This is a genomic window from Bradyrhizobium sp. Gha (assembly GCF_900113735.1).
Lineage (GTDB): Bacteria > Pseudomonadota > Alphaproteobacteria > Rhizobiales > Xanthobacteraceae > Bradyrhizobium.
In genome coordinates this window covers 1-57,098 of the sequence record NZ_FOQM01000032.1, presented here as the reverse complement: position 1 = coordinate 57,098, position 57,098 = coordinate 1, and the positions used below count along the sequence as shown (strand labels likewise).

The 57,098-nt window shown below is 60.2% G+C and carries 51 protein-coding genes and 5 pseudogenes (1 of these 56 running past the window's edge); 27 read left to right on the top strand and 29 right to left on the bottom strand.

Features of this window, described 5'->3' with window-relative positions; genetic code table 11:
• Positions 1-159 (top strand): annotated as a pseudogene (locus BM222_RS40385) (nucleotidyl cyclase domain-containing protein); its annotated part reaches 74 nt to the left of the window's first position; the annotation flags it as partial.
• Positions 160-746: 587 nt separating this feature from the next.
• Here the strand turns inward: BM222_RS40385 and BM222_RS29915 are convergent.
• Positions 747-2,477: a methyl-accepting chemotaxis protein gene (locus BM222_RS29915; protein WP_092236248.1), complete on the bottom strand. Its 1,731-nt coding sequence runs from the start codon at positions 2,475-2,477 to the stop codon at positions 747-749.
• Between the two features lie 169 nt (positions 2,478-2,646).
• Between BM222_RS29915 and BM222_RS42890 the strand changes: the two genes are divergently transcribed.
• From BM222_RS42890 to BM222_RS29890, 4 genes are all read left to right on the top strand, one after another.
• Positions 2,647-2,856, top strand: coding sequence for a deoxyribodipyrimidine photo-lyase (locus tag BM222_RS42890; RefSeq protein ID WP_283810271.1), 210 nt, complete (start codon positions 2,647-2,649; stop codon positions 2,854-2,856).
• Entirely contained in the window at positions 2,846-3,076 is a 231-nt protein-coding gene (locus BM222_RS42885) for a deoxyribodipyrimidine photo-lyase (RefSeq protein WP_283810270.1), read from the top strand. The genes BM222_RS42890 and BM222_RS42885 overlap by 11 nt, the downstream gene beginning before the upstream one ends.
• A 1,128-nt stretch (positions 3,077-4,204) precedes the next feature.
• Positions 4,205-6,967 carry a bifunctional diguanylate cyclase/phosphodiesterase gene (locus BM222_RS29895; RefSeq protein WP_092236245.1) on the top strand — a complete coding sequence of 921 codons (2,763 nt, stop codon included), beginning with the start codon at positions 4,205-4,207 and terminating at the stop codon, positions 6,965-6,967.
• A complete protein-coding gene (locus tag BM222_RS29890; RefSeq protein WP_092236242.1) occupies positions 6,964-7,893 on the top strand; it encodes an amino acid ABC transporter substrate-binding protein in 930 nt (309 codons plus the stop codon). Before BM222_RS29895 ends, BM222_RS29890 begins: the two co-directional genes overlap by 4 nt.
• A 133-nt stretch (positions 7,894-8,026) precedes the next feature.
• Here the strand turns inward: BM222_RS29890 and BM222_RS29885 are convergent.
• The 3 genes and pseudogenes from BM222_RS29885 to BM222_RS29875 form a co-directional block, all read right to left on the bottom strand.
• Positions 8,027-8,209, bottom strand: a pseudogene (locus BM222_RS29885) (transposase); the annotation flags it as partial.
• A gap of 13 nt (positions 8,210-8,222) precedes the next feature.
• Positions 8,223-8,378 carry a hypothetical protein gene (locus BM222_RS41440; protein WP_177243554.1) on the bottom strand — a complete coding sequence of 52 codons (156 nt, stop codon included), beginning with the start codon at positions 8,376-8,378 and terminating at the stop codon, positions 8,223-8,225.
• Between the two features lie 1,351 nt (positions 8,379-9,729).
• Positions 9,730-10,641 (bottom strand): GntR family transcriptional regulator, encoded by a 912-nt coding sequence (locus BM222_RS29875; RefSeq protein ID WP_092236236.1) that lies wholly within the window; start codon positions 10,639-10,641, stop codon positions 9,730-9,732.
• An 88-nt stretch (positions 10,642-10,729) separates the two neighbouring features.
• Between BM222_RS29875 and BM222_RS29870 the strand changes: the two genes are divergently transcribed.
• From BM222_RS29870 to BM222_RS29850, 5 genes are read left to right on the top strand one after another with little or no spacing between them, the layout of a single operon-like run.
• Positions 10,730-11,665, top strand: coding sequence for a hydroxymethylglutaryl-CoA lyase (locus BM222_RS29870; RefSeq protein ID WP_092236234.1), 936 nt, complete (start codon positions 10,730-10,732; stop codon positions 11,663-11,665).
• Positions 11,662-12,876, top strand: coding sequence for a CaiB/BaiF CoA transferase family protein (locus BM222_RS29865; protein ID WP_092236231.1), 1,215 nt, complete (start codon positions 11,662-11,664; stop codon positions 12,874-12,876). Before BM222_RS29870 ends, BM222_RS29865 begins: the two co-directional genes overlap by 4 nt.
• Before the next feature lie 39 nt (positions 12,877-12,915).
• Positions 12,916-13,959, top strand: a complete 1,044-nt coding sequence (locus BM222_RS29860) for an ABC transporter substrate-binding protein (RefSeq protein ID WP_092236228.1) — start codon at positions 12,916-12,918, stop codon at positions 13,957-13,959.
• The gene (locus BM222_RS29855) at positions 13,956-14,804 is read left to right on the top strand and encodes an ABC transporter ATP-binding protein (RefSeq protein ID WP_092236225.1); all 849 of its coding nucleotides are present in this window, start codon (positions 13,956-13,958) and stop codon (positions 14,802-14,804) included. The genes BM222_RS29860 and BM222_RS29855 overlap by 4 nt, the downstream gene beginning before the upstream one ends.
• Positions 14,805-14,806: 2 nt before the next feature.
• Positions 14,807-15,655: an ABC transporter permease gene (locus BM222_RS29850; RefSeq protein ID WP_092236222.1), complete on the top strand. Its 849-nt coding sequence runs from the start codon at positions 14,807-14,809 to the stop codon at positions 15,653-15,655.
• Positions 15,656-16,428: 773 nt separating this feature from the next.
• On the opposite strand, the gene BM222_RS29840 is transcribed toward BM222_RS29850, so the two are convergent.
• From BM222_RS29840 to BM222_RS40375, 6 genes are all read right to left on the bottom strand, one after another.
• A complete protein-coding gene (locus BM222_RS29840; protein ID WP_092236219.1) occupies positions 16,429-17,949 on the bottom strand; it encodes a sugar ABC transporter ATP-binding protein in 1,521 nt (506 codons plus the stop codon).
• Complete coding sequence (locus BM222_RS29835) at positions 17,946-19,067, bottom strand: SMP-30/gluconolactonase/LRE family protein (RefSeq protein ID WP_092236216.1); 1,122 nt, start codon at positions 19,065-19,067, stop codon at positions 17,946-17,948. Before BM222_RS29835 ends, BM222_RS29840 begins: the two co-directional genes overlap by 4 nt.
• A 2-nt stretch (positions 19,068-19,069) precedes the next feature.
• Positions 19,070-21,217, bottom strand: a complete 2,148-nt coding sequence (locus BM222_RS29830; RefSeq protein WP_092236213.1) for an ABC transporter permease — start codon at positions 21,215-21,217, stop codon at positions 19,070-19,072.
• 57 nt (positions 21,218-21,274) lie between these two features.
• The gene (locus BM222_RS29825; RefSeq protein WP_092236210.1) at positions 21,275-22,300 is read right to left on the bottom strand and encodes a sugar ABC transporter substrate-binding protein; all 1,026 of its coding nucleotides are present in this window, start codon (positions 22,298-22,300) and stop codon (positions 21,275-21,277) included.
• 92 nt (positions 22,301-22,392) lie between these two features.
• On the bottom strand, positions 22,393-23,418 hold the full coding sequence (locus BM222_RS29820) for an ABC transporter permease (protein ID WP_092236207.1): 1,026 nt from the start codon (positions 23,416-23,418) through the stop codon (positions 22,393-22,395).
• A 54-nt stretch (positions 23,419-23,472) separates the two neighbouring features.
• Positions 23,473-23,805, bottom strand: a complete 333-nt coding sequence (locus BM222_RS40375; protein WP_244547317.1) for a hypothetical protein — start codon at positions 23,803-23,805, stop codon at positions 23,473-23,475.
• Between BM222_RS40375 and BM222_RS42380 the strand changes: the two genes are divergently transcribed.
• Both BM222_RS42380 and BM222_RS29805 read left to right on the top strand, forming a co-directional pair.
• Positions 23,707-23,916 carry a hypothetical protein gene (locus BM222_RS42380; RefSeq protein ID WP_244547319.1) on the top strand — a complete coding sequence of 70 codons (210 nt, stop codon included), beginning with the start codon at positions 23,707-23,709 and terminating at the stop codon, positions 23,914-23,916. The genes BM222_RS40375 and BM222_RS42380 overlap by 99 nt on opposite strands.
• 717 nt (positions 23,917-24,633) lie before the next feature.
• Entirely contained in the window at positions 24,634-24,846 is a 213-nt protein-coding gene (locus tag BM222_RS29805; protein WP_092236198.1) for a hypothetical protein, read from the top strand.
• A 213-nt stretch (positions 24,847-25,059) separates the two neighbouring features.
• Here the strand turns inward: BM222_RS29805 and BM222_RS29800 are convergent.
• From BM222_RS29800 to BM222_RS29790, 3 genes and pseudogenes are all read right to left on the bottom strand, one after another.
• A pseudogene (locus BM222_RS29800) lies at positions 25,060-25,253 on the bottom strand (cold-shock protein).
• Positions 25,254-25,429: 176 nt separating this feature from the next.
• Positions 25,430-25,726: a helix-turn-helix domain-containing protein gene (locus BM222_RS43105; RefSeq protein ID WP_349509886.1), complete on the bottom strand. Its 297-nt coding sequence runs from the start codon at positions 25,724-25,726 to the stop codon at positions 25,430-25,432.
• Positions 25,727-25,796: 70 nt separating this feature from the next.
• Positions 25,797-26,606, bottom strand: coding sequence for an outer membrane protein (locus tag BM222_RS29790; RefSeq protein WP_092236197.1), 810 nt, complete (start codon positions 26,604-26,606; stop codon positions 25,797-25,799).
• A 379-nt stretch (positions 26,607-26,985) separates the two neighbouring features.
• Between BM222_RS29790 and BM222_RS41435 the strand changes: the two genes are divergently transcribed.
• Positions 26,986-27,144, top strand: coding sequence for a hypothetical protein (locus tag BM222_RS41435; protein WP_177243553.1), 159 nt, complete (start codon positions 26,986-26,988; stop codon positions 27,142-27,144).
• Between the two features lie 212 nt (positions 27,145-27,356).
• On the opposite strand, the gene BM222_RS41430 is transcribed toward BM222_RS41435, so the two are convergent.
• On the bottom strand, positions 27,357-27,509 hold the full coding sequence (locus BM222_RS41430) for a hypothetical protein (protein WP_177243552.1): 153 nt from the start codon (positions 27,507-27,509) through the stop codon (positions 27,357-27,359).
• Between the two features lie 789 nt (positions 27,510-28,298).
• Between BM222_RS41430 and BM222_RS29780 the strand changes: the two genes are divergently transcribed.
• Positions 28,299-28,772: an ATP-dependent DNA ligase gene (locus BM222_RS29780; RefSeq protein WP_244547311.1), complete on the top strand. Its 474-nt coding sequence runs from the start codon at positions 28,299-28,301 to the stop codon at positions 28,770-28,772.
• A gap of 2,469 nt (positions 28,773-31,241) precedes the next feature.
• On the opposite strand, the gene BM222_RS29770 is transcribed toward BM222_RS29780, so the two are convergent.
• From BM222_RS29770 to BM222_RS43460, 6 genes and pseudogenes are all read right to left on the bottom strand, one after another.
• Positions 31,242-31,679 carry an exonuclease domain-containing protein gene (locus tag BM222_RS29770; RefSeq protein ID WP_244547310.1) on the bottom strand — a complete coding sequence of 146 codons (438 nt, stop codon included), beginning with the start codon at positions 31,677-31,679 and terminating at the stop codon, positions 31,242-31,244.
• 164 nt (positions 31,680-31,843) lie between these two features.
• Positions 31,844-32,563 (bottom strand): SDR family NAD(P)-dependent oxidoreductase, encoded by a 720-nt coding sequence (locus tag BM222_RS29765; protein WP_092236189.1) that lies wholly within the window; start codon positions 32,561-32,563, stop codon positions 31,844-31,846.
• A 12-nt stretch (positions 32,564-32,575) separates the two neighbouring features.
• Positions 32,576-33,820 (bottom strand): acyl-CoA dehydrogenase family protein, encoded by a 1,245-nt coding sequence (locus BM222_RS29760; protein WP_092236186.1) that lies wholly within the window; start codon positions 33,818-33,820, stop codon positions 32,576-32,578.
• 112 nt (positions 33,821-33,932) lie between these two features.
• Positions 33,933-34,871 (bottom strand): helix-turn-helix domain-containing protein, encoded by a 939-nt coding sequence (locus BM222_RS29755; protein ID WP_177243551.1) that lies wholly within the window; start codon positions 34,869-34,871, stop codon positions 33,933-33,935.
• A 131-nt stretch (positions 34,872-35,002) separates the two neighbouring features.
• Complete coding sequence (locus BM222_RS29750) at positions 35,003-35,530, bottom strand: DDE-type integrase/transposase/recombinase (protein WP_092236181.1); 528 nt, start codon at positions 35,528-35,530, stop codon at positions 35,003-35,005.
• 76 nt (positions 35,531-35,606) lie between these two features.
• Positions 35,607-35,789, bottom strand: a pseudogene (locus BM222_RS43460) (IS3-like element IS426 family transposase); the annotation flags it as partial.
• A 2,565-nt stretch (positions 35,790-38,354) separates the two neighbouring features.
• Between BM222_RS43460 and BM222_RS29740 the strand changes: the two are divergent.
• The 5 genes and pseudogenes from BM222_RS29740 (at position 38,355) to BM222_RS29720 (ending at position 42,362) form a co-directional block, all read left to right on the top strand.
• Positions 38,355-38,612 carry a hypothetical protein gene (locus BM222_RS29740; RefSeq protein ID WP_092236178.1) on the top strand — a complete coding sequence of 86 codons (258 nt, stop codon included), beginning with the start codon at positions 38,355-38,357 and terminating at the stop codon, positions 38,610-38,612.
• A gap of 242 nt (positions 38,613-38,854) precedes the next feature.
• Positions 38,855-39,019, top strand: coding sequence for a hypothetical protein (locus tag BM222_RS42370; protein ID WP_244547309.1), 165 nt, complete (start codon positions 38,855-38,857; stop codon positions 39,017-39,019).
• 344 nt (positions 39,020-39,363) lie between these two features.
• Positions 39,364-40,466: pseudogene (locus BM222_RS29730) on the top strand (IS630 family transposase).
• Between the two features lie 98 nt (positions 40,467-40,564).
• Positions 40,565-41,593, top strand: coding sequence for an IS110 family RNA-guided transposase (locus BM222_RS29725; protein ID WP_092236174.1), 1,029 nt, complete (start codon positions 40,565-40,567; stop codon positions 41,591-41,593).
• A 472-nt stretch (positions 41,594-42,065) separates the two neighbouring features.
• A complete protein-coding gene (locus tag BM222_RS29720; RefSeq protein ID WP_092236171.1) occupies positions 42,066-42,362 on the top strand; it encodes an SWIM zinc finger family protein in 297 nt (98 codons plus the stop codon).
• 296 nt (positions 42,363-42,658) lie between these two features.
• On the opposite strand, the gene BM222_RS29715 is transcribed toward BM222_RS29720, so the two are convergent.
• Entirely contained in the window at positions 42,659-43,246 is a 588-nt protein-coding gene (locus BM222_RS29715) for a YybH family protein (RefSeq protein ID WP_092236333.1), read from the bottom strand.
• Positions 43,247-43,379: 133 nt separating this feature from the next.
• Between BM222_RS29715 and BM222_RS29710 the strand changes: the two genes are divergently transcribed.
• Positions 43,380-44,240, top strand: coding sequence for a LysR family transcriptional regulator (locus BM222_RS29710; protein ID WP_092236170.1), 861 nt, complete (start codon positions 43,380-43,382; stop codon positions 44,238-44,240).
• A 321-nt stretch (positions 44,241-44,561) separates the two neighbouring features.
• Complete coding sequence (locus BM222_RS29705) at positions 44,562-44,777, top strand: DUF1059 domain-containing protein (protein WP_092236330.1); 216 nt, start codon at positions 44,562-44,564, stop codon at positions 44,775-44,777.
• Between the two features lie 289 nt (positions 44,778-45,066).
• On the opposite strand, the gene BM222_RS41425 is transcribed toward BM222_RS29705, so the two are convergent.
• Positions 45,067-45,369: a hypothetical protein gene (locus tag BM222_RS41425; RefSeq protein ID WP_177243549.1), complete on the bottom strand. Its 303-nt coding sequence runs from the start codon at positions 45,367-45,369 to the stop codon at positions 45,067-45,069.
• A 154-nt stretch (positions 45,370-45,523) separates the two neighbouring features.
• Here BM222_RS41425 and BM222_RS29690 point away from each other — a divergent pair, with 154 nt between their 5' ends.
• Positions 45,524-45,706 (top strand): hypothetical protein, encoded by a 183-nt coding sequence (locus BM222_RS29690; RefSeq protein ID WP_092236162.1) that lies wholly within the window; start codon positions 45,524-45,526, stop codon positions 45,704-45,706.
• Positions 45,707-45,722: 16 nt separating this feature from the next.
• Here the strand turns inward: BM222_RS29690 and BM222_RS40360 are convergent, their stop codons facing one another.
• Positions 45,723-45,968, bottom strand: a complete 246-nt coding sequence (locus tag BM222_RS40360) for a hypothetical protein (RefSeq protein WP_143106086.1) — start codon at positions 45,966-45,968, stop codon at positions 45,723-45,725.
• A 395-nt stretch (positions 45,969-46,363) separates the two neighbouring features.
• A complete protein-coding gene (locus BM222_RS43455; protein WP_177243548.1) occupies positions 46,364-46,675 on the bottom strand; it encodes an HNH endonuclease in 312 nt (103 codons plus the stop codon).
• Positions 46,676-47,709: 1,034 nt separating this feature from the next.
• On the opposite strand from BM222_RS43455, the gene BM222_RS29675 reads away from it, so the two are divergent.
• Positions 47,710-47,997 (top strand): DUF1330 domain-containing protein, encoded by a 288-nt coding sequence (locus tag BM222_RS29675; RefSeq protein WP_092236153.1) that lies wholly within the window; start codon positions 47,710-47,712, stop codon positions 47,995-47,997.
• Between the two features lie 1,514 nt (positions 47,998-49,511).
• On the opposite strand, the gene BM222_RS29665 is transcribed toward BM222_RS29675, so the two are convergent.
• Positions 49,512-49,703, bottom strand: coding sequence for a hypothetical protein (locus BM222_RS29665; RefSeq protein WP_092236148.1), 192 nt, complete (start codon positions 49,701-49,703; stop codon positions 49,512-49,514).
• A 513-nt stretch (positions 49,704-50,216) separates the two neighbouring features.
• On the opposite strand from BM222_RS29665, the gene BM222_RS41420 reads away from it, so the two are divergent.
• A complete protein-coding gene (locus BM222_RS41420) occupies positions 50,217-50,381 on the top strand; it encodes a hypothetical protein (protein WP_177243257.1) in 165 nt (54 codons plus the stop codon).
• A gap of 48 nt (positions 50,382-50,429) precedes the next feature.
• Here BM222_RS41420 and BM222_RS29660 read toward each other — a convergent pair whose 3' ends face one another.
• Positions 50,430-50,612: a hypothetical protein gene (locus BM222_RS29660; RefSeq protein ID WP_092236145.1), complete on the bottom strand. Its 183-nt coding sequence runs from the start codon at positions 50,610-50,612 to the stop codon at positions 50,430-50,432.
• A 234-nt stretch (positions 50,613-50,846) separates the two neighbouring features.
• On the opposite strand from BM222_RS29660, the gene BM222_RS43450 reads away from it, so the two are divergent.
• Entirely contained in the window at positions 50,847-50,978 is a 132-nt protein-coding gene (locus BM222_RS43450; RefSeq protein WP_502690952.1) for a hypothetical protein, read from the top strand.
• A 1,660-nt stretch (positions 50,979-52,638) separates the two neighbouring features.
• Positions 52,639-53,010 carry a hypothetical protein gene (locus tag BM222_RS40355; protein ID WP_143106085.1) on the top strand — a complete coding sequence of 124 codons (372 nt, stop codon included), beginning with the start codon at positions 52,639-52,641 and terminating at the stop codon, positions 53,008-53,010.
• Between the two features lie 417 nt (positions 53,011-53,427).
• Here the strand turns inward: BM222_RS40355 and BM222_RS29650 are convergent, their stop codons facing one another.
• The 3 genes from BM222_RS29650 to BM222_RS29640 form a co-directional block, all read right to left on the bottom strand.
• Positions 53,428-53,658: a hypothetical protein gene (locus BM222_RS29650; protein ID WP_143106084.1), complete on the bottom strand. Its 231-nt coding sequence runs from the start codon at positions 53,656-53,658 to the stop codon at positions 53,428-53,430.
• Between the two features lie 67 nt (positions 53,659-53,725).
• Positions 53,726-54,058 (bottom strand): hypothetical protein, encoded by a 333-nt coding sequence (locus BM222_RS29645; RefSeq protein ID WP_143106083.1) that lies wholly within the window; start codon positions 54,056-54,058, stop codon positions 53,726-53,728.
• Positions 54,059-54,372: 314 nt separating this feature from the next.
• A complete protein-coding gene (locus BM222_RS29640; RefSeq protein WP_283810273.1) occupies positions 54,373-55,203 on the bottom strand; it encodes an ABC transporter substrate-binding protein in 831 nt (276 codons plus the stop codon).
• A gap of 543 nt (positions 55,204-55,746) precedes the next feature.
• Here BM222_RS29640 and BM222_RS29635 point away from each other — a divergent pair.
• On the top strand, positions 55,747-56,964 hold the full coding sequence (locus BM222_RS29635) for an NAD(P)/FAD-dependent oxidoreductase (protein ID WP_092236133.1): 1,218 nt from the start codon (positions 55,747-55,749) through the stop codon (positions 56,962-56,964).
• Positions 56,965-57,098 lie beyond the last annotated feature (134 nt).

The window sequence follows — 57,098 nt, the reverse complement described above, 5'->3', positions numbered from 1 at the left end:
CGGCCGGATCGTCCAGGCATGCTGGTCGAATTTCTCAGCGCCGTTGACGCCGCGCGTTGGGCCGTTGAAATCTAGCAGGCGATGGTCGAGCGCAATGGCCACGTGCCGTCGGAGGAGCTGATCGAATTCCGCATCGGTAACCATCTCGGCGACATCATTCGGCGTCGTCGGAGCTGCGGCGAATAGCAGCGCGGTGGAGCTGATCCGACACCAAAATCGTCCACCACGAAGGCTTTGCCGGCAGCTCGGTAGATGAGGTTGTTCTGTTTGCAGTAGACATCTCCGGGAATCTTGGCCACGCTCACCGCAGCTGCCGCCATGATGTCGGCGAACGCCGCATATTGAGCGCGGACTTTGCGGATCGAGCTGTACTTGGGCGCTTTCCTGCCGCCCAGACAGGACCAAGCGCAGCGCCAGCAGGACAACCACCATCACTCGCGAGCGGTTTAGACTAATCGCTAAAGCTATCGGAGAAGCGGCGATCCGCGCCAACGCCGCGCCTGTGCAAATAGAACAGATCGCAAGGGCTTCAGCTCGGCGAGCATGTCCCGGCCTCGGACGTGAAGAAGCCTTGGCGATCAGCCCGCGGAACAGGAAATCCAACCAGGGCAGGACGACAAGGGTTGCGCGAGATACAGCGCGGCGATGCGGTTCATTGGCAGCCTCCCTGCCCGCAGCGCGGGCACTCACACTATGCCGTCAGCCATGTCACGCCGGGCCGAAGGTTTCAGCCCGCTCTCTGACGATCAAGCCGCCTGCACGCGGTCCAAGAAGCTCTCAACCTCGGCCTTGAGATGCAGGCTCTCGCCTGACAGCGCCTGGGCGGAGGCAAAGATCTGCCTCGAGGTCTCGCCGGTCTCACTCGCGCCCTCGGCCGCGTGGCGGACATTGACCGCGACGTCGGCGGTGCCCGAAGCGGCCGCGCGAACACTGGCCGCGATGTTGTGGGTGGCGCTGCGCTGCTGCTCGACCGCGGCCGAGATCGAGCTCGCGATGCCGCTGATGCGCTCGATAGTCTCGGTGATCGCCTTGATCGCGGTGACCGACTCCTCGGTCGCCTGCTGCATGCTCGCAATCTGGGTCGAGATCTCGTCGGTCGCTTTCGCGGTCTGGCCGGCGAGCGTCTTGACCTCCTGGGCCACCACGGCAAAGCCACGGCCCGCATCGCCCGCGCGCGCGGCCTCGATGGTGGCATTCAGCGCCAGCAAGTTGGTCTGCTCGGCGATAGAGGTGATCAGCTTGACGACGTCGCCGATGCGGGAGCCGGCTTCCGAAAGCTGCGCGATGCGCTGGTCGGTCGCCACGGCCTGCTGCACGGCCTCGGCGGAAATCGCATTGGACTCTTGCATCCTCTTGGTGATCTCGGAGATCGACTGCGAGAGCTCGTCCGAGGCTGACGCTGCCGCACGCACGTGGTCGGAGGCCTGCTCGGAGGCGCCAGCCGATTTCGCCGACAGCTCGGCGGTGGACCGCGCGGTATCGGTCAATTGTCGCGCCACGCGCTCGAACTCGCCGGAGGAATGCAGCACCTTGTCGAGGATACCGCCGATGCCGCTGCGGAATTCAGCAACGAAGTTGCGAAGGTCGGCCCTGCGCTGTTCGACGGCGGCAGCCGCAGCTTCCGCCTGCTCGCTGCGCATGCGCGCCCGGTCCAGCGAATTGCTCTTGAACACCGCAACGGTGCGCGCGATCTCGCCGATTTCGTCGGCGCGATCCTCACAATCGATCCCGACGTCGCTCTGGCCGTTGGCAAGCGCCGTCAGCGAGCGGGTGACCGAGGCCAGCGGCCGGGTGACGCGGCGGACGACCAGCAAAGTGAGCACCAGGACCAGCAGCGCGGCGATGCCGGCCGCGACCGCCATGCTCTCGATTGCCTGGGCCAGCATGGCCTCGTACTGGGCCATGGGAGTGCCGACATAGAGAATGCCGACGACCTTGCCGCCAGCATCCGCGATCGGGAAATAAGCGGTCATGAAGGACTTACCGAACAGTGTGGCCGGTCCCTTATAAGCCTCGCCGCGGCGCAAGAAGCCCTGCGCTGGATGATCGGCGGCAAGCTGGGTGCCGACGGCGCGGTCGCCATTTTCCTTCTTCACATTAGTCGAGCGGCGAACGAACTGCCCGCTCGCATCGTCAAACACGAATAGGGTCGCATTGCCGCCGACATAGGACACCGCGCGATCGACGATGGAGTGATCCTTGATGTCGGGCATCTTGGCGATCTCGGCGCGCGCCACCACACCATCCTGCATAGCGATCCTGGCGTCGGGGACGATTTCGGCGAAAGCCAGCGCCAGCGTGCGCAGGCTGACCTCGATGTCGCGCAGCGCGCGATCATTGAAGGCGGAGGTGAGCGACCAATAGCCCGCGCCGACCACCAGTGCCGTATTCATCGCGATCAGCAGGACCGCACACAACACGGCCTTGGTACCCAGTTTGAATTGCGGCACCAACTTGGCCGTTAACGAATCGGACATGGACGGAACTACCCCCCGGGATTCTGCATATTCATGCAATCCGCTTACGACCGCATTAACGAGGGTTCACAACACGGAACCCGAATGCTTTCCAAGATGTAAACGAGGACACGCCCTGCCCCCGCAAAGTCCTGCGCCTGTCATTGTCTGATTTCGCGATGACCTCCGGGTGTCCGACCATCCTGGCCTCCACGCCGCCGCCAAGACCGGCGCACCGGTGATCTGTCTGTATGTGTTGGACGATGCGGCTGGACGAGCGCCGGGCGTGCGGCGCGCTGGTAGCTGGTGCAATCGCTGCGCGCGCTGGGCGCTGATGTCGCGGCGGCGCGGGGGGATCGCTCGTCCTGCGCAAGGGATCGGCGGACACAGTGATCCCTGAGCTGGCGCGCGAGAGCGGAGCACGTGGTGTTTACTGGAATGAGATCGCGCAGGCCGAGCATCAGGCGGTTGAGAAGCGACTGGAAGCTGCGCTGGCAAAGCTCGGTATCGAGTCGCAAAGCTTTCCCGGCGACCCGCTCGTCCCGCCCTCGGCGATCTCGAACAAGGAAGGCCAGCAGCTTGGTGAACGCCCCGGCCGTCTCGATGCCCACCATCTATAATTACAACGGCAGGGAGTACGTCACCTTCGCCGCCGGAGGAAATTCTATCCTTCTGCCGAAGGTGAGCGACCAGGTGATCTCGTTTGCTGTGCCGCACTGAGAGCTTGGCGGGCGTGCTTGACGGATGGCGAACACCGCCGGCCAAGCGCGATCTGGCCGAGTTGGGAGCCATACTTGAGTTGGTTGGGTTCTTCGACGTTCGATGGCCTTGGAGACCCAAAGCTGCTCGCGAGCGAGTGCCGCGTGAAGTCGGAAGGAAGAAGTCAAATGCTGGTTCTCGAGAAGCCTGCGCCCTGAGCAACGGCGAGTTTGATCTCGTTGCTTACTCGCTCAAAACGAAGGAGCCGATCTATCGAGACGGCGCCTATTCGGGCGCGTACTCATCTGTGGACGCCCCAGAGCAAGCGGTATTTTGAAGAGACTTGCACGTAGTCGGATGCTGCCATCTGTCCGGCCTCTGATGCAGCGATGGAGCTGCGGGCCTGTATGGGAGTTCGCGGACCGGAACCAATGATCAGCCGAACTTCATGGCCAAGCTGGGTGAGCTGACGGCCCAATGATGCGCTCCACCACATGCCTCTAGCGCTACCGTGCAACTCGGCTGGGCCGCGAAGAAATCCAGCAGCTTTCCCCGGCTGATCCGCTTGCTGAATATTGCCCCCGCCCATCCGCTCCGTGCGCGTGAAAAACATGCTTGGCGATATCCAGACCGATTATGATAACCTCTGACACGGACGCCTCCCTTAACTGGTGCTCAACACCTCCACTTTGGCACATCGATGCCGTCGGGCGGGGCGTCCACCCCATCATAAATCGTCGGCGATGTCCGCTTCGCCCGGCCGGGGCAGGAGCAACGGCTCCGCTGACCTGTCGCTGGTCCGTGATTGTATGGAGCACCTGCTTGTCGGTTACTGGGAGCTTACCCCTCCGACAGACAACCCATTGGGAGCGTCTTCCCTAACCGCAGACAGAGCCCGATCTATGGATGTCTCTGATTTGGCGAGCCTTCTGTGGGCGCTGGCGGCGCCGTTCGGCGATAGCACGCATTCTTAACCGTCCCGAGGTTCACGATGGTTAATACGCCTCCTGTTAACGCGAAGCCAACCGGTCGGACCCAGAATTTCCGGGATGTCGACCATCGCTGGAATCATGTCGTGGGGCCAATTGCTTGCGGACCGGCTTTTAGCGAACTCGGCGCTGGAGGGCGCAACGCGTCGGGTGCGCCGGACCGCCTCGCGCCCAATTGTCATCCTCGTGCTATGCAGCGCATTCCTCATCGCGCTGGTGGTCGCCGTAATCGGCCTGATACTGTCCAACCTGCGTCATCAGGCTATCGAACAAAGCAAACAGCGGCTGTTGGCGACCGCAACCGTACTTGCCAGGCAGGCGGCGCGCGACTTCCAGTCGATCGACCTCATCGAGGCCAACATGATCGAATACATGGAAACGCTGGCGATCGTCTCTGACGCACTCTACGCTCGCGCCATGGTGGGACGCGGCATCCATCTAATGCTGAAGGACAAGATCGGCGGCTTCCCTCACATCGGCGCGGTTATGTTGGTGGGCGCCGATGGCACGCTCATCAATTCGTCGCAGGCATGGCCAACTCCACCGGTCAATTTCGCTGGTCAGGACTTTTTCGAGGCGCTGAAGGCCGACCCGCGATTGAGCTCGATGCTCGGCAGACCGATACGGGATGACCAAACCGGCGCTTGGACCATGTACCTTGCCCGGAAATTTAGGGGATCAAACGGTGAATTCCTCGGTCTGGTCGTCGGCACGGTGGCCTCGCAGTACTTCGAGGACTCGTTTGGAACTCTCGCACGCGCGACTGATGAGTCGACAGCGCTGCTTCGGGACGATGGGCTCCTCCTCGCGCGCTATCCGCACATCGATTCCATCATAGGAAAACGGTCTGGCCGCAGCTTGGCGAACGGGACCGCACCGCAGTCCGCCAGCGGCGTGGATGAGACCGAGCGGCTGGTTGCGCAGGCGCGGCTTCCTAACGTTCCGATCAATCTGACAGCCAGCGCAACCGTAGCAGCTGCGCTCGCCGACTGGCGAACCGAGGCGGGATACCTGATTGGGTTAACTATTGTCCTCGTGGTGGCGATCGGGGGGACCGGCGCCGTGGTCGTTCAGTTTTTTCGCAGGCAAAGTATCCAGCTGGACTCCACGCTGAACAATCTGTCGCAGGGCGTCTGCATGTACGACGAACACCAGCGCCTAATCCTGTGCAACGATCGCTACGCCGAGCTCTTCCGCCTGCCGCATGAGCTGACGACGCCGGGAACTCCGTTGCGCCATGTCTTCGACCATCAGGGGCTGGGCCTGAATTTGGGGGGAGATCCCGAGGAGTATTTCAGCGGGATGATGGCTATCATTGCAGCACACGAGCCGGCGCGTACCGTGACGGAATTTGCGGACGGGAGGTCCGTGGTGACGGTGTTCCGGCCGGCACCGGGGGGCGGTTTCGTCACCACCGTAGAGGACATCACTGAGCAAAAGCGCGCGGAGAAGCGAATTGCACACATTGCACATCATGACTCACTTACCGGTCTGCACAATCGCGCGGCGTTTTCCGACTATCTGGTTTCGGCCATTGATGAGACGCTGCGCGCGGCCGGGACGTTCGCGATCCTTTGCCTCGACCTCGATCGTTTCAAGGAGATCAACGACTTTTACGGCCATCTGGTCGGCGACGCGCTGCTGCGCGAAGTGGCACGGCGTCTCCAAGCCGCTGCGAACGGCGCCTTCCTGGCGCGCGTTGGTGGCGACGAGTTCATTGTGGTCACGACCGGAGACGCACAGGCAGATGCCGTCGGTCAACTGGCTCAGCAATTCAGGAACGCCCTGAGTGGCGACATCGAGATCGCCGGACGACAGTTGCGCATTGGCTTGAGTATCGGCATCGCATCCTGTCCGCTTCACGGAAACGACCCGACGACCCTGCTCGCCAACGCGGATGTCGCACTGTACCGTGCCAAGGCGGAAGGTCGCAATGCGATCAGATTCTTTGAGGCTGAGATGGGCGCGCAATTGCGGGATCGACGCGAATTGCAGCACGATTTGCAATCTGCTCTCGCGAACGACGAACTGTGGCTCGATTATCAGCCGCTTGCAAAAATCGACGGCGAGATCGCGGGTTTCGAAGCGTTGGTCCGCTGGCATCATCCGAGGCGCGGGGTGGTCGCACCTGGAACCTTCATTCCGCTCGCGGAAGAGAACGGACTGATCGTCGCGATGGGTGAATGGATTCTGCGTACCGCGTGCGAGGAAGCCGCGTCCTGGCCGAACCAGCTGCAGATTTCCGTCAATTTGTCGCCGGTCCAGTTTAGGAACGATGACGTCGTGCGGCTGGTCCACGAGGTTCTGATCGAGACCGGATTGGATGCTGGCCTGCTTGAGTTGGAAATCACGGAAGGCGTTCTGATCGACGACTTCTCCCGTGCATTGTCCATCCTTCGGCGGCTCAAAGCGTTGGGGGTACGCATTGCGCTCGACGATTTCGGCACCGGCTACTCATCGATGTCGTATCTGCAGGCATTCCCGTTCGACACGATAAAGATCGACCGCAGCTTCATATCGAACCTCGAACGTAGCGCGCAATCGAAGGCGCTGTTGCGAGGTGTCATAGGATTGGCACGCGGGCTCGAGCTTCCAGTGACCGCCGAAGGCGTCGAGACGCGAGCCCAGCTCGACGTCCTCGTCCGCGCCGGCTGCGATCTCGTACAGGGTTACCTGATCGGGCGACCGGCTTCGATCGACAGCTATGCGCAGGCCGTGGGCCGGCCTGCCCGAAGCGGCACGGTCGACCGGCAAGACAGGCGAAATTGGCCGGCGCCAGATGATGTTGAAGATGAACCGGAGATCACGGCGAGGAGAGCATGATACGCCTGAAATTGGTCATCCTGGCTGCAGTTACGCTGTGCTTCACGAGCCATGAGGGTATCGCTCAACAGACGACCGGCACGCTCGAGAAGATCAGGAACACCGGAACTATCGCGATTGGACATCGTGAATCGTCGATCCCGTTTTCTTATTACGACAGGAACGAGAAGGTCGTGGGCTATGCGGTGGACCTCTGCTATCGCATCGCCGATGCCGTAAAGGACAACCTCGGCTTGGCAAAGCTGGAGGTAAAGCTGGTGCCAATCACCCCGGCGCTTCGCATTCCTTCAATTTTGAGCGGGAAGATCGATCTTGGATGCGACACGATGACCAACAATCTCGATCGTCAGAAGGTCGTGACATTCTCATCGACTTATTTCGTCGCCGCCAATCGATTCGCCTCCAAGGTAGCGGCCAACCTGCGGACCCTTGATGACCTCAAGGGCAAAACGGTGGTGTCGACCATCGCCTCAACCAACCTCAAGCAGATCAGTGAACTCAACGAGGAGCGCCATCTTGGGCTCACCATCCTTGCGGCAAAGGATAATTTCGAGGCATTCCGGATGCTGGAATCCGATCGCGCTGCCGCTGTCGTCATGGACGATATCCTGCTGTACGGCCTTGTAGCCAACTCGGCAGCGCCCGCTGACTACGTCGTATCCGACGACGCGCTGTCAGTCGAACCATACGGAATCCTGCTGCGGCGCGACGACCCCGCCTTCAAGAAAGTGGCTGACGATGCACTGGCAACGATCTTTCGCAACGGCGAAATCAACAGGATCTATACTAAATGGTTTCTCGACCCGATTCCGCCGAACGGAATCAGCCTCAATGTCCCTATGAGTGCGGCGCTGAAGCTCGCAATCGCAAATCCGACAGATAGTGGTGATCCGGCGGCCTATGTGATGCGAAATACAGGACATTGATCGAACAAGTCGCGGCGATTTCGGGAGATCTGGACGTTAGGATGAGCGTCCAACCATAGCTCTTCGAGCGCCCGCCGAACAGGGTTCACAGCAATCTCAAGGACGAGTCGGCCCGGATCAACTTCAGCCTGCCCTGCCCGTGGCCGGGAAAGGCCTGCACCGAATTCGAGCCAAACTCTTTCACCCATTTGCGCAGAACGTTCTCATGAACATCCGGGTCGCGGCCGGCTTGCGCCAGCGAAACGCCACGCTCCCTAACCAGCTTGACCGCCTCGATCTTGAATTCGCGACCTTCATCGCCCACCTCCGGCTTCATGAAACACCTAATCTCAGTGTCCATCAAACCGGCAGCAGCTCATTTCTGCTGGACGGTAACTGGTGCGGATCTGCGCCGGATCACTTGATGTCTCCGCCGCCGTTGAGCCAAAGCGCTGCCCTAGCGGTACGAACGCCGCAAGCAAAGCCAGGCTGACCCAGACCTTCATCGGCTCCCTCGAAGGAAACAGCCGCTTATTATATGAACACCTTGGTCAACGAAGCATTAATGGCCCAACTCCCAGCTGCATCGAAGCGCACCGCTGTCCAGATCGGTCCTGCCTCTGGCTGACCACTCACGTTCGTATGCTCCAGCTGGCCGTCAGTCCACCTCCACATTCGCGTGTTGGGCGCAATTGATCGCACCTTGCCGCATCTGCGTCATTTCTGGGAACGTCTGCGGCTCTGGGAACGTCTGCGGCGTCGCTTGTGCGCCTAGAGTCGATCGATTGTCGTGCGCAGCCGCACGAGCATCGACAATAATAGGTCGAGTTGCTCTTGGAGAGCAGCTGCATCTAAGCAAGACGTTCAAGTGTCTCACGTAATACGTGCAGCCTCATTGAGTCCTTCTGAGCAGCGCGCCATCAGCATCCCCTTACAGAGGCCCCTGACATGAGCGAAGTAAGCAGGGCCCCGCGAGATCCGAGTATCGCGCCCGAGGATGCTTCTTGCGACCACCTTACAATACCCGGCAAGCCGCGAGTACTACGTCTGCGGAACGCAACGGGCTGTTCCTGGGTTTGATAAAAATTGGAGCCTAGTAGGTGCCAAACAGGCACGCGATCGATCTTGCCAGCAATGTCTGCCGAATTTCGGTTGTGTTTTGTGCAACTTGGATATGTGTATGCCGTCTCCGCGCAACCTGTTAAATCTTTTGTTAATCAGTTCGCGTGAAACTTGAACCAACATTCCGCTGCAGAGCGGTGCAGCCTTCGCTGTACGGCAAAACTAGGCCGGGGTTTGCCTGTCCGAGTGTGGTACTTGCGTGAATTTCGCCGGAATTTTGTATTTTTCTACTTCGCTTTGATTGCCTCGAAGAAGGCACGCCACAATCGAATTATTGCGGGCCCGCAAAAGAGATTTGCGACATGTCGACAGTGCTAAAATTTAAGCGGCCTGACAAACAAGACTCTGGATCGGAACGTTCGCGCCTGCAGCTTCCTGATGTACTAGCGAACGTCACCGCTTTGCTATCGCAAGTTCAAGCCCGAGAAATTCAAACATTGGAGGAGGTCCGCCAAGCCATCTTCATTCTTGAACTCGCGAACCGTTGTATCCGATTGTTTGTCGGGCATACCACATTGAATGAAACAACTCGGGCCACATTACTGGCTCAGTCAGCGAGGATCGATGAGCTACTTGAGACCTCACGCAACGAGGCAGGCATATAATTTGAAGACGAGTAAGCTGCGTATGTTGGGAAACAATCGAAGAGCATACCGCGTTATCGTCGATGCAGGCTGACCGAATAGCCTGCGACTAGACAATCGCCCAAATCTGCTTTGCCGGAAACGCCTGGCGCTACGACACACCTTGCACGAGTGGCCGCTGCAGGTGCTTTGCCAACAACTCCGCCGCCTCGGCATATTGCTGCGCCTCCAGGATTTCCAGCAGGCGCAAATGCTCGCGTATGTGCCGCCGCATACAGTCACGATCGGTGAAGCTACGATAGGCAAAGAGCCGCCGGATAGCGTTCACGCGCCGCAGCGCTTCGATGAAGAAGGGATTGCCGGCGCCACGGATGATCTGTTCATGAAATTCGCAGCCGGAGTGATAGATCTCGCCGATCGTCATCTTCTCGAGCTCGCCTTCCAGGAGGCGTTGCTGGCGCTCGCGCAGACGTGCAATCACCTCCTGCGACAGCATGAAGTCCGGCTGTGCAATCGCCGCCGGCTCGATCACCGCGCGAAACGCCATTGCCTTGGCCTGCGCTTTGGGGCTGGAGACGGTCTCCGCAAAGCGCCAGCCATAGCCTGGCAGACGTGCGATCCACCCCTCGGCCGCGATCCGATCGAGGAGTCGCTGCAATTCGGCGCGGCTGAGATCATAGCGGCGCATCAGCTCGGCCTCGGTGACATCAAACGGCAGCCGGCTCGCAAGCACGTCGCCCGCGATGTTCGCATAAACTTGCTCGCTGCGCCTAATGGCCGCGAGCGCCGGCTGAGCCGCGCCGCTGGTCGGATTCTTCGCCAGCACGAAGCCACGATGCGGCTCGCCGCGCGCCAGCCCCGCCGCCTCCAGAGCCTTCAGGCCGAGCCGGATCGGCGCGCGTGACAGATCGAGCGCATCGGCAAGCCTTTGTTCTATCAAGCGATCGCCGGCTTTCATGCCTTCTCGGCGGGCGAGTGCCATGATCAAGCCGGCGAGGTGCTCGGCGCGCTCGGAACCGCCGTTTCTGGCGGAGCGCTGTCGGGAACTGTCGATCGCTGTCATTGCAGTGCACGCCAGGTTTAGGCTTGACAGATTGTCTCACGGATTGTTCTTTTAGGCAACAATATACAATCAAGCTAGGGAGACCCCGATGGCGCGTGCGCCCGACGTCCACATTTGCGAGGTCGCTCCACGCGACGGCCTGCAAAACCTGGATGTGTTCGTCCCGACCGAAGCCAAATGCGCGCTGATCGACATGATCGCCGCCGCAGGCGTGCGCGAGATCGATGCGGGATCTTTCGTGCCGCCGAAAGTCGTGCCGCAATTCGCTGACGTCGATGCGGTGATGGCGCATGCGCTCACGCACATGACGGCCACAATTGGTGCGTTGGTGCCGAACCCCAAAGGGGCCGAGCGCGCAATCGCCGCGGGCGTCAACGCCGTGTACTTCGTCATCTCGGCAAGTGAGACACACAACCGTGCCAATGTGCGTCGCTCGGTAGAGGAGCAACTCGATGGGTTTCGCGCGGTTCGTGCGGCGATCGATGCCCGGCCAATGGACCGGCGGCCGCAACTGATGGGCGCGATCTCCACCTCCTTCGGCTGCTCCCTCGAAGGCGAGGTCAGCGAAGCGGCCGTGTGCCGGGTTGCGCGCGCCTTCGCCGAAGCCGGTGCCGACGAGATCGGGCTGGCCGACACAGTCGGCTACGCCACCCCCAAACTGATCGGGCAGATCGTCGAAGCCGTCAGGCGCGAGGTCGGATCGCAGATGACGCTGCGGCTGCATCTGCACGACACGCTCGGCGCGGGCCTTGCCAATGCCGTTGCCGGCCTGGAAGTAGGGATCCGCCGTTTCGATGCCGCGGTGTCCGGGCTCGGTGGCTGCCCTTTTGCCCCGGGTGCGCGCGGCAACATCGTCACCGAGGATCTCGTATTCATGCTGGAGCGCATGGGGCTCTCCACCGGGATCGATCTTGATCGCCTGATGCAAACGCGGGAGATTCTCGCCGGCCATATCCCTGCGAAACACCTGACGGGGCATCTGCACGATGCAGGTATCCCAAAGGTGCTGCGGAGGGCGGCATGACGGCGGCTGCGCGCGAGACGACATCGGAGCTTCGTCCGCTGGCCGGCGTTCGGGTCATCGAGTTCAGCCAGATGGTGATGGGCCCGAGCTGCGGGCTGATCCTCGCCGATCTCGGCGCCGACGTGATCAAGGTCGAGCCGCCCAAGGGCGACCGCACCCGCTACTTCAAGGGGCCCGCCGCTGGCTTCTTCGCCACCTACAGCCGCAACAAGCGCAGCATCGCGCTGGATACGTCGACGGCTGAAGGCCAGATCATAGCGCGGCGGCTGATCGAGAGCAGTGACGTCCTGATCGAGAATTTCCGGCCGGGCCTGTTGAAGCGGATCGGTCTCGACTACGAGAGCGTTGCGGCCTTTGCGCCACGCCTGATCTACTGCTCGCTTAAGGGTTATCTGCCGGGCCCTTACGAAAACCGCCTCGCGCTCGACGAGGTGGTGCAGATGATGGGCGGCCTCGCCTACATGACCGGCCTGCCGGACCGCCCGATGCGCGCCGGCGCCTCGGTCAACGACATCATGGGGGGCATGTTCGGTGTGATCGCGATCCAGGCTGCGCTGGCTGAGCGGCAGCGCACAGCTCGAGGCCGCTACATCCAGAGCGCATTGTACGAAAACAACGTGTTCCTGATGGCGCAGGCAATGATGTGCGAGGTCGTCAGCGGCCAGCCGTCGATCCCCTATTCCATCAAGGACAGCCCCTGGCCGGTCTACGACCTCTTCGACACCAGGGACGGCTCAAAACTGTTTGTCACCATCGTCGGGGAGGAGCAGTGGGAGGCATTCTGCCGCGCTTTCGATCGCGAAGCCTGGCTTGCCGATCCGCGCTTTGCAACCAGCAACGACCGGGTCGATCATCGCGGATGGCTGATCCCCCAGATCGCAAAAATTTTCAAGCAATGGGACAAGGCTGCCCTCGCCACACGTCTCGAGCAGCTCGACCTTCCCTACGCGCCGGTGAACAAGCCCGGCGATCTCTTCGATGATCCGCATCTCAACCAATCGGGCGGACTGACCGACATTCGCCTGCCTGACGGCGGCGAGGCCAAGACGCCGCTACTGCCGATCTCAATGGATGGCCGTCGCCTGCCCAACCGTTACGATCCCCCGCAGATTGGCGAGCAAACGAGCGAGATCCTGGGCGAGATCGGACTTTCCGCGAACGACATCGAAACGCTGCGACAAGCAGGGACGATCAAGATCGCGCCGACCTGATACTCGGCGTGGTCAAAAAACAAGCAAAGGGAGGAGCAAATGAACATCACCAGGCGCCAGGCGCTGATCGCAGGCTCCGCTTTGGCCGGCGCATCGCTGCTGCCGGGGCGGCTCTACGCCGAGGCCAAGCAGGTTTCGCTCGCCTTTGGGCCGATCTCGCCCGTCTACGCCATCGGCATGATCGCGGAGCTGAAGGGCTACTTCAAAGACGAAGGCCTCGATCCCAAGCTCGTTACCGGCAATGCCGGCACGTTCGGCCGCCAGACACTGGCTGCGGGACAGGCGTTGTTCGCGCATGGCGATGCCAGCCATCCGCTCCAGCTCAGCGCGCGCGGCAAGCCCTGCAAGATCCTGCTCGCGACCGAAATGGTGTGCTCCTACGCCAACATCATGGTGCGCCAGGACCTTTACGAGAGCGGCATTACATCGGTCGAAAAGCTTGCAGAGTACAAGCGGGATGGCGCCAAGCCGATCGTTGCCGCCACTGCGATCGGCTCGGGCACCTGGGTATTCGGCACCTATGTGTTCGAGGCGCGCGGGCTCGGCGACAAGGTGAACTGGGTCGCCGGCGGCGGCCCGAGCACGATGTTCCCTTCGCTCCAGACCAAGCAGTTCGACGCTATCATGGCGCCGCCGAGCTGGATCGTCGAAGTCGAGAAGAAGGGCTTTGGCAAGACCATCTACGACACATCCAAGCCCGGCGTGTTCGAAAAGGACTTTGGCGGCACGCTGCCCGTGCTGGTGATCTACGCGCTGCAGGACACGATCGAGCAGGACAAGGCCATGGTGCAAGCTTTCATTAACGCAATCTACCGCGCCATGGCCTACGTGAAGGCGGCACCGCTCGGGGAGGTGCAGGCGCTGGTCGCACCGAAATATTTCTCGGGCATCGATCCGGATGCCATCAGCGCTGAGCTCGGCTTCGACAAGTCGACGTGGGCCTATGACGGCAGCATCGACAAGGCCTCGTTCGAGCGCGGCGCCAAGCCCTGGTACCGCAAGGGCACCGATATCCCCGAAACGAAATACGAAGACATCGTCGACATGAGTTTCCTCGGGGCTGCCAAGGCGAAATACAAATGACGGCGGCGCAGGGGTCGAGCCTCGCGCGCGACAGATCCGACGATGTCGCCGCCGCCGCGCGCACACGCATCGCCGTGCAGCGCCTCGTCAAGCGCTTCAACGCTGGTGGACGCGACTTCGTGGCGGTCGACGACGTGTCCTTCGAGGTCAAGCAGGGCGAATTCGTCGCGCTGCTCGGCCCGTCCGGCTGCGGCAAGAGCACGATCCTCAACATGGTCGCAGGATTGTTGCCTCGGTCCGGCGGACGCATCCTGATCGACGACGACGCCGTCGAGACCGGCAAAGTCAACCCCAGGGTTGGCTATGTCTTCCAGCGCGACACGCTGTTTCCCTGGCGCAGCGTGGAGCAGAACATCGGCTACGGGCTGGAGATCGCAGGGCTGCCGAAGGCCGAGCGCGCCCGGCGCGTCGCCTTGGCGGTCGAGAAGGCCGGGCTGACCGGCTTTGCGCAGAGCTTTCCGCGCATGCTGTCCGGGGGCATGCGGCAGCGCGTCGCTTTGATGCGCACGCTGATCCTCGAGCCCGAAATCCTCTTGATGGACGAGCCGTTCGGCGCACTGGACACCCATACCAAGCTCGAGATGCACAAGACGCTCTTGGACATATGGGAGCGTGAGCGGCAGACCGTGCTGTTCGTGACGCACGATCTCGGCGAGGCCATCACCCTGGCGAGCCGCATCATCCTGCTCTCGGCGCGACCCGGGCGGCTGAAGGACGATTTCGAGGTCGCAGTCCCGCGACCGCGCGATCCCGTGGCCTTGCGCGAGACCGCCGAGTTCGGCCGCCTCTATTCCCACATCTGGCATTCCCTCGGCGAAGAATTCCGCCGCACTAGGGCCGACTGACCATGCCCAAGAGCCGCACCGTCATCGTGTTCTGGCAACTCGCGATTCTTGCCTTCGTGCTGGTCGTCTGGCAGTGGGGCTTTGAATGGAGCAAGGCGCTGCTGCCCAAGGCTTACGTGCCGAAAATCCTCGACCCCTATTTCGTCGCCAAGCCGTCGCTGATCTGGCGGAGTTTTCTCCGGCTCGGCTGCCTGGATGCCGGCGGCTTTGCCGCCTGTATCAAAGGCAACGACAATAATTTGTGGTTTGCGACGTTCGTCACGCTGAAGAACACCTGGTGGGGATTCCTGTTCGGATCGGTCAGCGGCATTGCCGCCGGGCTCATGCTCGGCCGTTCGGACTTCCTCGCCCGCGTCTTCGGGCCCTACATCGTGGCGCTCAACTCGATCCCGCGCATCGCGCTGGTGCCGCTCGTCATTCTCATCTTCGGCCTCGGAGATCTCTCCAAGATCGCGACCGCCTGGCTGGTCGTGTTCTTCGTCGTGTTCTTCAACACCTTCGAGGGCGCCCGCGCGGTCGATCGGGACCAGATCGCAGCCGCCCGCCTGATGGGCGCCAGCGAATTCACCGTGCTGCGCACCGTCGTCATTCCCTCAGCACTCGCCTGGGTGTTTGCTTCCCTCCTGCCGGCGGTTTCCTTTGCGCTGATCGGCGTCATCGTCGGCGAATTCATCGGGTCCGAACGGGGCCTCGGTAAGCTCATCATCGAGGCGGAGGCGCGCGCCAACGCCAGCGAGATGATGGTGGCAATCTTCGTCATGATGTTCCTCGGAATCCTGCTCGCGATCGCCGTGCGTGCGCTGCAGTCCTATCTGCTGAGGTGGCAGCCCCAATTTGAACAACCCGCATAAGCGGAGATAGCGGCTTCCTTTCAGGCACTCAGGCCGCTTTCTGCTCTGGGAATCTATACTTGACGCTCGTCCGTTTCAGACCTGGGCCAGCGCTGCTATCCGATCGACACCGGTTCGCCGAAGCGCGGCAGCGGCAATCGGTTACCTAATTCTGCTGCCCTACTTCGGGCCAGCAGATGCAAGCGAGAAGCGACGGAGAGAAGGTTGGTGGGCCCGCGCTTTCAGTGAATTTTGCAGAAACTTGAATTCCGGTTGTTTGCCGCCTTTGGGAGTCCCAACCTCCAATCGGCGTTCCTGCTCTTGGGCCCACCGACGCTATGCTTCTGCGACTAGATTCGTGAGCTCAGTTGCACTCAGCGTTGAGTTCTGCAGCGCAGCCTTTCGGGCAGCGCTGGTTATATGGCCGCCGGTCGCAGGCGATCGGCGGCCAACTCGGAGAACGGAAAGTAGCAAAGAGCAACAAGCGCGTCGCGGTCACCGGCGGTCGATGGAGCGATGGGGACAATGCGCGCTAGGTCCAATTTCACTCGGGTTGCGCCATCATGGCTCCTCAGGCGGTCGAGCGACTGCTGGATGGCGCGCAATCTTGCTTCGCACGGGCTGCAGCCGCAGAGGCTCGCCTATTCGGCGTATGTCATCCAGACTTGGGGGATATCTTTACCGCCTGCACTGGGGCGAACGTTAGGAGCGAAATGTAAAGGCGAGTTTGCCGCGCGTCTCGCGTCAGCATTGCGGTTCGCTGCTGCCCCGAGCCTCGGTCGTGGTCTCGCTGTTCAATGCACCGCCGCGTAGAGAATCTTGTCCTGCGTGGCCTCCGCCGAATCGAACTCGGCGACGATGCGCCCCGTCCGGGCGACCAGGATGCGGTCGGAGACGGCGAGCACTTCCGGCAGATAGGATGAGATCACGACCACCGCCTTGCCCTCGTCCGCGAGGCGGCGGATCTCGGCGTGGATGTGCGGGATGGTGCCGACGTCAACGCCGCGTGTCGGCTCATCGAAGATGATGATCGATGGATCCTGCACCAGCGTTTTTGCCAGTACGACCTTCTGCTGGTTGCCGCCGGAGAGCTCGATGATCTTGGCTTTTCTTTGCAGGGCGCTGATTTTGAGCCGGTCGACCCAATAGGTCGCGAGCTTGCCGCGGCGGGCGCGCGAAAGCAGAAAGCTGAAGCCGCCCTTGGTGGCGAGCTTGCCGAGATAGACGTTGTCATCGACCACCATGGTCTCGAAGAAGCCGTTGGCCTTGCGGTCCTCGGTGATGTAGGCGATGCCGTCGTTGATGGCCTGGCGCGGCACCCGGTAACGGATCGGCTTTCCGCGCAGGCGGATGATGCCGCCATTGATCAAATTGCGCTTGAGCGCACCATAAATCACCTTGGCAATCTCGGTGCGGCCCGAGCCGATCAGGCCGGCGATGCCGACGACCTCGCCTGCATAAACCGAGAACGACATGTTCTTCACCGCCATGCCCATGGTGACGTTCTCAACCGTCAGCACCTTCTCGCGACGGTGGTGAGTTTTCTTGCTGCCGCCATAGACCGCCTGCGCCACCTCGCGCCCGACCATATGCTGAACGAGGCTATTCCGGCTGAGCTGTTTTGCCGGCGCGGTGATCACGTGCCGTCCGTCGCGCAGCACCGTGATGCGATCGGCGATCTGCAAGGATTCTTCCAGCGCGTGCGAAATGTAGATGATGGAAACGCCGCGGGCGCGGAGGTCGCGCACCAGGTGGAAGAAATGGACGATCTCCTCTGGCGTAAGCGAGGCGGTCGGCTCGTCGAAGATAATGATGCGCGCCTTGTTGTAGATCGCGCGCGCGATCTCGACCATTTGCTTCTTGGCGGTGCCGAGCATGGCCACCGGGGTCGCCGGGTCGACGTGGAAATTGAGCGATTGCAGCAGCTGCTGTGCCTGGATGTTGAGGGTGCGGAAGCGCGTCAGCAGCTTTTCGTTGCCGAGCTCTATATTCTGCGCCGCCGTCATGGTCGGCACCAGGCTCGTCTCCTGATAGACCATGCAGATGCCGGCGTTCAGAGCATCGCGCGGTTGTTCGAGCTTCACCTGCTTGCCATCGAGCCGGTATTCGCCGGAGGTGAGCTGGATCGCCCCCGCAATCGCCTTGCACAGCGTCGATTTGCCGGCGCCGTTCTCGCCGACCAGGGCATGAACCTCGCCCGGATAAAGATTGAAGTTGATACCCTCGATGGCGTGCACGCCGCCATAGATCTTGCTGCCGCCGACGATCTCGAGCACCGCCTCGGCGGGGTTGACGAGGTTTGCGCCGTCGCTCATCGGAACTCTCCCGTGTGGAGCAGAAGACATCCCGCGCCGCGGGCGGCGATGACCACGCCTTGCGGCGTCGCGCAGGCCGCAGTGACGCCGTGGAAGCGGCCGCCGGCACGGCTGTGCAGGCTGTCAGTTGCTTCGCCCTCGCTATCCAGATGCACGAGCAATCCATAGGATCGCGGCGGCGCCCAGGGTTTTTGTATGCCGAGCGCCTTGACGCCACCGATCTGCATCGGCTCGAGGCAATCTGAACCGCCGGCCAGGGCCGGCGCGATCCAATAGTTTTCCGGCATGGTCCGCATCATCTCCTCGCGGAAATCGTCCTCCTTGAGCACGAATTCGATGAGATGCGTGCGCCGCGCGAATAGGCCGAGGAGAAAGCCGCCGCGACCATCCGGATGCAGCCGGCCAGGGTAGCCCGGCAGATTGCCGGCGACGATTTCGCCCTGCCCCAGCGCGCTTGCGGCGAGCGGGAAGCGGCTCAAGCGATACGCTCCGCTCTCGGTGAGCCACAGGCTCTTGCCGTCGGCGGACACCGCAATGCCGCAGGAATAGGACAGATCGCGCAGCAGCACCTCGGCTTTCCCGAGATCGGGCCCGCACGCGATCAGCCTCCCCTGGCCCCGCCTTTCCATCAGGTCACGCCGCCATTGGTCCGGCGTGCGGCCAGCGGTGCCTTCGACCGCGAAAATGCGTCCATCGGGATGCGCGACCACCGACAACAGCCCGACTATAGGGCGGCCGTCCGCGGACTGCAGCCAGACCGGATCGGGTTTGGCCGGATCGATCGCCGTAAGGCCGCGACCGGCCACGCACACGAGCAGCCGGCTGTCGGGGTGAACCGCAAGTCCACCCACATCGCCGTCGAATTCGGCGATCAGCGTCCGCGTCGCAAAACCCGCACCTGAGAGCTTCAGCACTTGTCGCCCAGCCGAGGCGAAGATCGATCCGTCGGGTGCCGCGACGACGTCGTCCACCCCAGGCAAGGGCTCGCCGACGACGGTCGCGCCATCCAGCCGGTCGTTGGGGCTCAACGCTCCGTCGAGCGGCGGGATCGCGTTCTCGCCGCCATCGCGGTCGATGACGCTGCGGATATCGCGCAGGAGATGATCGAAGAATCCCATCGCTATCCCCTGACCCTGCTCTTGTCGCCCCAGTAGGCGTCGTATCCGGTCCAGCTCTCGTCGACACCATCGAGCTTGATGCGGCCGATACGATTGTTCTCGAGGCCGCCGAGATAGAGATAGCCCTTGTGCTCGCGCATAGAGGTTAGCGTCGAATGCGAGATGCCGGTCGGATCCCACCAGGATTCCAGCGCTTCGCCCCGTTCGTTGAACTTCAGCACGCAGCCGTGATTGAGCGCCGGCGCGAGCCACTCATCGGTCGGCACCTGCTTGACCATGCGTAAGCGGAATCCGGGTTTGCGTACCGAGAGGTCGAAGGTGGGCGTGCGGATGCCGACCAGCGCCAGCCAGTAATTGCCGTCGGAGGCGCGGTTGATGTTATCGGGATTGCCCGGAAGCTCGTCGATCAGGACCTCGGTCTTGCCCTTCTTCGGCCCCTCGATCCAGTAGCGGAAGATTTTGCAGAGAGAGGTGCTCGCGATCAGCACTGATTGTCCATCATGGGACACGCACACGCCGTTGGGGAAGTAGAAGTGATTGATGACGGTACGCGTCGTCCTGGTCTTGGGATCGTAGCAGACCACGCGACCGTTGGGCCGCGCTTCGAGAATGTCGAGCGTGTTGGTCGTCATCTCGTAGCGCGTGGTGCAATCACTGAAATAAATCTTGCCGTCCGGCGCGATATCGAGATCATCAGCCATGCGGAGGCGGGAATCGTCATTGAGCTTGTACCAGGTGCGGTTGGTCTCGTCGGTGACTTTGAACACGCGGCCGTCCGGGGCGACGCCATAGACGCCCATGCCAGCAACCGCCACGATCAGGTTCTCGTCGCGGTCGAACTGCATGCCAAGCGGGCGGCCGCCGATATGGGCGAATACCTCGCGCTGTTCCAAGTTCTCTCCTGAAAAGCGGATCACGTTCCCGTCGCGGGTCGAGCCGTAGACGCGGCCCTGGCGGTCGACGATGACATCTTCGGGCCCCTCGACCTGGTCGAGGCCGATGGCCTGGGCGTGAATCAAGCGGTCGTTCTGGGCAAAGGGTGAGGCCGAGCCGCGCTGCACGGAGGGCGCGGGGGAGAACGCCACATAGGCGGGATTGACGTAGATCTTCTGGATCGCCTTGCCGCGGTTCTTCGACCATTTGACGTCGATGCCAACGGCGGCGAGCAGGATCATGCCGGTGACCGCCGATGTCACGTAGCCGGGGATGCCCATCCGCACGAGGCCGTTGATGAGGAGGAACACGATCAGCGCGCCGATCATCGCCCGCCACACCGTGCCCTTGCCGCCGGCAAGCGAGATGCCGCCCAGCACGACCGCGGTCAGCGCCTGGAATTCCCAGCCGACGCCGGTCGTCGAATCGGTCGAGGCCTGGCGCGCGGCATAGAAGATGCCGCTCGCCGCACACAGCGAGCCCGACAGCACGTAGGTCAGGAACAGCATCAGCCGGACGCGGATGCCGGCATGCCGCGCCGCCTTGCGGCTGGCGCCGATCGCGGTCAGATGCCAGCCATAGCGCGAGCGCGACAGGAAAATGTGACAGATCAGCAGCACTGCGAATAGCGCTGCCGCGTTGACAGGAACGCCGAGCACGCTGCCAGTGCCGATGAAGTCCCAGGCATCGCTGTCGACCGAATTGGTGGCGAACACCTGCGCATAGCCGGTGTTGAGCAGGTTAACCGAGGCACGCAGGATGATCAGCGTCACCAGAGTCGTCAGAAACGGCCGCGTCTTCAGGAAGCCTATCAGGAGGCCGTTGATGCTGCCGAGCGCGGCTCCGACGCAAAGCGTCGCGACCACGACGAGGCCAACTGGCCACTCCATCACAAGGAGGAAGAACAGCGCGGCGAAATTGCAGAGCGCAAAGATGGCTCCGACCGACAGATCTATGCCGCCGCTGATGAGGCAAAAGCCCATCGCCAGCGCCACGAACCCGAACTCGGCGAAGAGACGCAGCAGCGACAACCCGTTCTGCACCGATGCGTAATCCGGGATCGTCAGCGCGAAATACAGCCAGAGCCCGATCATCACCGTGAACGGGACGACCGGCTCAAACCATTGCTTCAGCAGCAACTCGGAGAGCAGCAGGCGTGGCGAGAACCGCCGCGCCGATTGCGTAAGGGATTCGGCAAAGGCCTCGATCGTGGACATGGTCGTAGCACTCCCAAGCAGCCGGCGTGCAACCGCGCACGCCGGCTCAGATTCGCGTCAGCTCTTCTTGGGAAGTGCGAAGCAGTTCGCACCCGACGCGTTGCTCTTATCGAGCCAGATCGGGCGTGTGTAATATTCGAGATTCTTCGTGCCGGGCTTTTCGCCGGACATCAGCAGCGTCTCGGCCGCAAACATCAGATCGTGGCCCTGTTCGGTCGCCTTGTAGCTAAGGAATTTGTAAAAATTGCCGGAATTCACCTGGTCGCAATCGAGCGAGGAGCCCTCGCCCGACGCGAACACTTTGACGTCATCGATCTTGCCGGCGTTGCGGATCGCCTGCGCGGCACCGGATTCCATGATGCCCCAGAACCCAATCGAGGCGCAGAGGTCCGGATGCTGCTGGATCACGGTTGCGGTGATGTTCAGCGCGGTATTGGCGTCCCAGTTGGCAGCCTGGTTCGACACCACCTTGATGTTGGTATCCTTGTTGAGGACCTCCATGATGCCGCCGACCTGGTCGACGCTCGCCGCCGCCGTCAACTCGCCCTGCACGATCTGGACCTTGCCGGACTTGCCGGACCCGGTACCGCAGGCCTTGACAACCTCGGTAGCCAGCATCTTGCCGATCTCTCGCCAGTCCGCGCCGACGAAGGCGCCCGACTTGTAGTTCGAGGACATGTTGATCTGGATGACATACGTGCCCTGCACTTCAGCGCGCTTCAGGTCCTTCATCAGCAGCGTGACGCTGGGATTTTGCACGATCAGCACGTCAGGCTTCTGGTCGACCAGCGCGGTGAGCGCCTGCTGCATCGCCGACGGATTGTTGTTGGGATCGCGGACAATGAACTTCATGCCGCGCCACTCCGCCTCTTCCTGCACCACCCTGCCCCATTCGTCGGACAGGGGAACGCCGAGCGCGATCGGCAGGTAGGCGATGGTCTTGCCCTGCAACGCCTTGTCATAGGAGGCGCGGAGCTCGCGCGCGGTCTTGGTGCCGCCTTCCTCCTGCGCGAGCACCAGGGATGGCAGCGCGGCCAGCGCAGCGCCTGTGATCGCGATCGTCCAGAGTGTCCTGATCTTCATGGGTTCCTCCTTTGTTGATGGGACGGGATGCCTTGGCGGCTTTCCTCGTTAAGTTTTGGCTCGTTAGGTTTTACTTCGTTGAGTAAGTCTCGTCAGTCTCCCTGCCGCGCTGTTTCCTCGTCCCGCGGATGCAGAAAATTGTCGAGCACGATGGCTGCCAGCAGAACCACGCCCTTGATGATGTTCTGGACTTCGCTGTTGACATCCATGATGGTGAACGCATTCAGTAGCGTGCCGATCAGGATGCAGCCGACCACGACCGAGAATACGCTGCCGCGTCCGCCGATTAGGCTGATGCCGCCGATGACGACGACCAGCACCACGTCGAAGATCATCGTGCCCTGCGTGATCGCCATCTGCATGCTGCCGGTGGTGCCGACCCAGACGAGGCCGGCGAGCCAGGCGAGGAAGGCGACCAGCGCATATTCGAGCACGATCAGCGGCCGCAGCGGGATGCCGGTGAGCCGCGCGGCCTCGGGATTATCGCCCTGCGCATAGATGAAGCGGCCGATCGAGGTGCGCGACAGGAACAGATGCATGGCGATCGCGGAAACGGCGAACACCAGGATCGGGACGGGAACGCCGAACAGGCGCCCGGCGCCGGCGAACATCAGCCCTGCTGCATCCTTGGGCGCGTAGACCACCCAGGCCGGCGCCAACCAGAACGCCAGCCCATAGATCACGAAGCCGGCGGCCAGCGTCACGAACAGTGGCGGCGCCTCGACAAAGGCGACCATGACGCCATTGGTGACGCCGATCAGCAGCGCGATAGCGAGCGCGAGGAGGACGGCGGCGCCGACCGGCACGCCGCGCTGCATCTCGATCAGGGCAATGGCCCAGCAGCCTGCCAGGGTGGCGACCTGGCTTAGGTCGATGCCGCGGCTGATCACGATCAGCCCCATGCCGAGGCCGAGCACGCCCAGGATGGAAATACTGCGCAACAGGTTGAGCAGGTTGGAGACGGTGGCAAAGCCGCTTAGCGTGAAACCGAACACGACGAGCAGCACGATCGTGATCAGGAGCACGATCTGCTCCTGGTTTGGCTTTGGGATATTGAAGGGAATGCGCGGAGCGGTCTCAGGAACGGCAAGGCTGCGCGATGCCAGGGGCCACCGCATTCGTTTCCTCCAACACTTATTTTGTCGAGAGTTTGAAGCGGCTTTCAGGCCTCGTCAAATACATTTCGCAAGCTGCGGTTGATCACCTCCTCGCGATCTTTCAAACAGCGTTTGAAGTTGCGACCTCCGGGATGCAGGCGATGGACTGTCACCTTTACAGACTTGATTAGCAATTCCAACGCGCCGATTTCCATGGAACGGCATTTTGCAATGTTGCAGCTTCCGCCTGCATAGCTTTTGCGCAATGATAGTCGCGACTCCTACGGCGAACCGGCGAGAAGCCGCGCGGTGTGGCGCGCGATCATTGCGGGCGTGGTCCATCTCCAGGCCGAGCCATTCGAAATCCTCGCAGATCCGCGCACTGATGCGAGAGGCATTCTCGCCGATGCCGCCGCACAACACGACCGCATCGAGGCCGCCGAGGATCGCGACCGTAGAAGCCGCCCCGGTTTGGCGGCTTTTTACGAAGTCAGGTTCAAGGCTTCGGAGCTGCGATAGAAGCTTCTTTTCCAACGCCGGTACTGGGCGTCCATGCGTAAGCATATTCCCGGGCGAGCGCTGCGAAACATCGGGCCAGTGCCTGCTCTGCTTGCTCTTCGCGTAGACGGTTCATGCGGCGTGATCCATACTGAGACGGCCTAAAGGTGCTTGGTCGGGTCGCCAGCGATGTTACCTGACTTGCGAGGGTACGAACTGAGCCATTGTTCTTGCGTACATCTTCCGGCATAGCCCGGCCTAAGTCGGTGAAGCAGCTGCCGAAGGGCGGCTACCTTCCGCCTGGCTAAGGACCGAGAGCGGCACCTACGTACACTGCTGCCCCCAGTGAGTGACTTGCTGGACATTGCCCGTACTTGATCCTTTGAACCGCCGACTAGCGGGAACCGAATGGATTGGGAAAATATTCGGGACAGTCCGGGACAAAGACATTTGGGCTTGAATGTCTGAAAACCCCAATCGAGTCGCTGCCGGTAGGGGCAGCGGTCTTTTTTTGCCAATCGGTGAGGCGCCATTGCCACACTTACTAAGTTCCCCAAAGGGAACACCATTTCTTCGCGCGAAGAAACACAGCTGAAACAATGAAATGTTTTATTGGTGCTACCGGGGCTGGTGCATATTTCACTAGATCGTTTTGACCCGGTTCTTTTGACCGTGCGCGGGCCGCAGCTGCAGCTGCGGCCTTCGTGCTCTCCCAATTCCATTTAGGGGTGGAGTTGCATGCCGAATGAATATTGCCTGATCGTCCACGCAGCCGGAAGACAATTGGACCTGTTGCGCGGAGAAGCTTCACGGATCGCAAAAGGAAAACAGATCAACTGGTGGACCGATCGGGCCGAAGTCGGCACACGCTTCTGTTTTGAAGATGCGAAGGCGAAAGAGGTTTTCGCGCTCACTTGCGACAACTTTGGCATTCGTTGCCGAGACGGCTAGCCCAAAAGTAACCCGCCGACCTTGTAAGCCGGCGGGAGTTTGACTGAGATTATTGGCAATCGGCGGGCACCGACCGCAGATGCTTCGTTAGCATGTCGGCTCCGTCAGCGGAAAGCGGCACATTCAAAGCGGCACATTCGGAGAGCGGGGCATTTTGTGCTTCCGGGCTGCCGCTTCGGCCTCGCGAGCAAGTGGTTCAGCCTTTAACTCGCGTCAGCCGATCCTCAGATCTTCCGCTGACATTTTTCCGGACCGACCCGCCCTCAGCTCGTAGCTGATCCGCGTGCCTTCAGCCAAGCCCGAATTGCCGGCCTTCTCGACGGCGCTGATGTGCACGAAGACGTCTGAGCTGCCGTCATCAGGCTGAACCCGTTGAACCACTTCACCTTACCCATCGCCCCGTCCATATCTCCGAATCAAAAAGGATTATCGGGAAATCGAGCATAACCTGGCCATCGAAACTGATTGTTCGATTCCGGACATAGCAGCAAGCCAGATCACGCATTGGAGCGCAGGCGCCGCCAACTGAGCTGCCAGGCTGCCCCCAAGGCGACCGGTGCGCTAAGGCTGTTAACAAACCGCGTTAGGTCTTCGGGCGAATACTGCCTGCTTTGGACGGCTTGCAATGGGGCGCTACTTGGAGGTGCAACCCCATGGCCATGAGCACTGCGAGGATAGTAGTAAAATTCGGGAGTTTCGTGTGCGTTTGAAAGGCACGATAGAGCCCCTGTAAGCCCGTCTCCCTTGCCATTTCAGCGATATTGAAAATCGCCAAGTGCCTTTCCATGGCTTTGCAAATTGTGTGGGGCTCAGCCGAAGCGAAGGCCTTCTTTAGCTCGGCAGCTAGCTTTGAAGGGACGACTGGCCGGTACGTTTTCATCACTTCAATCTCCAAAAAAGAAAGGCCGGCTCATCGGAGCCGGCCTTACGATTATTTCGAACAATGCGACTCAGTACCTGGCGATGATCGGGCCCCCGAACTTGTAGTTCAGACGCACGAGACCCATGTCGACATCCTGGCTGATACGGTCGGTTTGGAAGGGGAAGCCCCCGGGAACGGTTGTGAGCGTTCTGTTCTGATTGCTCAGGAAGATGTGGTCGTACTCCAAACCGACCGACCAGTTTGGTGCGAACCCGAACTCGAGGCCGGCGCCCACTGTCCCGCCCCAACGGGTGTCATCTGCAGTTGCGAGCCGTGTCCCAGCACCGGGCGTGCCAGCGGCAGCGTAGATGTCATATCTATCGCCAACCACCGCCGCACCGCCCTTGACGTAGAACAGCACGTTGTTCCAGGCGTAGCCCACCTGACCGGTGATCAGGCCGAAGGAGTTGATCCGCGATCGATTACGGTCGCCCGTCACTAGCGCGCTGCCGGGGAACACGACGCTGACATTGTCGCCACTGAAGTCAGCCCAGTTGCCCTGACCTTCGAGGCCAAATACCCAGTTGGCGGACTGCCAGCGGTAGCCGATCTGACCACCGACCGTGCCGCCCGTTGCGTTGTGGCAGCCTTCTCTCGCAAGAGCGCCGGGGACTCCGGTCACGGCACCGGTGGTGTCGACGAAGTCCCAGCAGGTGTGGGCGGAGCCGCCACCGCCGTTGATGCCGATGTAGAATCCGCTCCAGTCGTAGATGGTCGCGACCATTGGCGTCGGCGCCTTGGTGTACGGTCGAGCTGCAAGATCGGCGGCGCTGGCAGGAGCTGCCAGTCCCAGTGCCAGTGCTAGTGTCCCGGCCGCAGCCGCAGTCAGTTTCTTCATTCGAGTCTCCCCAGATGACCAGTTTATGAATCGGCGCGTCGCCTACCTGCCGATCAAGAGTATGTGCCTCTCGCGCGTACGTTGCTGTAGCTGGCCTGCCACACCGGCGATCAAAGGACGGCGAATATTCCTTATATTTATTAATCAGTTGGAACCTAATGCCTGGCGGCGTGCATAGTACGAAAAGCCTCCGGAGAAAGATTGGACATCCCATGTGACCGGGCCGCCAGCGCGAAAGTCTACGAGCGTCAAGCGCGGGACCGAAGCCCGCGCCCTGGAGTGTGTGACCTTCGCCACGGCGCAGATGAATTATACGGTCTAAGCCTGCGATATCAGGTCGAACGGGAAGCAATCCCCGCGTTAAGCAGGGAGAATGAACATGACGCAGATTGCGCGAACCGAAACTCTCGAACTGTCGATCGCTGAGCTCGACCAAATCAGCGGCGGAATGTCCGTACCCACGAATGAAGCGCAGATCATTGCGGGGATTAAGGCTAAAAACTTTGCCTCTGGCAGCATTCCTTTGGCGACACAATAGACAACAACAACAACCTCCCGTGAAACCAAGGGGCCGCCTCAGTTGCCGCCTTACTGCATCAGCATCGAAAGCATGACGGCGAGAGCGATCGCGGTCAGTGTCCAGGTCAGCGGGTGCAGCATCCAACGTCGCATATCGGGCCGCGCCGCTCGGGTTTGACCTGAAAGCACTGAGGCGGCCTTACTCTGCGGCGTCTCTGGTCTGCATTTCGCCTAATGCGCGCTCCAGCTCGCCAGCCAGAACCCTGTAGTGCGCTGCCGTGCGGCGAAAAGCGTTGCGCTTGATGTCGCTTTTGGCCGACCGCTCAAGCTCGTCGCATCGATATTGGCGCGGAGCGTCTTTAGGTGAGCGATGATGTCTTTCATAGAGCGGTCCCCATCATGCGGAGCGCATTAGCAGATCTCGGAGACTAGAATACTAACAAAACGATGTGTGCCCCGACCGTTCGTTGGGATCAAATGCCTTGATCCATCTCATGGGTAGGGCGGGTGAGTGAACCTGCGTTTAGTCTGATGGCCTTCGGGCTCGGATTTCCAGCCCCGGCTCGTCGAGCAGGCGGCCCCGCCTGCTTATGCAGGCGGGAGCGCAATCGGTCTCTCAGCCACCGAGTGCGGTCGGAAACAGGCCAGGGCCCGTGCCCACCCGTCGCCTGTCGGTCAGAGTGTCAGGAACAAAGGCCACTGCATAAGCGTGGGAGTCTGGCTGGCTCGCCGACCGAGCTGGGGGAGCGGCCCCGGCCATATCCCCTAGCCCCCTGCAAGCCGCGGCCGTCTCTCCGCAGAGTATCGCAGTAAGCGTATGCGTGCCTCGCCTTCGATTGTGCCAACCGATCGCCTGGACCGTGACATCTACCTGGTGCTTGAGGATTTTGGAGCGAGGGCCGGCTGTGCTTGGCGCGAAACCGACGAGCATGACACGGATCGCGAGACTGTGCTGCGGGACATCATCGCGCGCCAGTACGCCTCTCCGCTCAGGATTGTCGCATGCAATGCCATCGACGGCTGATCTCGCGATGCTACCGAGGACATCGCCGATGCGCTCGCCGAACGCGCTGCTCATGAAAGGCTCGCTCTCTCGCCCGCGCTTGAGGCTTTCGTCCAGGCCAACGCCACGAGGCGCCTACGTGCAGCTTGCCCTACCCTCCGAGGCACGGCGTGCGCGTGCGCCTGCTCTCGCGCAACGGCACCGACTGGACGAAGCGTTATCCCTGGATTGCTGAGGCCGCGCTGAAGAATCGGCAAAAGAGGTTTGTGATAGATGGCGAGGCCGTGATCTTTGGAGTGGACGGCATCAGCGACTTTAACGCGCTGCACTCCCGCAAGCACGACCACGAAGTCCAGCTCTACGCCTTCGACATTCTCGCCATGGGTGGCGATGATCTGCGCGTCCTGCCCTTGCACCTGCGCAAGACCAACCTGAAAAGGCTTTTGGCGCGCCGTCCGGACGGCATGACCATCGCGCCTTTCGAGCGCGGCGAGATCGGTCCCGATCTATTCCGAGCAGCCTGCCGCATGGGGTTGGAAGGGCTGGTCTCAAAGCATCGCGATCGGCCGTACCGTGGCGGCCGGCAGAAGCACTGGATCAAGGTGAAGAATCGGAGCCACCCAGCCATGGGAAGGGAGCTATAATCTGTGGCCCTCCAGCTGAACCGGCGGGCCGTGAGCTTGCAGGCAGGAAGGGAGTAGACCACATCGGCCCCAGCCTGGAGGTTTTTCCGGATCGAAAAACGAGCTGGGACCGAGCGGTCTGCCGCCGCGTAGGTGGCAAACACTCCCCATTTCCAAAAATTGCTTGCCTGTGCTTTAACATTTGTGAGGCCAGCGGGCGAGTTGGAGCATCTGGTCGAAGTGTTATTTGCTGGTTCGGATTCGCCACAAGCCAAACGCAACTTACAGATTGTCGTCAGCGGAGCTTTGTCGCCATCCAATTGATCTCCTCGATAAAACTTTTTGCCTAGTCATGGGCAAAGGCCCGAATGTAACAGAGCGTGGCCCCCGCTTTGGGGAGGACATGGTCATGGCAGCAGTTCTGCAGAGCCTCGCGTTGGTCGCGTCCCTCAAGACATGTAGCTGAAATGAAAAGGCCGCAGGACCCCTGGTATCTAATCGATCGCTCTTGGCTGGTCATTGGCGCGATGTGTGCCCGCTTCAGCTGTATCTGGGCCCTCCGGAAATACGTCGCCAAAGCTCCCCCGGGGTGCCAGCCAATACCTTTTGGGCTTTCCGTTTTGCCACCGCGTCGTTAGCGCATTCAAATTCTACCGCGCCGACTAAGTCGCCTCGTTCATCCAGAATGTGGAGACGGTAACACGAAATGGCCTCGTCTTCGGTGCCTGGGTCCGACATCTCGGTATTTCCCCTGCTGAGCGAGCCGGGCAAGCCCTATGTATTCCAATCAGAACACCCACCGAAGGAAAGCCCGGCATTGGCGTCGGGCTTTAGGCTGGAGGAAAGGCGCCCCTGAAGACGCAACAAAGCCTACGATGAGTCGAGTCGGTATTGTGTGTCGCGATCGACACTGTGGACAACAAAGCGCTGCTGTCGCGTTTCAGAAATAACGCGCAGCGCCGACATCAAGCTTACCAGAGGAGTTAAGTTGTCGTTGATCCAGAGGCTTCTATCGTGCTCACAACCTGCAGATGAGGTGCGTCGCTTCTCAATGGCTATGAAGTGCGGCGTGGGCGCCCTGCGGTTCAAGAAGAATCTTAGGAGACCGATGCATCTTGCCAAATTTCATAGCGGGCTTTCAGAGCAAGTCCGATAGCAGGATCATCGAAGAACGCGTAACAGCGGATTCCGCAGCCGAGCCTGTGCGTCGCTTGAAAGCAAATACCCGGCGACCCCTGTTCAGCTTCATATTCATCGCCCCAGCGCCCCGCAAGAAGCCACCCTCGAATATGGCGCTGAGTGACGGCAAGGTGCACCGTCTTCCGTGTAGCTCCGTCAGATGTGGCGGACATAACGCTCGAGCGGCAGGATCGTCCGAAAGAAGGTCTAACACTTCTCATCGAATCAGACTCTTATGTCCTCATTCGCGGAGGGAGATAATGAAAATCATCTTTTCCGGTACTGACAATCCGACCAGGACGTGTGAGTTCTGCTTGGAGTCGATGAAGTTCTTGGGCGAACAGGCCGACTGTAGAGTATTCAGATGCAACGATTGCGCGCTTGTGGCCAGCGAGACAATCATGCCCGCAGCGCCCTTCCAAGCACTGTCAATTAAACGGCCTTCGCTCTGGCGTTGATTTCTAGCAAACAGTTCGGTCGGACTGCAGACTTCCCGTTAGACCAGGATCAATCTCGGGGATGTGCGTGACCGAGGAGCTATTTTTAGTTCCCCATCGCGCTTCTAAAGGTTCGGTCCTCGTCAGAGCAGGACAATTGTCGGTAGGGAGACGAGAGGCTGAAACAATGAAATTCCCTCGACGAGCCTCTCGGGCCGTGCCGCTAGAGCCGGTGCCATCGGTCATTGCTGAGCCAGTCGGCAGCTCGTCATAAGAACGTTCTGACTGCATTTCCAACCGGCGCCGAGATCGGAGCTGACCGGGCGCGGGATAAGCGCGATGGCGGCCATGAGCAGCGCGGCGGTGAAAGCAAGAGCCCGGGCGTTCCGATAGTGTGTCACAGATGTCTCTCCGTCCCTTGAGATGGAGGCAATCATTCGCCCTTTCGGCTTCAACTTCATGTCGTCGGCGCCCTAATCGTGTTTCCGGACCGTTTCGACCGGCGCTGGCGAGATCCGCCGGCAAAATCACTACCAGCCTGCAAATTTCCGAAAATTCCCTTGCCTCCTTGTGAACAACGGATTGCTCGATCTCATCGAGATGCGTCGGCAACTCACAGATTACATTCGCAACACGCGGACAATCTCATGAATGGCGCGTTAACTCCGACGCGAAGAATAGCTACCCGGTCAGCTTCTTAAGCATACTGCCTCCGTCCGCTTCGCGGCCAGCAACGAACACTCTACATCCCGGCTCCGACGCACCGAGTCCTGGTCACGCCCAGCCGGATTGAAAACCGGGCTGGCGCGTTGGCGCGCGATCCGCACGCCCCGCTTGGCCAGGTCGCGTAACTGCAAGAACATCATCGCAGTCATCATCCATCGTCGAAAGCATCATGCTGTTCCGGCAGAGGAATGCAGGGGTCACGGAGGATCGCAGCGAACGAGAGGTCGATTGACGTGTTGGGCGGAGCATCGCCGTATTTGCGCTCGTAATACAGCCGGGAAATTTCAATACGCTTGTTAGGCAGCTCGATACCCAGCAGCGGGAGAACGTACTTATCCAGCATAGCGATGTCGAAATCGACATAGTAGCCGATCAGGAGACGCGTCCCGATGAAGTGCAGAAAACTCGGCAGAACTTTCCAGACGATTGGCGCTGACTCGACATCTGACCGACGCAAACGGTGGATCTTGATTGCCTCTGCTCCCATCTCTCTGTCGGGACGGACTACGGCTTCGAAGTGCATGCTGGTCCGAACAAGAGCGCATCGTTCGGTGCGCCAAAAATGCCCTTTGCCGGGTGGGGCCAATCCGATCTCCACACAACGCGCTCGAGAGCGCTCTGTATATAGGCCTTCGCAACTTCAAGCGCTGGCCTGAAATCAAGCCTCGCTGCCAGGCCCGCTCGCCAGGAGCGCAATCGGCGATCGGCAGGAAGCCCGCCGAAGAACAATGTTTTCGACCGCCCCTGCTTCTAGGTGCGGTGGTGGCCGGCGGACTGTCCTCCATCGACGTGGAGAATTTCGCCTGTCACAAACCCTGCGCCGTCCAAGTAAAGTACCGCATCGACAACGTCGGCTATGTCTCCCATCCTGCCCATCGGGTGGAGCGCGGCCAACGCTTGATGCGCCTCCGGCGGATGCATCGGCGTTTTGATAATGCCCGGCGAGACTGCGTTGACGCGGACACCCGTGCTCGCATACTCGATCGCGAGCGCCTTGGTGGCCGCATTCAGGGCGCCTTTGGTAAGCGATGCCAAAGCAGCCGGGACGCTGTTCATCGGCTGGTCGACGAGACTCGTCGTGATCGTGACGACATGGCCACGCCCCTGCTTGCCCATGAGCTCAAGCGCCCGTTGTGTCATGTGAAAGAACCCTTCAACGTTCGTCGAGAGGTAGGCCTGATAATCGGCCTGGGTGTAAGCGATGAACGGCTTCGCCATGAACATGCCGGCGTTGTTGACCAGCGTATCGACCCGGCCGAAACGCTCAAGCGCCGCGCTGAACGTGCGCTGCGCCGTTTGGGAATCGCCGACGTCGCCCGGCACGACCAGCATGTCGGCATCAACGCCTGGCTTGATTGATCGAGAGGTCGCGACGACCTCGTAGTTTCGCTGCCGAAAGGCCTTTGCAATCCCGGCGCCGATCCCCTGGGATGCCCCGGTGACGATGGCAACTTTCCGTTCTGTGCCCATGACCGTCTCCCTTCAAGATGCGCCGCTTGCCGCAAGCGGATCGTAGCTGCCTTGCCGAAGCATCATGTGGAGTTGCCGTCGCCTCACCCCAATATTGCCGCCGTCGAAGATTGGCAGTGCCAGCGCATCCTGGAGCAGACGAGCGAACGGCGCTTCGTGATCGTAGCTGTCGACGCCAACCACCCGCATAAGATCGGTGATTACGCGCACTGCCGCTTCCGAGCCAAAGATTTTTGCCTCGATGGCGAATTCATCCGCCCCTGGCGACTGCGTATCGACCGCGTGACACGCCCGCCAGCTGAGATAGCGTGCGGCCTCGATCGTGGTCTTGGCATCAGCCAGCGCATATCCGACGGCCTGATGCTCGATGATCGGGTGAACGCCGCCGCGCTTTTCGGTCCGGGCGAATTGAAGCGCGAACTCAAACGCCGCGCGCATGAGTGCCACGCCAAAGATGCCGACGAGCGCCGCAGTCCCCGTGAAAGCGGCCGCCGTAAGCGCGAGACCGGCCCCCTCCTGACCCAATAGATTGCGGTGCGGTGTCGCAACATTCTGCAATCCGAACTGCGGCACAAGATGCGCGCGATGGCCGATCGTGTCGATGGCGCGTTCGAACACAAGGCCCTTGACCGGTCCCTCGACAGCAATGATCGAGATCGCTTCACTAGGGGGCGCTGCGGAATTGGTTCGGCACACGACACACAGGACGTCGGCGCCTCCGCGGTTCCAGCCCGTTGCCGAGGACACCCATTTCTTGCGGCCGTTGATCACCCAGGTGTCGCCCTCCCGTCTCGCGGTGGTGCGAACCCCTTCGCCCGGCGGAGGCGAGCCGGCATTTGCGCTGCCGCCGGGCTCGCTGGAGCAGAATCCGGCGAGCGGCGCACCACTCGTCCTTAAGAACGGCACGAGCAGGCGCTGGCACTGGTCCGGCGTGCCGCCGAGCAGAATCGGGAGCAAGCCGAGCACGGTGCCGAGCATCGTCAGCGTCACGCTGGCGTTCACGCTGTAGAATTCCTCGGCCAGGATCGCCATGTCGATCAAGCCGGCATTCTCGCCACCCGCCGGCGACGGGATGCATTTGCGCAAATAGCCGGCCGCAACCGTAGCTTCATAGGTGGGCCGGGTCGCGAGAAAGCGTTCTTCCGGTGTTGCCAGCAGCTCAGCGCGCCGGGCCTCGCTGAGCACTTCCCTCGCGAACTTGCGCGACGCACGCTGAAGATCCCGCTGTTGTGTCGTAAGCGTGAAATCGATTGCCATGGCGATGTCCTCTGATCCCGGATATCAACCGTCGGGCCATGGCTATCCCGGGATCAGAAGAAAATCTCGGACGGCAGCGTCCGATTTCTTGGCGTGGAGTGAACTGGATCAGTCAGGGTGCGTTGCTCGCACGCCGAAACTCGCGCGGAGCTAAACCGTGGCTGCGCTTGAACAGACGGTTGAAATGCGAGATGTCGCGAAAGCCCGCGGCAAAAGCAATTTCGGCTATGGTCTTGTAAGCGGACTTGGGGTCAACCAACACGCGCGCGCAGGCAGCAATCCGCCGCTCATTGACGCGTTCGTTGACGGAGCGATCCGTTCTGGCAAAGAGACGATGCACATAGCGCTCGGAGCAACGGAACTTCGTGGCAAGCGCCGCCGCGCCAAGTTCGGGATCCTCGCTGTGACGTTCGATATGGTCCATCATCATTGACAGCAGGACGGGGACATGCACGCGCTCGGCGGACATATCGCCCAACACGGCAGGCGCGTGTGCGATCAGATCGACCACATGCGCGCCGACCGCAGCCGAGGTCATTGACCCCCGATGGTCCGCCAGACAGATTTCGGCATAGCCGGCGAGCGTCTTCGACAGGGCACGGCCGATTTCGGTCCGGGACAAATAGAGTTGCGGACGATCGAACAGCCCGCTCGGCAGCATTCGTCGCGGTACGGCAAAGCAGAAGAGCTTGAAGCTGTGGCAGTTGGCGATCTCGAACGGCTCAGTCGTATCCGCAATTGCGAGGTCACCGGGCGCGCAGGTCTGCTCGTGGTCGCGTTGCCTGGTGCGCCCGAGCCCTTCGATCTGGAGGTTGATGAAACAGAGATCGTCGGTGCTGCCGGATATATGCGAAGCAAGACGAACCACCGTATGCTGCGTCGCGCTCACCAGGGAGACCTGGATCGGCGCCGCATCAGCTCTGGAAATGGCGCCTTGAAACGGCTCTTCCGCAACCCTTCGCGGCTCCAGGCGAACAAATGCCGCGGCAAGGTCGTCCGCCCAGCTTCCAAACGGTTGATCCGCGCGTCCCGGTCTGGTCGACCACTCCATGAGCACCCCATACGAATTGCAAGGGTTCAGCCGGCACAGGATATCGCCGGGGTAATATGCGGTCAAATTCCCGGCAGGTGGCAAGTTCGTGTTCACCCGGAAGCGGGGGCAAACATCTGGAGTTACCCCCGTCAGACCGGACACTCGGCTGGTTTGAGTGATGCAATGTACTCCCGCGGTGAGCGGTAGCCCAGCCGGAAGTGCGGGTGTTCTGAGTTGTGATCCTCCATCCATTGGTCGATCCGCTGCAGGGCGGTGCTCGCGTCAGGGATCGGGTTCACACGAACATAGTCACGCTTGAAGCTCTTGACGAACGCCTCGGCCATGCCGTTGCTCTCGGGGCTTTCGATCGGCGTGAAGCAGGGCTCGAGGTTCAGGGCAGCGGCAATCTCAAGGGTGCGATAGGCGGCGAAGATGGATCCATTGTCGGTCAGCCATTGCACCTTGCGCGGAGCCCGGATGTCGGCGAACCGCTGTTCGACACAGTGGACCATCATGTCCCGGATCATCTCGCCGGAGATCCCAGCCGTTGTGGCCACCCAGCTGATGACCTCGCGATCGTGGCTGTCCAGGGCAAAGGCAACCCGCACGATCTCGCCATTCCAGCAGGTGAATTCCACCGCGTCCGAACACCAACGCTCGTTGGAGCGGCTTGTCATGATCGTTCCGTCTGGGCCCGTGAGGTGCGGCGCCCTGTATGCCGGGTAGCAACAAGCCGCTCTTCAGTCGGTAGACGCGCTTGGCGTTGACAGGGTCGTGGCCGGCGGATCGCCGCTCGCGCTTGAGGAGCGCGGCGATCCGCCGGTATCCATAGCTTGGGCGGCTATCCACCAGGCGACAGATATCAGACGTGAGCTCCGCATCCCGGCGCGGGGTCTGGGGACCGCGCTTCGGACGCTTGCCACCCCGCTCGCTCAATCAGGTTGGAACGGGCCACCCCGAGGGTCTCTGCGATCCGTTTCACGGGGTATCCTCCGGTGCCTGCGATCGCGACAGCAAGGTCGGTTTTTTACCCGTGCAAGATCAAGAGCCTCTTTGAGGATCTCGATCTCCATGGTCTTGCGGCCCAGCAGGCGTTCGAGGTCTTGAACCCGTTCCTCCAGCCGCCGGACCTCGGACGCGGCGACCACATTCTCGTCGGCCCGCACCGCTTTCGGCTATCCGATGATCGAGCAGAGCATGATCGCGCTCGATGGCCGTCCTCTGACCGGCCCCCTCTCCGTGCCAGAGGAGGAGCCACAGCAGGCCTCGCTGTACCCCACCGCCGGCACTCAGGCGTGCTGCAGCGTGCGCGGAAAGGCGGCGACCATGGCTTTTCGTGGGGATACCGCGGGATTGCCGTGGCTGCAGCTCTGGCGCGACCTGCGACCGGGCTGTGCCGTAGCGTCAATTGAGCCTTGTACGATCGCACGCCGCGAAGATGGTCACAACGAGCCGGCACCGACGTTAGCGCCAGCCAGTGGCCAATCATCAGGAGTGACTACGCCATCGGGCTCAATGACTCGCCGCAGCGCGGCCAAGCCAAGCGCATCGGTCCGTGTGATTGGTGTTCAGGCAAACGCCTAGTCAGACTCGTCCCCGAGCTTGGTCAGCTCGTGCTCTCGAAGGGACAGATTACATCACTATCGCTGGCATGCGCTCCGGCCTGGGCGTCTGATTTCGAGCTCGGGTTGTCAGCCCTGAATGTTCAGTTTTCTTAGATCCGGCGGCAAGCGAAGCGCCGCATAAGACTCACGATATCATTTGAGGAGTTGGAGCACGTTCCCGTTGGAAGCCTCAGCCAACAGCCGCCGCTCATCCGCCATGGGATTTTCAAGCATGCCCAGCCGTTCCGCACGCCATCATACGCTATTGTACGCTGGCAGCGAAAATGCGGTGGAATGCCGATCTTGATCGGCTAAGTTCAGGTTCACGACAACGCCATCGAGACTACCCGGCCGAGACTACGCCAAGCCTCGCCAGAGGATCCCATCGCACTACTCCCACTCTATCATTTCGGACAGCGCATCGTCGTTGATTTGCAAGCACAATTCTTCAAGTCTGACGGACAAATGCCGACGGTATACCCGCCGCAATTTTGTGGTCTTGAATTCACAGAAAAATTTGAGTCGTTCGCGCTCTCGGCGATTTCGCCACCTATCGGAGTCAATCGACTGATCAGCGTTGCCGGCGTGGTCAATGCTGCCGTTACGGCCTTGGAGTTGGGCGTGTGTTCAAATACCATCATAGATCAGGAGTGCCCCGGTCCGCTCGTTCGATGGTTCGCACCAGTCGCTGCCATACCGCGACTGAAATGCGACCAGTTGATGCGGGCTACCTTCAAGTTTTCGGCTGGGGACCGCGCGTACCCTGAATTGCATACTCGCCGAGTGCCAGAATTGTCGACGAACTGCAGATCTTGGCTTTCGACAGGAGGGGGCCCTTCGGCGAGGGGGGTGTCCTGTCAACCTTACTGAAATCGCCAACCTTTTTCGCTTACGCCGCGAGCAATCTACGGTCCCAACCACGGTCCTTTTCGTAGCCTCGCGACCGTAGTTTTCGGCCAGCTCGAGCAACGCGCCGGCCTCGCCAGGCACCCTGCTCTCTTCAGCCAAATCCCGGCACAGCCGCTCCATGCGCGCGAGCTCGTCGATGTCGTGCTGATGCTGCCCCATGCCGCGGCATGACACTCCCGGCTGCACCATCGAGTCAAGAATCGCCACCCGGAAATTTCCCAATGTCGCTCGGCTGAGACCGGATCGATCATTTGGAAGTGAAATCACCGAAGCCCAAGGAATGGACAGTGGCTGAGCGGCGGGTGGTTGTCGCGTCGCCGTGTCGCGTCGGAGATAGCCGGGGCGCTTGGCCGAAAGCGCCATGAATGTTGGAACGGGCACGTGCTCAAAAATTGGCGCCACGGGCACTCGCTCATAGCCCGTGAGCCCTGCGGGTCCGTTAGCCCCTCCATATAGAACCGCTCCGTCGGATCTTCTCCACACCCACGACAAACAGTAGCTCGCGCGCGTTCCAAGCCACTACGTCTTGAGAACTTGACTCTCGTTGGCGGCGCGCTTCGATGGCGGGATGACTGTCCGCATTTTCAAGCACGAAGCTGTGCCGCACTGATGGGCGCCGAAGTCGATATTTCTATTTCGACGACCTTCCATCGCGACGGCTGCGCCCAGGGCAAGTGCCCCGCGAGAAAGCTTTGGATTGGGCGAGAATGTTTGCTCGGATTATGCGGAGCATAATCGAGAGCTGGCCTTGAGGAAAGGCCGCGCCATATCGACACAGCACTTCTACGGTGTTGGTGACTCCACTTCTCTGCTGGAGGTCTCGCTCCTTTCCTCGAGACGGTTTATCTGCCCGAGGTGCGGCACGCGGGCTCCACATTGTCGCCGACAGCAACGGTACCGAGCAAGCCATCTTGCCCCAGGGGCACGCCATCGCGGTGAATTGAGAAACGCCTATAGCTCAGCGGCATTTCCGGCTGGGGCTGATCCAATGAAGCTGATGAACGAACGTCCTTACCCCGACCCAGAGACCGCGGCGCGCAAGCTGATCGAGCTCGCAAAACGCATAGAGGCGGTCCAGGACGGACGCACTCACATCGAGAAGAATCAACGCGCGGTTTCTCTCGAAGAGCGGGCCCGCAAAACCACCGGGCCTGAGTTCGGCGCCGGCATCCGTTACGCAATCGAACAAGGTTGGCTAGAGCGGCATGAGAGTGGGACTTACGTGACATTGCTGCCGACCTGTTGAGCCGCCAATAGGAACCCGGAACTCGCCGCCAATAGCGCGGCGATACGCCCCTTGGAAGGACGAAACCTCTGGTTTATGGTTCTGTGCTGCCCCATCCCAGGGGTTAGCGGAGCGGCCCCGGTCCATACGTCTCGACTCCCCCCAACCGGGGCCGCGTCCTCCGGGCGAAGCCACGCCAATGATTCGCAATTCCACCCTTCGGCACCTATCTTTTCAGGGTCAGTAAGCGTGGAGTTTTGAGTATGCCGCGTAGCAGCCGGACGCCCTCGATCGTGCCCTCCGGCGACGATCAGACGGTCTACCTTGCGAAGGATGATCTGGGGCGTCTTGGCGCCGTTTGGCGCGAGGCCGACGCCGAGGCAACTAACCTTGAGACTGTCCTCACCGACCTGATGGCGGGCGAGTAGAAAGACCCGCTCCGCGTCATTGCCTTCAACACCCACGAGCGTTGGTCAGAGGATGTCTCGGAGGACATTGCCCGCGAGATCCGCCGGCGCTTCGACCTGCAGCTCGCCGACGTGCCGTCGGCCCTGCAGGATTTTGTCGAGCGACACGAAGGCCACCACCGGCAGCTGGCGTTGCGGTTAGTGTAGTCGGGACCGGTATCAGCGATATGATCTTCCTCGGCCTCGACACTTGCGGCCCAGAAAGGAGTTGGTGATCGAAGAGGAGTAGATCGACGGACTAGTCATCTGGAACGCAAGTTCGTGACATTAGTTGATCGCTCGAATCTCTAGAGAGGGGAGCGCTCGTGGCGAATGCAGGGGTGAAAGGCCGGCCGATCCCGCCGTTGCTGCTGAGTCCGCAGGAGCGGGCGTACTTGGAGAGGCAAGTTCGTCGTCATCGGGTAGCCGGGTCGCTATCTGATCGATGCCGTGCGATCCTGCGGTGTGCCGATGGCTTGGCAAGCAGGTCCGTAGCTGCCGAACTCGGCCTTCACGAACATACCGTTGGTAAGTGGCGTCGCCGGTTTTTGAAGGATCGCTGTGATGGCCTGCTTGACGAAGCGCGACCTGGCCGCCCTCGCACCATCAACGACGATCAGGTTGCCGCGGTGATCGAGCGGACGCTGCGGACGACGCCGGCCGACGCGACGCACTGGTCGATCCGGTCGCGGAAACTGGGTTTTCCCACACCACGATCCGCCGAATGTGGTCGGCGTTCGGCTTGCAGCCGCACCGTAGCCAGACATTCAAGCTGTCGAGCGATCCGTTGTTCGTCGACAAGGTGCGCGATATCGTCGGCCTTTATCTATCCCCACCCAACCGTGCGCTCGTCCTCAGCATCGATGAGAAAAGCCAGATTCAGGCGCTCGATCGCGAGCAGCCGGTCTTGCCGATGGTGCCTGGGGTGCCGGAACGGCGTACGCACAGCTATGTGAGGCATGGTACGACCACGCTGTTTGCCGCGCTCGATGTCGCTTCCGGCTTCGTCATTGGCAAATGCTACAAGCGCCATCGGGCGATCGAGTTCTTGAAGTTCCTCAAAGAGATCGACGCTCAAATCCCTGAGGGGCTCGCTGTCCATATCGTCATGGACAACTACGCCACCCACAAGACACCCAGGATCAAAGCGTGGCTCGCTCGCCGGCCGCACTATCATGTCCACTTCACGCCGACTTCCGCGTCATGGATCAATCAGATCGAACGCTGGTTCGCTGAACTCACCAGAAAGCAGATCCAGCGAGGTGTTCACACCTCCGTCAGGCAGCTCGAGGCCGATATCCGTACCTTCATCGAAAGGCACAATGATAACCCGAAGCCCTTCAAATGGACCAAGTCCGCAGACCAGATCTTGGCTTCTGTCAAACGCTTCTGCCACAAAGCCCAGCAGACTTTATGTGGCGAACTTTAGATTCACGTGACTAGGTTTCATGTGCTGGTGTGGACGGCCTCTCATCCCCACGGTTCTATGGCGCTGTCAGCGTCACAGCTAGATGAGAGGAAAGTCTGATGAATCTTCCTGTTCGCATCGGTATGGACACTTCCAAGTCGGTTTTCCAGCTTCATGGTGTTGATGAGAACGAGGTGGTGGTGGTCCGCCGCCAGTTCCGGCGAGCCGAGATGATCCGCTACTTCGAGCGGCTTCCACCGGTTCTCGTCGCCATCGAGTCCTGCGGCAGCTCGCATCATTGGGCGCGCCTGCTGCAGTCGTTCGGTCACCAGGTGAAGCTGATCCCACCTCAGTACGTGAAGGCTTACGTGAAGCGCGGCAAGAACGACGCGGCCGATGCCGAAGCGCTGTGCGAGGCGGTCATACGGCCGAATATGCGGTTTGTACCGGTCAAATCGAAGGATCGCCAAGCGGCCTGCATGTTAATGACTGTGCGGGAACGCCTGGTCAGCGTGAAGTCGCAGCTTTCCAATGCTTTCAGGAGCTATGCGGCTGAGTTTGGCATCGTCGGCCCCGCCGGTCGGCAGAATGTCGCGCAACTTATCAAGCGGGTGCTCGAGGATAATAGCTTGCCGGAAATGGCAAAGGATCTCTTCCGACTCCAAGCAGAGGAATATGCCGCGGTCGAAGCCCGCCTGGCAAAAATCGAAGCCAAGCTGATGAGGTGGCACCGCGACGATGATGTCAGCAGGCGGATCGCGACGATTCCCGGCGTCGGTCCGATTGGGTCGTCCATGCTAAGCATGAAGGCGCCGCCGCCGGAGACGTTTAGGTCAGGCCGCGACTTTGCCGCTTGGCTCGGACTGACACCCAAGGATCATTCGACGGGCGGCCGGCAAAGATATGGCGGCATCACAAAGGCCGGAGACTCAATGCTCCGATCGACGTTGATTGTCGGCGCGACCGCGCTGCTAAGGCACATTCGAAAGGGCCGCCATAAGCCGACACCCTGGCTTGCATCGCTACTGGAGCGAAAGCCGCCGAAATTGGTGGCGGTGGCCTTGGCTAACAAGTTCGCCCGTATCGCTTGGCGATTGATGATATCGGGCGGAGTATACAACCGACCGGTAGCCGCCATGCCCGCCTGATCTGAAATCGGCACCGCGAGCGAGGTTGCTCGGCGGATAGCCTACGAACTTGCAGGACGCAGTAGATGGAAGGACCGATCGGTCGATACGCGCGAGCTTCCGTAGATTACACTGGCATCATCAAGGTTGCCTATGTGCTTGGAGCGTGCGTAGCGAACACCATCTTGGCCAGCGGACTTTGTCCGCGCAAACAGGCCGGACATCTGATAGCAAGCGATCAGGTCAAAAGTCTGCTACCATCCTGACAAGTGGGGGCCGTCCACATCTGCAAATCTCTACGGCATCCACCAAGCTGCCATGCTCGCGCTCTCGTGCGACGTGCCGAGGCTACTAACAGCACTGACAGCCGCAGCGTTCTCAACACCAAGCGCGCTGCGGCCGGTGTAGCGCAAAGGGCCGACAACCTCAGCGTAGTTGCGACAGCACGGCCACAAGCATAGAGATCACCATTGGTCAAGAGGCGGGGGCGCGCATGATCCTGTATGAAATTCAAACCGGCATGACCGTAGAGAACGGTCGGATAGTCAAAATCCCAGAAGGGTGGCTGATCGGTCCAGACAATTTGGTGAAGCGGGATCGGTACGCCGAATGGTCGTGCAACTGCACAAAGTTCGAGCAGATGGGCATCTGCTCGCATGTGGTCGCCGTCGCGGCTATGGAAGATGATCAAATCAAAGCGCTTGGCGATGAGTTCATGCGAGACTGGTTGGCGCTGGCGAGTGTTGGGGTCAGGTTGAAAGCGGCGTTAGCCGGGAAGCCGGACGCTTGATCGATTGCGCCACGCGGCAAGGCAAGCCCTTCGGCGACCTTGCGCGCCTCCGTCTCCCGCTCTGCCAATGCGTGGACCGAGGCGCCATAGGCTCTCTCGTGACTTGGGCAGACTGAACCGCCATAGATCTTCTCTCGTGCGCGGGCCGGCGGTCGTTAGGCAAATTGTTGAGGATTGGTCCGGGCCGAGCTACCCGCAATGGCGGGTGTGGATATGTCCGCCCAGCACCGGACACTCGCGCTGTTCGGGCACGCGCAATCAAGTTCGAAAAGCGAGTGCCCAAGTTTGCGCCCGCACTATTGGGTTTTCGACGCTGCGGATCGTACGGCGCTCTGATAATCACCAAGCAGTTTGGCGTCTTCGATTGACCCGTGATGGTGCATCTGCCGCCAGCGACCATTGATCAGTTGAAAAATGCGGGTCGTGCGAACGTTCAGACTTTTTACGGCGTCACCATCATGGTACGTGCCGCGTTCCCGCCCCACGGCCCAAAATACATCGCCGGCGCGATGTATGGTATAGTCCCAAAATTCAACGTGAACGTCCGCCGGGCTCTTGAAGACTCCCTGATACATCGCGTGTGGTTGATCTGCTCCCCGCCGAATCCCTCCGAGAGGATTATCAATGGCGACCTCATCGGAATGAGCAAAGTTATCGTCGATCATCTTCAAATCACGAGTGTTGAACCCGCGGTAAAATTGAGCCAATGCCTGTTGAGGCTGGCTTAGGTCTCCGAGATCTTCGCTACCTGTGATTGGAGCTTGTATCGGTTTTTGCCCTTGCGCCTCGGCGGCACCAACAGCCGTCGAAAACACTACCAAATTGGCTGCCAAACCGAAAATCGCTGAGGTGAGTAGGCTCGTTTGGTATAGTATAGCCGACATTGGCCCTCTCCTCTTGCAGGTGGTTGCCGCACTTCTATCGATTTCCATTCGGTCGCACGCTACGACGCGGCGCGAATCTTACATCGGCAAAAATGCTGCCGGAGCGACAAGTTTGCTGTGTTAAACTGCAAAAATGCAGGACTTGGATTGGAATGACCTGCGTTACATTCTCTTGGTGGCGCGCTCGGGGCGCATTGCTGGCGCGGCGCGCGAGCTTGGGGTGGATGAGACCACAGTCGCTCGTCGCATTGCGCGTCTTGAGCGGCTGCTGGGCGTGCGCTTGTTCGAGCGCCACGCTGGTAATCTAACGCCGACCGACAGTGGGCAGATTGTCATCACTCAAGCCGAGCGCATCGAACTCGATGTCGAGGCTATCAAGGAAAGCGTAAGGGATGCCGACAGGGTTGAGGTCGGCAAAGTGCGCGTGACCGCGGTGCCGCTAGTATTAAACCATATTCTAATCCCCGCATTGCCCGGTTTTCTCCAATTGCACCCGCGGTTGCAAATCGAACTTGTCGCCGATCCACGCAATCTCAGCGTGACAAACCGGGAAGCCGACATCGCACTGCGTCTGACTCGACCGGAAAGTGAGCATCGGGTAGTAGCTCGCCGTGTCGGCACCTTTGAATACGCGGTATATGCTGCATCAGCGGGGCACCACGATTTGCCTTGGATCACCTATGACGCCATCTGGTCTAACTTGCCGCACGCACTTTGGATGACGGAAGCGATAGCGTCCGATCCGAAATCGGAAACATTTGTCACCGTCAATGACTCGGAGTTGGCCCTCACCGCCGTCCGTGCCGGCTTGGGCCGCTCGCTGCTACCCTGTCGTATAGCGGATAACTTTCCTGAACTTTCGCGTTTAAGCGGCGCAACCCCCATTCTCTCGCGTGAGATGTGGCTGATGGTCCATCCTGATCTCAAGCATCTGGCGCGGGTCAGGGCGGTAATATCTTGGATTGAGCGCCTCATGTCGGCAGGATGTACGTAATTGCTGGGGTGTCCGCCTAGCGACTGACCGGGCTCGGCCCGCGATGCTCGTACCCGCTATGCGTCGACCGGATTGGGGTCAACATGAGAAGAACTCAGAGTGAGCAAATCTGGCCGGCTATGCCCCGCTAAGCGGACCTCAATGAGAGCTGCCGCCACTTCGGTCGCCTGCCATTGTGACGGCGCCCGACTTAGCCGCTCGCCGGCCTCGATTGCGCATCGGACCGTGCAGGCCTAATGTGGAATGTCGAGGTTAGAGTTGGTTCGGACCGTTGCCGGATGACCTCCGAGCCTGATTTCTCATCCGGGCATGGAGGAAGCAATGGGACGAAAGTTCATCGACTGCCGTGAGTTCCCGAGTGACATGAATTGCACGATCGCCCTCAGCGCCGACAGCGAGGCCGAACTCTTAGAAGCAGCGGTCCAGCATGCAGTGGCGGTGCACCGGCATCAGGACACGCCCGAACTGCGCGACCAGATCAGAGGCTTGATCAAGGAGGGAACGCCTCCTTTGGAGTCTCCGCGCCACGCAGCCTGACAACCCTGGGGGTCTAAATCAGCGCGGCCCCGGCCGCACTTTGGTTTGGCGCCGGGAATTGCGTCGAATGTCGAGGGAAGGATCAATATTTCCGAGCCCCGGTCACGAGCCGAAAGGCTCGGAGGGAGCATTATTGGTCGGCTTCACGACCGAAACCCAACCCGCGAAGCCAGAGGTCCTTACGCGCCGTCCGGTGACCAAGTTGACCAGCCAGCGCTTGCCGTCCCGACGGGCCTCGATGAAGCCACTCTCCGCCCACACGCGGGCGGTCTCATACTTGACGCCAGCGTCATGGGCAGCCGCCTTCAGCGGCAACCACTGCGCGGTCGGTTGTTCGAGCTGCGCGACGCGGGCTTCCAACTGGGCAAGCGAGCGCTGGAGGGCCAGGCAGCGACAGGAGCCGTTCGAGCAGCATCCCGAACATCGTCTCCACCTCGCGCCGGACGCCCGCCAAGCTGACGTATTCGCGGCGGGCGACCATGTTCTTGAGCTTGAGGGCGGCGGTCTGCTCCCGGGCAAGCGCGGTGCGCGCCTCCGACAGCTTGAGCTTCGCTGCGATCGCCGTGACCGCCCATCCGGACAACGTGCGCAATTGGCCAGCGATTGAGAACGTCGATTCGCCGGCCGCACATAGCTTTGAGCATGGTCGACAAAAATATTGACAAGTGTGTTGCAACGAGTGCGAGGTTGTTATTCTCGACGATGTTAATTAGAAGGCCCGGGTCAACAACGACTCGGGAATCCAAATGCCAAAGAAGACGAAGAAGATTGCCCGCCGCACTTACACGGCGGCGGACGTGAAGAAATTGCGCGCCCACTCGAAGGCACGGACGCCGGTCGTGAAGATCGCCAAGCAGATGAAGCGTAGCGCGCCCTCTTTAAGGATGAAGGCATCAAGCCTTGGTATCGGGCTCGGTCATCAGCGTTGAACCAACCGCGAACACGCTACGACGTCGCAGCTAGGATCGTTCGTTTGTCTCCGTTGCGATTCAGTTTGACGAACGTGTCGACGGCGCTAACCTGCTTACTAATTTTGTAGTCGCCCTCCCCGCCGCCATACGCCTTCGGCACTCGGCGATTCTTGATCGCTTTCGCCAAAACCGGGTCCATTGGCCTACCGCTTGCATTTCCGGTGACGCGGTCCCAATTGGCACGCAGATCGGCTCGCGGATTGAAATAATCAGTCATCATCACTCCAATAAAAAAGGCAGCCCTACCGGCTGCCCTTGTGTTGCGTGCAATGCCCGCGCACAGCGGCGGTAGCCGAGACAACCTCGACTCCCCTCATGACGGCGGATGACGCCGGCCTCGTATCAAGTGCCTCACAGCGTCGATCACGCGTGCCAGCCGCGATGATGGTTTCTTCCGGCGCGGCGGAGTGACGATCAGAACGTAGAGCACGTTCAGAAGTAGCCAGCTTCCAAGCGCCAGCAAAATAGCCTTCATTGGACACATCCGGGAAGGCCGTCAAAAACTTCTAGAGCGCAAACACGACCATCGAAGCTGCTCTTGAGTGCAACTAGAACCCGGCCGTCCACTTCCTCAGGGACAACATATTCTCGGCAGGCTGCGGAAGTCAGCTTTGGTCAAAAGCGGTCCGCCCTCAGGAGCCAACCTCTGAATCTCCTCATTTTGTGGATACGCAAAATTTCGGGCTGATCAGCCCTTAGGGCCTTCGCGAGAACGAATCTAGTCCCCCTACCCTTAAGCGACGGATGGCGACGCAGATGAGCCTTCTCACAGCACGCGCCGGCCTCGCTGGCCATGCTGCCGTTATGGCATCGCAAGCAAAGTGTACGCAGGTTCGCCAAGGTGTCCGTCGAACCGACCGTGCCGCGCTCTATGACGTGATGTGTGTCAACCTGTCCGTTGGTGTGGTGCAGAACTGTTCTGTACACCGATTGCCGTCGCGCTGAAGGCACGCGGCGCGCAGCGCTCGCCAGCCGGAAGACTTGTAGAAGGCATCTGATTTGAAGACTGGCCTGACGTATGGCCGCCACTGAGGTGGCTTAAACTGTTTAGACCGTGTTGGCATTATTTCCTTTCGTGGTTGTGCAAGAGGCAGATGAAACTCTCTCCCTCGCTAACGCGTTACGCCTTTCGCGGAGGGTTCTCGATGGATCACCATCGGACAGCCTTGATTTTGTTTGCACTCGCTTTGGTCTCCGTCATCGTGATCGCGGCTGCAATTACGATGGAAAAGGTCAACGTTCGTACCGCAAGCAGCGACGCGCCGCCGTATACGACTGGCCTTGCGAGACCCCATCAACCGCTTGACCGGGCTCCCGGTGACCCGCTACCGACCGTAGCCGCGCCGGCCGGGGTGGCCAGACAGCGTCCCTAAGCCAGACGCAGCGCTAACTACGCGCGCCGCCGAACCAATGTCCGTATGTATAGTTGACTCAATGGACCCGGAGACGATCCAACAACGCCTCGCCCAAGCCGAACGGCACGCCACCGAAGGCAGGAGGCTCGTTGCCCGCCAGGAAGACTTGATGGCCAATTTCGCCGGTCAAGGCTTTGAGACCACGGAGGCGCAACGAGTGCTCGAACGCTCGTGCATACGCTGGCACTGCACGAAGCCGAGGTGCGGCGCTTTCGTGACGAACTAAACGCGAGCTAGCCGCTCAAGCGCTTCGGCCCATGCGAAGCAGGAAGCGGCGGCCGGTGTCCCGTTAAACGACAGCGACCTACCCAACGGCCACGTCGCAAAACTCACCACCGGCCCCGCTAGCCCGCCGACTTGTAGAACGCGTCGCCGAGGGTCGGTCGTTTATAGGGCCGCCATTGGGCTGGTCGGAATTGTTGTGGTCGTGTCGGCATGATTTCCCTTGTTAATGCGCGCAATTCGGAACGCCGTCGACAATGAGCGCAAGCCGCTCTAGGTTAGACGGCATTCGCGTATGTAACTTTTTCGAAGGAGGTCTCGGTAATGACCGCATATTTCATCGTCCAAGCGACCATTCACGACGAAGCGCAGTTTCAGAAGTACCGCGAAGCCGTCGTTCCGTTCATAGCCAAGTCCGGCGGTAAGATCGCAGCGAGGCGTGCAGAGGTGCACGTCTTCGAAGGCGAACACGACACCCGGCCTGTGGTCATGTTTGAATTCCCGAGCATGGACGCTATCCACGCGTTTTGGGACTCGCCGGATTACGTCCCGATCAAGAAACTTCGCGATGGCGCCGCCACCATCAACGTGTGGGCGTTTCCCGGCCTCTAATGCGAGCCGTGTGCGTTCTTTGGCAGCGAGGCTTACCAGCCACCAAAGCCTCAAACGCGCGACGGGGGGGGTGCGTTGGCGCGTTCTATAGGACCGGACCTGACCACCGCCAGCATGCGTCGAGGTGGTTTCTGCCAAAAAAACGCAGTGATTGGCAGAACTAGGCCGGCGCGTAACTGACGCTTCCCATTTTCCCTACGATGGCTCGAAGCTCAGCGCCGTGTAGTTCGGCAGAGTCATTTACTTCTACAATGCCAAGGGCCTGCCTTATCTGTCCGAACGCATCTCGGCCCGCTTCCATGGCTTCTTCGTCGGAGGAAGCTAGCGCGAACTCGTGAGCGAACCTCTTTCCGACGTGAGCGCCTCTTCCTCAATGCTGTAGACCAATGTCAATCTCATTTCGGACCATACGTCCCCGCTCACCTCGCTTCCTACGATCCTCACCTTATGATCACTGCCTTTCTAGAACGAGTGGCAGGGCGTTTCCCGAGTGCTTCGCTTATGTGAAGGCGACGTAGCATTGACCTTTCTTCCGGCCTCGGGTCGTGGGCACGCCCGCGGTGGCAGTCTCCCACAAGGGACACAGCCGACCGATGCCCCCCGGGTGACCGGCCGGATACGGCGATGATCTGACCGCCACCGTTCACGCGGTGCATATTGTGTTTCCCCCGCTATCCACAGCCTCAGATGCGAGCGGGATTGACAGCGCAGTTGATTCGGTCCTTCGGGCGGATAACCTCGTTTCTGGAAATGCCAGGATTTTGCGTAGTTTTGCGTAGGGGGAATCCATGGACAGAACCGAGCGAGCTTTTATCCTTATCGCGCTGACGGGATTTTATGTAATGGTCGCCGGGGTGGCTTGGCTAATGGTCACCTGATAAACCCATAGCCACGATACGCAGTAGCTCGCCGCCTTTCCGAGCCGCTTGGAATTGATCATTTGCGAGGTGCTTACGTCGGCGCTTCTATCGCGGCATGCCCTAGGTTCGTCGGGCGGCCCGCGCGCTGTAGCCGCGCCAGCGCGAACGGTCGGCCCAACAGGCAGCAACCGGATTCACATGTGTTGTTGCCGAATTCACCCGGCTGATTTGACCATGCGCCGGCCGCGGCCATCTCGAAATCGCCGCGGCTTCGGGGCAACACAGCTCGAGCGGCTTTAAGGTTAGTCCTAAAGAGGATTTAACACCTCCGTCGAATCAGCGTCTTATGTGCTCGTTCCTGAAGCGCATTTCGTGGAGCACATAATGAAAATCATTTTTTCTAGCACTGACAATCCCACCAAGACCTGTGAGCTGTGCTTGGAGCCGATGAAGTTCTTGAGCGAACAAGCCGACTTTAGGTTGTTCAAATGCAACGATTGCGCGCTGGTGAGCACAGACCGGGCCGTAGACGTCGCGGCGCCCTTCCAAGCGCCATCTCCAAGAAGGCCTTCGTTCTGGCGTTGATGCGCCCCGCAAAATGGGACCGCGGGCCCTGGGGCTTTCTCCACTCGCTTCGATCACAAGAAGAACAGACTAAGGCAGCTCTACTTGCCTTTTCTGGTGCTTCAGCCGAACGAGATGCCGTTCTCGTCGCCAGACATCAAGGTCGTGCCCATCGAGTAGTTGGGCCGCCTTCTCCTTGGCTTCTTCGTCGTTGGCGCAATCCAGCTCATGCACGCCGGTAATACGCCCGTCATCCTCTAAGATGTAAGCGCGGTAGTCCATGGCAGTCGTTCCTCGATAGGGACGATCGTACCATCGACACGGTGACGGGAACAAGATCGTGCGCGCGTTGAGAATTAAGCCACTCCGGGACGGCGACTGGCGGCCTTACTCTTTCCAGTAGAGCCGTTTGCAGGTCGGGCAATCGTAGACCTTGACCTGCCTATTTTTGCGAACGTCAAAGATGCGCGCTCGGAAGGTCGTCGGGGCTCGGCAATCCTCGCACCGGGGGCATTCTCCACCTTCGTGTCTTCTGCCACTGCCGCTGCCTCATTGAGATACGGACAGCACCCCGAGCCCGATAGGAACATTCCGGGAAATAAGGACAAACCCCAGACGTGCCCGCGCGTCGCGTGTCGGTCAGAGTGTGTCAGGAACAAAGGCCACTGAATAAGCTTGTGAGTCTCGCTGGCTCGCCGACCGAGCTGGCGGAGCGGCCCCGGCCTACCCTCAATAGCCCCCCTGAAGCCGGGGCCGTCTCTCTGACATGTCATGATCCAAACTGAAAAGGGAACAATGACCGTTTTCGTGTATGTGAACACCGCCAAACAGGTGGGCGACAAGGATCACATCAAGGTTTTCGCTACTGTGGACGCAGCGGAAATGTGGTTCGATCAGAACGATCCGGAAGGCGTCGCTTTCGAATACGACGTGATCGAAGAGGTAGGCCCGCCAGCGTGAACCGGCGGGGCGATGTGAATGGGGGAACCCAGTCCCGCTCCAACTATCTCAGTGAGATCTGGTCTCTCGCCTAATTGCTTCGATGCGTTTTTCGACTATCGCAGAGATCGCGTTTGCTTGCTCCGGCGTCATCTTACCCGCAGCGACTTGCGCCAGCAGATCCGCTTGCAGCGTCACCAGCTCTGGGAGGCTCATCTCATCGATGATCTTCGCTACCGCGTCGTCCGACATCTCAGACTCCCTTTCGCTGTTCGATTTTCGAGCCTGGGCGCGAGCAGTGCGACGCCTCTGGCGGCATCATTGATGACTTCGGCCGCTCCGCACGGGTCGTTCGGCCCGACCGTTTATGCGAGCCTCGCTAGCTGGTGGATTGTCCACACCCACGACGCGCAGTAGCCGGCGCGCGTTCCAAGCCACCAGTAATTGGCAATTTGACTCTGGCCGGCGCCGCGCTTCGATGACGGCATGCCACGCCCTCGACGCCACACGCCCACGCACGCCGACGGCCGCCTGCTGAAGATCACCTTCGGCGAGATGCGCGAGATGGGCGTGCGCGGCGTCCTGGTCTACTGCACTGCGGGCATCACGTCGGCCTGAATGCCGATCGCTGGCCGGACGACATGCGGCTGTCGGATCTGGAGCCGCGCTTCGTATGTCAGGGTTTTGGTAGCCGCGGCGCCGATGTCCGGCCCGACTTCGAGCGAGGTGACCAGCGCCGAGCGATAAAGGCGAGAGAGGCCGCCACCTGAGGCGGCCTTACTTCGTGCGCCCTCGCCTTTCTTCAGCGGAGACCTGCGAAAGCAACTCGTATTGGCTCGCGAGCGCGGCAAAAGTCCGTGAAAGGTTTCGGAGCACGGTTGCCATTCTGGGCGAGACGCCCGGCGCGTTGGCCTGGTCTTGATAGTGCCGGGCGAGATTCCGGCATTCTTCGGCAGTCCGCATTTAGCCAAGCTAAGGAAACTGACGAACTAGGACAGTCCAAAAATGAACTTAGGACACAAGGGCTTGAATGGTTGAATACGGACAGTAGCCCGACTTCGAACGAGGCAATCAGCGGCTTGCCATCCGATCACGGTAGACACCCGTAAATTTCCCAATTGACAGGCTCGCCAGCGTGAAGCGGCGAGGAACTCGTGCTCGACGGGACCGATGCCCCGCGCCTTAACGCTTTGCTATCTCGCGCGCAGCATTCAGGTCCGCTTTTATTCCAGCGACTGCTGCTTCATTGGCGGGCCGTCGACTTGGGGCGGCTCATTGAGGTCCCGCGCCCACGGCGCTGGCACGCGTTGCTGATCGCGTCGGCTGACTTGCGAAAGCTGAGACGAGAAGACCCACAAGGGTCAGTCAAACTTGCCCATGTCATCGCCCGGATGAACATGCCCCTCCAACCGATTGCCCAAAGAATCGATCCCCGAAAGTTTAGCCAATTCGGAGGATAGGCTTGCCGGTATGAACCGGCGCGGGGCTAGCGGAGAAATCATCTGGCCTCTTATTTGCGCGCCTTGCACATCATTTGCGCTCATCCATCGCGCGCGGATTGCGTTCACTAGTTATGCGGGTCCTTGGTGCGACACCTCATCCGCGTGAGCCTCGCGCCATCCACCTGGACGGCCCCTGTCGCGTGCACCGGCAGGGGCTTGTTGCTGAAGGCCCGCCAGCGTGAAGCAGCGGGATTTCTGATCAAAACGCTCGCGGCCCGGCGCGGTTCTTGTCCGGTACCGCGCGCCGGGCCTAACCATTCCCCGCTTTCCCCGTGAGGTTTGGCTAGGCTCATGATAAAGCGATTCTCGGAACCACCTTATCTTGTTTGTGCAAGCAATCGGTCCCCGTGCTTGGAGGTCCGCACCTTAATCCAAGGCACGGGAACCGAGCATCGGCGCTGCCGCCGATCACCGGCCTATCGTGCATGTGCATCGATAAGACGCAATAAGGTGCGAACTAGTTTGCACGATCAAATGCCGAGAATAATGACAGGGAGCCACGAACGGAGTGTCCTTTCGGCAGTAACTTGCGTTAGGAAAAATCGGAACAAGCCGTGAAACCAATGCGTGTATCCATTTTTGGCACACGTGATCAAACAGAGTACGGCCCGCCAGCGTGAACCGGCGGCAGATCGCCTACCGTTCGATACCGTGGCGGGCAGCAACGGCACTAAGCAGGCTATCCTGCCCCGCCGCACGCCCACGAACTGAAACGCTCGACCCCCCCGTTTACCGTCATTGTATAACGACGTTGTTAAAACGTTTTGGGGAGTAGAATGGAAAGCACTCGCTTACTGACATTCGCATTATTGGCATTCACACTTTCTTCCACTGCCGCCTTAGCTGATTGCCCTCCCGGCGTTGTGCAACAAACAATTCAGAGAATGAACGCAAAAGGCCGCCACATTCAGCCATCCCAAGTGGAATGCAAAAGAAATGGCATGAAGGGCCAAAATGTGATGTTGATTTCCGTAGGCAACGATCTAGTTGGCTCATGTTTTGGCCAAGGCGGAAAATCTTCAGTCGGTGCGCCAAAGCGGACGTGCAGACTGGCAACCTTAGCCGAGATCGGACCAAGCTCGCTGCCAACGATCTTCATCAAAGGAAAACCCGCCGATCTGGGAGCCGGGGCCGTTCTCCTTGCCTAGCTGCCCCAGCCCTTTTCGGCGGCTACGACCGGGCAAGCGCGTCCGCCCGTCCGGCCACTGGAATCGACATCATCTCAGAGCGTCCCCTGATCGGTGTCGATCGATTTTGCCGATTGTTGCACCTTGCATCCCGCAAGCGTGGTTTGCCGGCAAAACCGCTTGAACGCAGCCCAGGCACTCGCGCTCATCAGCAATCGAAGTCGGCGCCCATACATCCGGCGTGTCGCCCGCTCGATTCTAAGAGCCCGTCGTAACCCGCGATCGTCGCTCACTCCGCACGCGCCGGCCAGCGCCAATGCGAAAACTCGGCGTTAGCCTGGGGCATCTCGTCAAAGTCCTCATCGAGCACGGACACGTCAGGAAGCCGCGGCTCCTGGCGATCCGAAGGTTGACGGCTCAGACGCTTTTGTTCGCGTGTCACGACGAAAGCCAGCTTTCAAATTCGGCAGGCGTGCGCACGCCGCTTGCCCGATACATGGCAGACTGCGCGAAGTTCACTACGGCCTGCAAAACATCGATTGCCTCGCCCTGATCCTCGATGTCGCGCAGTTGCGCCCCACGAAACTTGCGTAACCAGATTTCGGTGATTTCGGCCCGCTGCTCGGCAGTCAACCCAGACAAAATCGAATCTCCTTCCCAAATCGTCACGATAAACTGCGGGTCCGAAATCGATGCTCCGAAAGTGATGTTCCGCGGCGACGGCACCTTAGCGATTTTACCTCGGTAATCTGAACGAAGGGCCGCAAAAGCCGCGTTCCGGGGGTCGACCGTACGCGGGATCGTCGCGCGCCGTCTGCTGGGCTGCTTGCGTATCGGCAACCGCACGGCGCAGATCTTTGAAGACCGAGCGGTTGCCTTCGGCGAAAGTGCGCTTAGCTTTTGCCTTTCCGTCGACCGAAAAATCCAAATTCCCATCCACCGCTTGGCTGTTGGTGGCGAGCCGATCATTCAACGCGATAGCGCTCGCAACAGCCGTCGCGATACGCGGGGACGCATTGTCCGGCATACGGCGCCGCAATTCGGCTATGGCGGGATTACTGGCTGACATGAATAAAGTCCCTTTTAAGCAGCTTGTTCATGGCGCAGATGGTGCGCGCAAACTGCTCAACATGGCAGGGACGAAAGGCTATCGTCTTCGGAGGTTTCGTACCTGGCGGCGCAGATGCCTTTGCGGTTCGGCGAAAGCCTTGGCCAATGGTGAGTTTGCCTTAGGGGTCCTGACGCCCGCAATGGGTCAAATGCGAAGAACTCGGGTTGAGCAGAACTGGCCAGCTCTGACTCAATGAGCGGACCTCCGTCAGACGCTGCGCAACTTCGCAGATGGGCCATCAACGGACTCATTGCACCGCAGCAGACGCGTCTCTATTCTATCACTTCGTCGGCGCGAGCGAGAACCGATGGCGGTATCTCAAGTCCGATTTGCTGTGCTGCCTTTGTATTGACGATGAGTTGAAACTTTGTCGGCTGATAAAACGGAATTTCGGCCGGGTTCTCACCCCGCAATATTTCGGCGATCTGACCTCCCGCGTAACGAAACGTATAGAGCAGATCGATACAGTAGGCCATAAGCCCGCCCCCTACCACGAGGTCTCGGAACGGATACATAGTTGGAATTCGTGCGCTCGCGGCTAGGTTGGTTAGCGTCTTGACATTCCCATTGTGGTCCGCCTCGTCCGAAACCAGAAGCGCGTCTATTCGAGCGTTTTGCATCCAATTGAACGCTGCTGAATGGGTCTCCTCGCTGAACGTATTTCCGAGGTCCACATGGCTTAGCGCTATCCGCGCCTGTTGAGCCGCCTGCCTAAGGGCGTCGCCCGTTGGCCTGTTCCAGTTTCCGCGGGATGAGAGATATGCAACCGCTGACAATGTGGGCCGCACTTCAACCAGCAAAGACAGCCGCTTTCCATAAAGCTCCAAACCAGCATCGACGGTCACGCCCGTTACATTCGTCCCGGGCCGGGCCAAACTAGAAACGAGCCCTTCAGCAACCGGATCATCTATTGTAACGACAATCGGAATGGTCGTTGTGGCGGCTTTAAGCCCTGCTACCATCGGGTAGCCGCTCGTGAATATGGCGTCGGGATTAGTCTCCACGACAGCTCGCGCGAGCTCGGCATAACGCCCTGTTTCGCCTCGGCCTGAATAGAGATCAACAATCAGATTTTCTTCATCGACAAAGCCGCGACGGCTCAGTTCGCCCAGGAGTGCCCGAAAATAGGGTTAGCTTTGAGCCCTTCAATCGGACGGGCGGGTGAGATTAGGGCAATCCGCTTTCGCCGTGTCGATCTCTCAGGCTGGGCACTCGCCTGCCCGGCCAACACCAACGTGCTGACCGTGATACCCGCGATGAAATCTCGTCGCCGCATGTGTCCCCATTAAAGGAGCACCCGCCTCTGGCGGAAGTTTAGCACCTTCGTAGTTCGCGGTATCTCCAAAAGCGGCCGCAACGGCGAGGTTTCTGTATGGTCCGGCCGCGCGGTGCAAGAGGTTTCCTCAACCTCTCAGATGGCGGTCTTGCATCAATGTATCGGGCCTCTGATTGGAGCGTGCTGTGCTCCGGGCCCTCTACACCGCGCCGAGCCGCTTCCGGTTTTCCCTCGACAGCCGACCTTTCGACGGACGTCGTGCAGGGCAGCCAAGGGCCAACAGCTGACCTCACCTACTGAGGGGATCGCAATGGTCAGCGCCGCGTGTTAGTCTTTGGTCGTCGCCATCGCATTTCGAGGGCATTGCACCATGATTAGCAAGGCCGACGCGATTGTCATTGGTTCTGGCGCCCTGGGCGCGGCGACTGCCTACTACCTGAGTAAGCGCAAAGATTTCAGCGTCGTCCTCATCGACAAGCACGATATCGGATCGCAAACGTCGCCTCGCGCCGCGGGTATGGTGAGCTGCGTTCGCAAGAGCGATTTGATGATCGGCCTCATCAAGGACGCATGCCGGAAGATCGAAACGTTCACGGAAGAAACCGGGCAACCCCTGGATTGGGTGCATTCGGGCAGCCTGAGGATCGCGCGTCGCCCGCAAGATGCAGAGGTTATCAAGGACGACCTTGAGCGCGGTCGCCGCATGGGGCTTGATGTCGATCTGATCTCCCCAGAGCAGGCACATCGTCTCAATCCATTCTTGAAGCCGACAGGTGTCGTAACGGCGATGAGGATCGGTGACGACAGGTATTTCGATCCGGCGCAAGTGGCTGTCGGGTTTGCCAGAGCAGCTGCGGCTCAGAGCGTCACCTTGCTCCCGAAGACGGACGTGCTTGCTGTCAATATCACTGCCGGGAAGGTGACCGGCGTAACCACTGCGAAAGGCATCATTGAAGGCCCGATCGTCGTCGACGCAGCCGGCGCATGGACGCGACAGGTAGCGGAGGCAAGCGGGATTGGCGTGCCGTTGGTACCGACCCGACAGCATCTGATCATCACGGAGCCTTTGGATGGCGTGCGTGCTGATCTGCCCATGGTTCAGATCATGGATGCCGCCGTGTATGCGCGTCCCTGTCACGGTGGCTTGCTTTGGGGCGTCTACGAGGAAACACCCCAATTTTTCGATATGCAATCGTTGGGAGCGAGTTTCGATGTGAAGGATATGCCGCTCGACATCGAAGTGCTTCGTTCAGCCGCGACTGACGTCAAGGACCAACTCCCAGTCCTGGAAACCGCTCAGGTGCGGGAATTTCGTGGCGGCATCCCGACGATGACCGCTGACGGCCACCATGTCCTCGGGCCAGCCCCCGGAGCAACAGGCTTCTATTTTGCTAGCGGGTGCAATGTCGCCGGCCTTTCGATCTCGCCAACGCTCGGAGAAGCACTTGCGAGTTGGATTATGCTTGGCAAGCCGCCCGTCGATCTCTCACCTATGTCTGTCATGCGCTTCCAGAACCAGTCGTGGTCTGAATCTCAATTGCAAAAGGAAGCCGCTTGGCAATATCGACACTTCTATGGTGCGGTCTGACGTCGGCAATGGGTCAAAATGCGAAGAACTCAGGTTGAGCAAATCTGGGCAGTCGGGGCGTAACTTCGAGATGGGCCAATTCCCGACTCATGCGCCGCAGCAACATGCCTTCATTCAATCACGTCGTCGGCAAT

Excerpts from the sequence above, each read along its gene's own strand:
- BM222_RS29660 (WP_092236145.1), bottom strand. The coding sequence starts at position 50,612 with ATGTCGGACGACGCGGTAGCGAAGATCATCGATGAGATGAGCCTCCCA.
- BM222_RS40360 (WP_143106086.1), bottom strand. The coding sequence starts at position 45,968 with ATGATGACTGATTATTTCAATCCGCGAGCCGATCTGCGTGCCAATTGG.
- BM222_RS29760 (WP_092236186.1), bottom strand. The coding sequence starts at position 33,820 with ATGGCAATCGATTTCACGCTTACGACACAACAGCGGGATCTTCAGCGT.
- BM222_RS29915 (WP_092236248.1), bottom strand. The coding sequence starts at position 2,477 with ATGTCCGATTCGTTAACGGCCAAGTTGGTGCCGCAATTCAAACTGGGT.
- BM222_RS41440 (WP_177243554.1), bottom strand. The coding sequence starts at position 8,378 with ATGAAGGTCTGGGTCAGCCTGGCTTTGCTTGCGGCGTTCGTACCGCTA.
- BM222_RS29805 (WP_092236198.1), top strand. The coding sequence starts at position 24,634 with ATGCCGAATGAATATTGCCTGATCGTCCACGCAGCCGGAAGACAATTG.
- BM222_RS29870 (WP_092236234.1), top strand. The coding sequence starts at position 10,730 with ATGGCGCGTGCGCCCGACGTCCACATTTGCGAGGTCGCTCCACGCGAC.
- BM222_RS29710 (WP_092236170.1), top strand. The coding sequence starts at position 43,380 with ATGCAGGACTTGGATTGGAATGACCTGCGTTACATTCTCTTGGTGGCG.
- BM222_RS29725 (WP_092236174.1), top strand. The coding sequence starts at position 40,565 with ATGAATCTTCCTGTTCGCATCGGTATGGACACTTCCAAGTCGGTTTTC.
- BM222_RS29740 (WP_092236178.1), top strand. The coding sequence starts at position 38,355 with ATGAAGCTGATGAACGAACGTCCTTACCCCGACCCAGAGACCGCGGCG.
- BM222_RS41430 (WP_177243552.1), bottom strand. The coding sequence starts at position 27,509 with ATGAAAGACATCATCGCTCACCTAAAGACGCTCCGCGCCAATATCGAT.
- BM222_RS42370 (WP_244547309.1), top strand. The coding sequence starts at position 38,855 with ATGCCGCGTAGCAGCCGGACGCCCTCGATCGTGCCCTCCGGCGACGAT.
- BM222_RS29665 (WP_092236148.1), bottom strand. The coding sequence starts at position 49,703 with ATGGACTACCGCGCTTACATCTTAGAGGATGACGGGCGTATTACCGGC.
- BM222_RS29840 (WP_092236219.1), bottom strand. The coding sequence starts at position 17,949 with ATGAGCGACGGCGCAAACCTCGTCAACCCCGCCGAGGCGGTGCTCGAG.
- BM222_RS43105 (WP_349509886.1), bottom strand. The coding sequence starts at position 25,726 with ATGAAAACGTACCGGCCAGTCGTCCCTTCAAAGCTAGCTGCCGAGCTA.
- BM222_RS43450 (WP_502690952.1), top strand. The coding sequence starts at position 50,847 with ATGCCACGCCCTCGACGCCACACGCCCACGCACGCCGACGGCCGCCTG.
- BM222_RS29705 (WP_092236330.1), top strand. The coding sequence starts at position 44,562 with ATGGGACGAAAGTTCATCGACTGCCGTGAGTTCCCGAGTGACATGAAT.
- BM222_RS29895 (WP_092236245.1), top strand. The coding sequence starts at position 4,205 with ATGTCGACCATCGCTGGAATCATGTCGTGGGGCCAATTGCTTGCGGAC.
- BM222_RS29860 (WP_092236228.1), top strand. The coding sequence starts at position 12,916 with ATGAACATCACCAGGCGCCAGGCGCTGATCGCAGGCTCCGCTTTGGCC.
- BM222_RS29830 (WP_092236213.1), bottom strand. The coding sequence starts at position 21,217 with ATGTCCACGATCGAGGCCTTTGCCGAATCCCTTACGCAATCGGCGCGG.
- BM222_RS29755 (WP_177243551.1), bottom strand. The coding sequence starts at position 34,871 with ATGGAGTGGTCGACCAGACCGGGACGCGCGGATCAACCGTTTGGAAGC.
- BM222_RS29790 (WP_092236197.1), bottom strand. The coding sequence starts at position 26,606 with ATGAAGAAACTGACTGCGGCTGCGGCCGGGACACTAGCACTGGCACTG.
- BM222_RS29825 (WP_092236210.1), bottom strand. The coding sequence starts at position 22,300 with ATGAAGATCAGGACACTCTGGACGATCGCGATCACAGGCGCTGCGCTG.
- BM222_RS29890 (WP_092236242.1), top strand. The coding sequence starts at position 6,964 with ATGATACGCCTGAAATTGGTCATCCTGGCTGCAGTTACGCTGTGCTTC.
- BM222_RS29855 (WP_092236225.1), top strand. The coding sequence starts at position 13,956 with ATGACGGCGGCGCAGGGGTCGAGCCTCGCGCGCGACAGATCCGACGAT.
- BM222_RS29875 (WP_092236236.1), bottom strand. The coding sequence starts at position 10,641 with ATGACAGCGATCGACAGTTCCCGACAGCGCTCCGCCAGAAACGGCGGT.
- BM222_RS29715 (WP_092236333.1), bottom strand. The coding sequence starts at position 43,246 with ATGTCGGCTATACTATACCAAACGAGCCTACTCACCTCAGCGATTTTC.
- BM222_RS41420 (WP_177243257.1), top strand. The coding sequence starts at position 50,217 with ATGACCGTTTTCGTGTATGTGAACACCGCCAAACAGGTGGGCGACAAG.
- BM222_RS29850 (WP_092236222.1), top strand. The coding sequence starts at position 14,807 with ATGCCCAAGAGCCGCACCGTCATCGTGTTCTGGCAACTCGCGATTCTT.
- BM222_RS29675 (WP_092236153.1), top strand. The coding sequence starts at position 47,710 with ATGACCGCATATTTCATCGTCCAAGCGACCATTCACGACGAAGCGCAG.
- BM222_RS41435 (WP_177243553.1), top strand. The coding sequence starts at position 26,986 with ATGACGCAGATTGCGCGAACCGAAACTCTCGAACTGTCGATCGCTGAG.
- BM222_RS40355 (WP_143106085.1), top strand. The coding sequence starts at position 52,639 with ATGGAAAGCACTCGCTTACTGACATTCGCATTATTGGCATTCACACTT.
- BM222_RS29720 (WP_092236171.1), top strand. The coding sequence starts at position 42,066 with ATGATCCTGTATGAAATTCAAACCGGCATGACCGTAGAGAACGGTCGG.
- BM222_RS29835 (WP_092236216.1), bottom strand. The coding sequence starts at position 19,067 with ATGGGATTCTTCGATCATCTCCTGCGCGATATCCGCAGCGTCATCGAC.
- BM222_RS29690 (WP_092236162.1), top strand. The coding sequence starts at position 45,524 with ATGCCAAAGAAGACGAAGAAGATTGCCCGCCGCACTTACACGGCGGCG.
- BM222_RS29865 (WP_092236231.1), top strand. The coding sequence starts at position 11,662 with ATGACGGCGGCTGCGCGCGAGACGACATCGGAGCTTCGTCCGCTGGCC.
- BM222_RS29645 (WP_143106083.1), bottom strand. The coding sequence starts at position 54,058 with ATGTCAGCCAGTAATCCCGCCATAGCCGAATTGCGGCGCCGTATGCCG.
- BM222_RS29765 (WP_092236189.1), bottom strand. The coding sequence starts at position 32,563 with ATGGGCACAGAACGGAAAGTTGCCATCGTCACCGGGGCATCCCAGGGG.
- BM222_RS29820 (WP_092236207.1), bottom strand. The coding sequence starts at position 23,418 with ATGCGGTGGCCCCTGGCATCGCGCAGCCTTGCCGTTCCTGAGACCGCT.
- BM222_RS29635 (WP_092236133.1), top strand. The coding sequence starts at position 55,747 with ATGATTAGCAAGGCCGACGCGATTGTCATTGGTTCTGGCGCCCTGGGC.
- BM222_RS29750 (WP_092236181.1), bottom strand. The coding sequence starts at position 35,530 with ATGACAAGCCGCTCCAACGAGCGTTGGTGTTCGGACGCGGTGGAATTC.